This window comes from Cryobacterium sp. TMT1-19, assembly GCF_004403055.1.
Taxonomy (GTDB): Bacteria; Actinomycetota; Actinomycetes; order Actinomycetales; family Microbacteriaceae; genus Cryobacterium; species Cryobacterium sandaracinum.
Genome location: NZ_SOHB01000007.1, coordinates 1 through 54,349 on the forward strand (window position 1 = coordinate 1; position 54,349 = coordinate 54,349).

The 54,349-nt window shown below is 68.6% G+C and carries 40 protein-coding genes and 1 riboswitch; of the genes, 15 read left to right on the forward strand and 25 right to left on the reverse strand.

The window, feature by feature from the left end; genetic code table 11:
* The first annotated feature begins 404 nt into the window (after positions 1-404).
* On the forward strand, positions 405-791 hold the full coding sequence (locus tag E3T40_RS01355) for a hypothetical protein (protein WP_134542463.1): 387 nt from the start codon (positions 405-407) through the stop codon (positions 789-791).
* Between the two features lie 135 nt (positions 792-926).
* Here E3T40_RS01355 and ppsA read toward each other — a convergent pair whose 3' ends face one another.
* Positions 927-3,317, reverse strand: coding sequence for a phosphoenolpyruvate synthase (gene ppsA, locus E3T40_RS01360; protein WP_134542464.1), 2,391 nt, complete (start codon positions 3,315-3,317; stop codon positions 927-929).
* A gap of 524 nt (positions 3,318-3,841) precedes the next feature.
* On the opposite strand from ppsA, the gene E3T40_RS16160 reads away from it, so the two are divergent.
* The 3 genes from E3T40_RS16160 (at position 3,842) to E3T40_RS01375 (ending at position 7,215) form a co-directional block, all read left to right on the forward strand.
* Complete coding sequence (locus E3T40_RS16160; protein WP_241981630.1) at positions 3,842-4,474, forward strand: vWA domain-containing protein; 633 nt, start codon at positions 3,842-3,844, stop codon at positions 4,472-4,474.
* Between the two features lie 502 nt (positions 4,475-4,976).
* On the forward strand, positions 4,977-5,588 hold the full coding sequence (locus E3T40_RS01370; RefSeq protein ID WP_255453787.1) for an ice-binding family protein: 612 nt from the start codon (positions 4,977-4,979) through the stop codon (positions 5,586-5,588).
* An 843-nt stretch (positions 5,589-6,431) separates the two neighbouring features.
* Positions 6,432-6,505, reverse strand: a riboswitch (cyclic di-GMP riboswitch).
* 272 nt (positions 6,506-6,777) lie between these two features.
* Positions 6,778-7,215 (forward strand): phosphohydrolase, encoded by a 438-nt coding sequence (locus tag E3T40_RS01375; protein WP_104171498.1) that lies wholly within the window; start codon positions 6,778-6,780, stop codon positions 7,213-7,215.
* Between the two features lie 207 nt (positions 7,216-7,422).
* Here E3T40_RS01375 and E3T40_RS01380 read toward each other — a convergent pair whose 3' ends face one another.
* Complete coding sequence (locus E3T40_RS01380) at positions 7,423-9,384, reverse strand: hypothetical protein (RefSeq protein WP_134542467.1); 1,962 nt, start codon at positions 9,382-9,384, stop codon at positions 7,423-7,425.
* 158 nt (positions 9,385-9,542) lie between these two features.
* A complete protein-coding gene (locus E3T40_RS01385; RefSeq protein ID WP_166786536.1) occupies positions 9,543-10,334 on the reverse strand; it encodes a nuclease-related domain-containing protein in 792 nt (263 codons plus the stop codon).
* 116 nt (positions 10,335-10,450) lie between these two features.
* Here E3T40_RS01385 and E3T40_RS16165 point away from each other — a divergent pair, with 116 nt between their 5' ends.
* Positions 10,451-10,621, forward strand: a complete 171-nt coding sequence (locus E3T40_RS16165; RefSeq protein WP_158251979.1) for a hypothetical protein — start codon at positions 10,451-10,453, stop codon at positions 10,619-10,621.
* Positions 10,622-10,649: 28 nt separating this feature from the next.
* Here the strand turns inward: E3T40_RS16165 and E3T40_RS01390 are convergent, their stop codons facing one another.
* Positions 10,650-11,450: a nuclease-related domain-containing protein gene (locus E3T40_RS01390; protein ID WP_134542469.1), complete on the reverse strand. Its 801-nt coding sequence runs from the start codon at positions 11,448-11,450 to the stop codon at positions 10,650-10,652.
* Between the two features lie 138 nt (positions 11,451-11,588).
* A complete protein-coding gene (locus E3T40_RS01395) occupies positions 11,589-12,446 on the reverse strand; it encodes an SDR family oxidoreductase (protein WP_134542470.1) in 858 nt (285 codons plus the stop codon).
* Positions 12,447-12,614: 168 nt separating this feature from the next.
* Between E3T40_RS01395 and E3T40_RS01400 the strand changes: the two genes are divergently transcribed.
* Complete coding sequence (locus E3T40_RS01400; RefSeq protein ID WP_134542471.1) at positions 12,615-13,214, forward strand: hypothetical protein; 600 nt, start codon at positions 12,615-12,617, stop codon at positions 13,212-13,214.
* Positions 13,215-13,460: 246 nt separating this feature from the next.
* On the opposite strand, the gene rraA is transcribed toward E3T40_RS01400, so the two are convergent.
* From rraA to E3T40_RS01435, 7 genes are all read right to left on the reverse strand, one after another.
* Complete coding sequence (gene rraA, locus E3T40_RS01405; RefSeq protein WP_104171505.1) at positions 13,461-13,925, reverse strand: ribonuclease E activity regulator RraA; 465 nt, start codon at positions 13,923-13,925, stop codon at positions 13,461-13,463.
* Between the two features lie 105 nt (positions 13,926-14,030).
* On the reverse strand, positions 14,031-15,146 hold the full coding sequence (gene menC / locus E3T40_RS01410; RefSeq protein WP_134542472.1) for an o-succinylbenzoate synthase: 1,116 nt from the start codon (positions 15,144-15,146) through the stop codon (positions 14,031-14,033).
* Between the two features lie 264 nt (positions 15,147-15,410).
* Positions 15,411-17,681, reverse strand: coding sequence for an alpha-galactosidase (locus E3T40_RS01415; protein ID WP_134542473.1), 2,271 nt, complete (start codon positions 17,679-17,681; stop codon positions 15,411-15,413).
* Positions 17,682-17,694: 13 nt separating this feature from the next.
* Positions 17,695-19,026 (reverse strand): extracellular solute-binding protein, encoded by a 1,332-nt coding sequence (locus E3T40_RS01420; RefSeq protein WP_104099344.1) that lies wholly within the window; start codon positions 19,024-19,026, stop codon positions 17,695-17,697.
* 53 nt (positions 19,027-19,079) lie between these two features.
* The gene (locus E3T40_RS01425) at positions 19,080-19,997 is read right to left on the reverse strand and encodes a carbohydrate ABC transporter permease (protein WP_369827914.1); all 918 of its coding nucleotides are present in this window, start codon (positions 19,995-19,997) and stop codon (positions 19,080-19,082) included.
* Positions 19,994-20,956, reverse strand: coding sequence for a carbohydrate ABC transporter permease (locus E3T40_RS01430; RefSeq protein WP_104171508.1), 963 nt, complete (start codon positions 20,954-20,956; stop codon positions 19,994-19,996). The genes E3T40_RS01425 and E3T40_RS01430 overlap by 4 nt, the downstream gene beginning before the upstream one ends.
* Positions 20,953-22,989 carry a beta-galactosidase gene (locus tag E3T40_RS01435; RefSeq protein WP_134542474.1) on the reverse strand — a complete coding sequence of 679 codons (2,037 nt, stop codon included), beginning with the start codon at positions 22,987-22,989 and terminating at the stop codon, positions 20,953-20,955. Before E3T40_RS01435 ends, E3T40_RS01430 begins: the two co-directional genes overlap by 4 nt.
* A 206-nt stretch (positions 22,990-23,195) precedes the next feature.
* Here E3T40_RS01435 and E3T40_RS01440 point away from each other — a divergent pair, with 206 nt between their 5' ends.
* The 3 genes from E3T40_RS01440 to E3T40_RS01450 all read left to right on the forward strand — a co-directional run bounded on the left by E3T40_RS01440 (position 23,196) and on the right by E3T40_RS01450 (position 25,644).
* Positions 23,196-24,218 carry a LacI family DNA-binding transcriptional regulator gene (locus E3T40_RS01440; RefSeq protein ID WP_104193831.1) on the forward strand — a complete coding sequence of 341 codons (1,023 nt, stop codon included), beginning with the start codon at positions 23,196-23,198 and terminating at the stop codon, positions 24,216-24,218.
* A gap of 284 nt (positions 24,219-24,502) precedes the next feature.
* Complete coding sequence (locus E3T40_RS01445) at positions 24,503-24,772, forward strand: acylphosphatase (RefSeq protein WP_134542475.1); 270 nt, start codon at positions 24,503-24,505, stop codon at positions 24,770-24,772.
* Between the two features lie 155 nt (positions 24,773-24,927).
* Positions 24,928-25,644 (forward strand): Pr6Pr family membrane protein, encoded by a 717-nt coding sequence (locus E3T40_RS01450; protein ID WP_134542476.1) that lies wholly within the window; start codon positions 24,928-24,930, stop codon positions 25,642-25,644.
* A 600-nt stretch (positions 25,645-26,244) separates the two neighbouring features.
* On the opposite strand, the gene E3T40_RS01455 is transcribed toward E3T40_RS01450, so the two are convergent.
* The 4 genes from E3T40_RS01455 to E3T40_RS01470 form a co-directional block, all read right to left on the reverse strand.
* Entirely contained in the window at positions 26,245-27,696 is a 1,452-nt protein-coding gene (locus tag E3T40_RS01455; RefSeq protein WP_134542477.1) for an NAD(P)/FAD-dependent oxidoreductase, read from the reverse strand.
* Between the two features lie 316 nt (positions 27,697-28,012).
* A complete protein-coding gene (locus E3T40_RS16815) occupies positions 28,013-29,917 on the reverse strand; it encodes a methyltransferase (protein WP_241981631.1) in 1,905 nt (634 codons plus the stop codon).
* Positions 29,918-29,980: 63 nt separating this feature from the next.
* Positions 29,981-30,829 carry an SDR family NAD(P)-dependent oxidoreductase gene (locus E3T40_RS01465; protein ID WP_104171514.1) on the reverse strand — a complete coding sequence of 283 codons (849 nt, stop codon included), beginning with the start codon at positions 30,827-30,829 and terminating at the stop codon, positions 29,981-29,983.
* A 16-nt stretch (positions 30,830-30,845) separates the two neighbouring features.
* Positions 30,846-31,895, reverse strand: coding sequence for a LacI family DNA-binding transcriptional regulator (locus tag E3T40_RS01470; protein WP_104171515.1), 1,050 nt, complete (start codon positions 31,893-31,895; stop codon positions 30,846-30,848).
* A gap of 212 nt (positions 31,896-32,107) precedes the next feature.
* On the opposite strand from E3T40_RS01470, the gene E3T40_RS01475 reads away from it, so the two are divergent.
* From E3T40_RS01475 to E3T40_RS01490, 4 genes are all read left to right on the forward strand, one after another.
* Complete coding sequence (locus E3T40_RS01475; protein WP_134542478.1) at positions 32,108-33,367, forward strand: extracellular solute-binding protein; 1,260 nt, start codon at positions 32,108-32,110, stop codon at positions 33,365-33,367.
* A 6-nt stretch (positions 33,368-33,373) separates the two neighbouring features.
* Positions 33,374-34,468, forward strand: coding sequence for a carbohydrate ABC transporter permease (locus E3T40_RS01480; protein ID WP_134542479.1), 1,095 nt, complete (start codon positions 33,374-33,376; stop codon positions 34,466-34,468).
* Entirely contained in the window at positions 34,465-35,373 is a 909-nt protein-coding gene (locus E3T40_RS01485) for a carbohydrate ABC transporter permease (RefSeq protein WP_134542480.1), read from the forward strand. Before E3T40_RS01480 ends, E3T40_RS01485 begins: the two co-directional genes overlap by 4 nt.
* Before the next feature lie 137 nt (positions 35,374-35,510).
* A complete protein-coding gene (locus tag E3T40_RS01490) occupies positions 35,511-37,562 on the forward strand; it encodes a glycogen debranching N-terminal domain-containing protein (RefSeq protein ID WP_134542481.1) in 2,052 nt (683 codons plus the stop codon).
* Positions 37,563-38,147: 585 nt separating this feature from the next.
* Here E3T40_RS01490 and E3T40_RS16820 read toward each other — a convergent pair.
* Genes E3T40_RS16820 through E3T40_RS01510 form a run of 3 tightly spaced genes read right to left on the reverse strand, consistent with a single transcriptional unit; the run spans position 38,148 to position 42,542 of the window.
* Complete coding sequence (locus E3T40_RS16820) at positions 38,148-40,361, reverse strand: FAD-dependent monooxygenase (RefSeq protein WP_241981632.1); 2,214 nt, start codon at positions 40,359-40,361, stop codon at positions 38,148-38,150.
* A gap of 20 nt (positions 40,362-40,381) precedes the next feature.
* Positions 40,382-41,635 (reverse strand): type III polyketide synthase, encoded by a 1,254-nt coding sequence (locus E3T40_RS01505; protein WP_233193928.1) that lies wholly within the window; start codon positions 41,633-41,635, stop codon positions 40,382-40,384.
* Between the two features lie 55 nt (positions 41,636-41,690).
* Positions 41,691-42,542 (reverse strand): phosphatase PAP2 family protein, encoded by an 852-nt coding sequence (locus tag E3T40_RS01510; protein ID WP_104171520.1) that lies wholly within the window; start codon positions 42,540-42,542, stop codon positions 41,691-41,693.
* Positions 42,543-42,825: 283 nt separating this feature from the next.
* Between E3T40_RS01510 and E3T40_RS01515 the strand changes: the two genes are divergently transcribed.
* Entirely contained in the window at positions 42,826-43,764 is a 939-nt protein-coding gene (locus tag E3T40_RS01515; protein ID WP_174843625.1) for a phosphodiesterase, read from the forward strand.
* Here E3T40_RS01515 and E3T40_RS01520 read toward each other — a convergent pair.
* The 6 genes from E3T40_RS01520 to E3T40_RS01545 form a co-directional block, all read right to left on the reverse strand.
* On the reverse strand, positions 43,694-45,424 hold the full coding sequence (locus E3T40_RS01520; protein ID WP_134542482.1) for a stealth family protein: 1,731 nt from the start codon (positions 45,422-45,424) through the stop codon (positions 43,694-43,696). The genes E3T40_RS01515 and E3T40_RS01520 overlap by 71 nt on opposite strands.
* A gap of 149 nt (positions 45,425-45,573) precedes the next feature.
* Positions 45,574-45,777, reverse strand: coding sequence for a DUF1761 domain-containing protein (locus E3T40_RS16825; protein ID WP_134542483.1), 204 nt, complete (start codon positions 45,775-45,777; stop codon positions 45,574-45,576).
* 143 nt (positions 45,778-45,920) lie between these two features.
* Positions 45,921-46,295 (reverse strand): DUF488 domain-containing protein, encoded by a 375-nt coding sequence (locus tag E3T40_RS01530; RefSeq protein ID WP_104193824.1) that lies wholly within the window; start codon positions 46,293-46,295, stop codon positions 45,921-45,923.
* A 52-nt stretch (positions 46,296-46,347) separates the two neighbouring features.
* The gene (locus tag E3T40_RS01535) at positions 46,348-48,351 is read right to left on the reverse strand and encodes a thioredoxin domain-containing protein (RefSeq protein WP_134542484.1); all 2,004 of its coding nucleotides are present in this window, start codon (positions 48,349-48,351) and stop codon (positions 46,348-46,350) included.
* 81 nt (positions 48,352-48,432) lie between these two features.
* Complete coding sequence (gene pnuC, locus E3T40_RS01540; protein WP_104171524.1) at positions 48,433-49,116, reverse strand: nicotinamide riboside transporter PnuC; 684 nt, start codon at positions 49,114-49,116, stop codon at positions 48,433-48,435.
* A 136-nt stretch (positions 49,117-49,252) separates the two neighbouring features.
* Positions 49,253-50,008, reverse strand: coding sequence for a metalloregulator ArsR/SmtB family transcription factor (locus tag E3T40_RS01545; protein ID WP_104171525.1), 756 nt, complete (start codon positions 50,006-50,008; stop codon positions 49,253-49,255).
* A 121-nt stretch (positions 50,009-50,129) separates the two neighbouring features.
* Here E3T40_RS01545 and hrpA point away from each other — a divergent pair, with 121 nt between their 5' ends.
* Positions 50,130-54,026: an ATP-dependent RNA helicase HrpA gene (gene hrpA / locus E3T40_RS01550; protein ID WP_134542485.1), complete on the forward strand. Its 3,897-nt coding sequence runs from the start codon at positions 50,130-50,132 to the stop codon at positions 54,024-54,026.
* Positions 54,027-54,349 lie beyond the last annotated feature (323 nt).

Here is a 54,349-nt window from a genome sequence, read left to right on the forward strand (position 1 = left end):
AGCCGCTGGGCGGGCGGTGCGGGCGGGCGGGCGGGCGGCGCGGGCGGGCGGCCCGGCGGTCTGCTCAGGCCGTCTCCTCGGGCCGTCTCCTCGGGCCGCGTTCCGATCAATCGGCGGGCCGTCTCCTCGGGCCGCGTTCCGATCACTCGGCGGGCCGTCTCGTCCGCGAACCGCCCAGTGTCGCCGTTTCTGCCCAATGACGCCGCTCTACCGGCGACGCTGGGCAGCAACGGCGACTCTCAGCGCAGCAGCGGGCCTACACCGCCGAAACCGACACGAGCGGTCGAGTGTCACGAGGGAGTGGCCCCGCCGACGCCAACACGCACCCCGCAGGCCCCGCCCGCCGGTTCCATTTGCCGCAGACACCTGCCGCGCTAGGCTGCCAGCGGAAAAAGGGAGACACGATGAGCTATACGGAAAGCGGCGACGGGGCCGAGCGGTACAACACCAAGCAGAACGGGTCCGAGCAGAGCATGGTTCCCGTCGAACGGACCCCCGCGGAGGCCACCGACCGCCTCTCGCGGAAGTTCGCGCAGGAATCGAGGCTGCGCATCCTCCGGAGCAAGGCCGCCGTCGCCCGGTCCGAAGTCGACGCGCTGACTGCCGTGCACCTCGACCCCGACACCCTCGAGGACCTGCTCGACACGGCCAGCCCGTGGGCGGCCGAACGATTGCGCACATCCGAGCACGAGATCAGCGTGCGCGTCGCCGACGCCCGTGAGAAGGCGGAAGCCGCCGAGGCCGCATACGAGCAGGCCGTGCTCGACGACTTCGACGAGGCCGAGCGCTAACCACACCGAACACGTCACACGAAGACGGATGCCGCACACCGGCATCCGTCTTCTGCTGCCGCCTCTCCCCCGCGACAAAGCGCCCTCCGCCGCCGCGCCCCTCCGACGGCGTGTCCCTTGTCCGGCGTGTCCCTCCTACGCCGTGTCGTGGTCCCGCTCCGCCTGCGCGATTCGGCCCACCGTTTTGAGGAAGCTGTCCGGGTTGAGCGAGATGGAGTCGATGCCCTCCTCCACCAGAAAGGCCGCGAAGTCGGGGTAGTTGCTCGGCGCCTGCCCGCAAATGCCGATCTTGATCCCGGCGGCGTGGGCCTTTTGAATGGCCTCGCGGATCATCTGTTTCACGGCGTCATCGCGTTCGTCGAAGAGGGCGGCGAGGTCCTCGGCGTCGCGGTCGACGCCCAGCACCAGCTGGGTAAGGTCGTTGGAGCCGATCGAGAAGCCGTCGAACCGGGTGGCGAAACGCTCCGCCAGGATCACATTGGCCGGAATCTCACACATCATGTAGATCTGTAGCCCGGACTCGCCGCGCACCAGCCCGTTCTCCGCCATCACCGCGAGCACACGGTCGGCCTCGGTCACGGTGCGGCAGAACGGCACCATCACGATCACGTTGTCGAAGCCGATCTTCTCCCGCACCTGCTTGATCGCCCGGCACTCGAGGGCGAAGCCCTCCCGGTAGCGCTCGTCGTAGTAGCGGGAGGCGCCACGGAAGCCGAGCATCGGGTTCTCCTCCGAGTGCTCGAAGACCGACCCGCCGATCAGGTGCGCATATTCGTTGGTCTTGAAGTCGCTCATCCGCACGATCACGGGGTCAGGATGATACGGCGCGGTCAGCTTCGCGATACCGAGTGCGAGCGTTTGCACGAAGTATTCCTTCGGGTCCATATATCCCCGGGTGAGCTCCTCGATCTGACGGATGGCGGCCCGGTCGGTGACCCGCTCCGGGTGCACGAGCGCCATCGGGTGGATCTTGATCAGGTTGTTGATGATGAATTCCATCCGGGCCAGCCCCACGCCGTCGGCCGGCAACCGCCACCACTCGAAGGCGGCGGCCGGGCTGGCGATATTGACCATGACCTTGGTGCGGGTCTTCGGTACGGTGCCAAGATCGATCTCCTCGGTTTCGAAAGCCAGCTTGCCCTCGAAAACGTAGCCCTCGTCGCCCTCGGCGCAGGAGATCGTGATCATCTGGCCATCCGTGAGCGTGTCGGTTGCGATCCCGGTGCCGACGACGGCCGGCACGCCCAGCTCGCGGCTGACGATCGCGGCGTGGCTGGTGGGACCGCCGTGGTCGGTGACGATGCCGGCCGCGCGGGTCATGATCGGCACCCAGTCCGGATCGGTCATCTCGGTGACCAGGATGGCGCCGTCGACGAACTTCTCGATGTCGGCGGGGTCCTTGATCACGCAGGCCACGCCGCTCGCGATGCTGTCGCCGATCGCGACCCCGGTCACCAGCAGCGGCCCCGTCTCGGTCCGGGTGCTCACCGTGAACCGGGTGCCACTCGCCTGCGAGTGCACGGTCTCCGGGCGCGCCTGCACCAGAAACAGTTCGCGGGTCAGGCCGTCTTTGGCCCATTCCATGTCCATCGGCCGGCCGTAGTGGTTCTCCACGATCACGGCCCAACGGCCCAGCTTCACGATCTCCGCGTCGGTCAGCACGAACGCCTGTCGCTCGCGATCGGGGGTGTCGATGGTGCGGGTGCGGGCGCTGCCGCCCTTGGCGTAGACCATCTTGCGGGCCTTCTCGCCGAGAGTTTTCTCAATGATGGGCGTGCAGTCGGGCTGGTCGAGCAGCGCCTTGAACACCAGGTATTTGTCGGGATTGACCGTGCCCTGCACCACCGTTTCGCCGAGCCCCCAGGCGGCGCTGATCACGGCCACGCCCGGAAAGCCGGTGTCGGTGTCGATGGAGAACATCACCCCGGAGCCGCCGACGTCGGCTTGGATCATCCGTTGCACGCCGATCGAGAGCGCCACCTCGAGGTGGTCGAATTTCTTGACCTCGCGGTAACTGATCGCCCGGTCGGTGAAGAGCGAGGCGTAGCAGCGGCGGCAGGCGTCGAGCAGATCGCGCTCGCCCGTCACGTTGAGGAACGTCTCCTGCTGGCCGGCGAAGCTGGCGTCGGGCAGGTCTTCGGCGGTGGCGCTGCTGCGCACGGCCACGGGCAGGTTCGGGTGCCCGGCCTTCTCCGACAGTTCCCGATACGAGGCACGGATGCCGTCGGCAATGTCCGCGGGAAACTCACCCCCCAGGAACAGTTCGCGCAGGGCCTCGCCCGTGACGCGCAGCGAGGCGCGGCCGTCATGGAACAGGTCGAGCTGGCGCCGCAGTGCCGGCTCGATCCCGTTCGCCGCGATGAACGCGCGATAGGCGTTCGCGGTCGTCGCGAATCCGTCGGGCACCTTCACGCCATCATCGCTGAGGGCACGCACCATCTCGCCCAGCGACGCGTTCTTGCCGCCGACCTGCGGAATGTCACCCAGCCCGATCTCGTTGAACCACACCACACTGCTCTCGAGCATTGTTCTTCCACCCCTCAGTGAGTTCTGCGACCCGGTGATCTACGGCCCTACGGCCCTGCGGCCGCGTGGCCGCGTGGCCGCGTGGCCGCGTGGCCGCGTGTCACGCGGATTGTGCCACGTGGTGGCAACCTACTCCCCCCGAAAGTGTCTCCGGCTCGTTGAACCGCGCCCCGAACGAATTCGACGGAGATTGTGCCAAAATCCATCCCAAACACACCGGAAAGCCGCTTTTTCGCCAGAATCTCCGTCGAATTGGTTCGACGTCGAGCATCCGTGCTTGCCAGGTTGCGCAGGCCTGCGGGCTCGCGGAGAACGACAGTTCCGGTCGAGTTCGGCCCGCAGACCTGTCGCACTCGACCGAAGGTGTCGAACTCGGCAGCGGATGGCCAGAGCCGCACCACACCACCGCCGCACCGCACCGCCGCCGGCACCACCGCCGCACCACCGCACCACCGCGGGCACTGTTAGTGGCTCCTGAGACTCTGAAGTACTCCCCACGAGGGAGCCTCAACCAGGAGGTACAGATGACTGATCCCAACTACACCGCTCTGCTTCTCGTGATCGACCGGAGCGGCTCGATGTCCGGCATCCGTGACGACATGGTCGGCGGCCTGACCGCGATGCTCGCCGCACAGGCCGCCGAGCCGGGCCTGCTCACCGTGGATATCGTGACCTTCGACGACGAAATCGAGCACACCCACACCCTCGCCGACCCGAGCGATATCACCGTCGAGCTCGACCCGCGCGGCATGACGGCGCTGCACGATGCGATCGGCATCGCCGTCACGGAGTTCGGCGAGACGCTGCGGGTGCTGCCCGAGCACGCGCGTCCCGGCACCGTGCAGGTCGTGGTCGTGACCGACGGCGGCGAGAACTCGAGCAGCGAATACTCCGCGGATGCCGTGCGCGCGCTGATCAACCGGCAGACCGAATCGTACAGCTGGGACTTCGTGTTCCTCGGCGCCAACCAGGACGCCGTGCTCACCGGGGCCGCACTCGGCTTCGACTCCGCCAGCTCCATGACCTTCGCTGCCGCTTCGGGCGAGGTCGCCGCGATGAGCGCGAACCTCGGTCGCTACGTGACGGATGTGCGCAAGAAGGAGAAGCGCGGCTTCACCTTCGAGGAGCGCACCGAAGCCGGAGGTGGTGGCGTGTAGGCAACGATTGGGTGAAGTTCAGGAGGCCGGAACCCCTGTTGGCGGAGTGCGTGAAAACTACCCCTAGTCTGGGATTCAGACAGATTCGATTCGTTGGAAGCGGTCCCGTGGGGCGTGCGATGGTGTGCGTGGAGGACGCCTGTTTGCCGTGGGACCGGGGGCTTTATTCGGGGTGAAGTCGGCCCTGATAGGCCCTGCCGGCGCGAAGAAACCCGACGTGTAGCGTCGGGGACCGCTCCCACAGTGGCCCTGCCCCAGACCCGCATCGTGCGGGACTGGCGAAAGGAAGGACCACCATGTTCCACTTCTACGAATCATCCGTCGGCACGTCCCTAGCCCGCGCATCCACGGCCCGGAAGCGGGTTCTGGCACTGCTTGTCGTCGTCGCCGTGGTCGGCGTCGGCAGCGCCGGACTGGGCGGAGCGGCCGTCGCCGGCTCACTCNCGCCGGCTCACTCCCCCAGAGTCCGGTCGAGCTCGGCACGGCGGACTCCTTCGCGATCCTGTCGAAGACCGGCGTGACGAACGTCTACGCGTCCGCAGTCAACGGCAACGTCGGGGCCAGCCCGATCACCGGCGCCGCGGTGCTGCTGACCTGCCCTGAGGTCATGACCGGCACCATTTTCACTGTCGACGCCGCCGGTCCGCCGTGCGCGGTGACGGACCCGAGCTTCCTGAGGACATCCGTCGGTGACATGGAAATCGCCTATTCCGACGCGGCGGGGCGCACGAACCCTGACTTCATCGACCTGGGTGCCGGCGAAATCGGCGGTCTCACGCTCAAGCCCGGCCTCTACAAGTGGAACACCGACGTGACCGTCTCCAGTGATGTGCGCCTCACCGGCGGCCCGGACGACGTCTTCGTGTTCCAGATCGCCGGCAACATCGACCAGGCCTCGGCCAAGAACGTGACCCTGCTCGGCGGAGTGCAGGCCAAGAACGTGTACTGGCAGACCGCCGGTGCAGTCTCGGTCGGCACCACCGCGCACTTCGAGGGCACGATCCTGAGCAAGACCATGATCGCGATGAAGACCGGCGCGTCGATCACCGGCCGGTTGCTGGCCCAGACCGCCGTCACGTTGCAGAGCAACTCTGTGACGAAGCCGGCCCTGTAACCACCGGTCGGCCGTATTCGGGAACCAATTCGGCGGCATCCGTCGTCGCCCGGTTCTCGGACACCAGTCCACAGCCGCCCGTGCGAGTGTGGCCAACTCAGGAGAAACCGCCACCGCGGCCGAAACTTTCCCGCGTTTCCGGGGCTGCCGGGCAACATCCGCCCGCATCTCCTGAGTTAGCCACGAACGCACCGGCTTCGCTCACGACGGATGCCGATGGGCGGCTCACGGGCGGCGGCGGAACCCCGCGCGGGGTTTACGCCGCTGCGCTGGAGGCGCGCCACGGGCGCAGTGGCGCAGCACCCGCGCAGCAGCGCAGGTTGAACAGTCCGAGCACGAGCCTGGGCGCGGTGACCCGCCGGGTCAGCGGCGGGGCCGCCACAACCTTCCAGCCTCGGCGATCGGAGCGGCGAAGAGGCCCGGTTGACCGGGAGGGGCCCGGCGTGCACGGAGGTCCTCGGCGGCGGGTTCTGTTACCGGTCCTTGATTCTGCATATGTGCGGTTCAGTGCCTGCGTCGGTGCAGTCATTGAGAGTGGTGTTCCCGGGTGAGTCAGTCGTTCTCGGATCGGCGAGCCGGGCTTCTCAGCGCGGGCAGTGCCGGGGTGTGAAACAAGCATGCGATCGGGAACCGAACCCGAATCGATTCCCGATCGCACTGCCAGATCAGGACGAGATCCCTAATCTCGCCCGGCTTCCACCGTTGCAGTCGTGCGCCTACCCAAGGGGACGACAAAACGGAGGTGTGTCCACCGCGCCACGAGACGACAGAGACGAGGCTGAACGGCCGCATCTGGTGTCGGCCTCGAGGGAGGTGAGGTTCATCTGGGGCGGTTCCTTTTCATTCGGTAGGCCGGCTGACCCGAGGGTTCCGTGCCTTTGCGACCCCGCCTCACGACGGGTGTGCCCTTGCGATTGACGTGAAGGTGACCGTCTCTCCAGCGACCAGTCGGTCACCTGAGAGAAACCTATCAGCCAGGTTCGGCGCGCAACCGGCGAGGCTAAAACTTTCGTCGCTCGAGGGCCCCCCAAATCGAGGGGTGCGTCCGGCACAGACTCGGGGTGACGGATGCCGAGGCGCGCTTTCCCGGCGCCGAACTCCTAGCAACGGGCGAAGGCCCGGGCTAACGTTGCAGTCGTGGGCGGAGCCGCTCACACTGCTCTGTCGTAATGCTAAGAGGGGGGTCTCCATGACGGTCACCACAGCCGATGCCTACGTCGCCGCGGCAAAAACAATCGCCACAACCGCACATCTGGGCCAGGTCGACAAGCTCGGCGCCGCCTACATCGACCATCCCCGTCGCGTTTCCGAGCGCCTCAACGATCCCCTCGAGCAGGCCACCGCCTGGCTGCACGATGTGCTCGAAGACTCGAACATCACCCGCCACGACCTGCTCAAAGCGGGCATCCCGGGCGGTGTGGTCGAGGCCGTCACGGTGCTCACCAGAACGGATGCCGTCAGCGACGCCGACTACTACGCCGGCATTCGCGCCAACCCGATCGCTCTCGCCGTGAAGCGCGCCGACATCGCCGACAACCTGGAGCCCTGGCGGGTGGAACAGTTGGACGCGAGCGCCCAGAAGAGGCTCGCGGCGAAATACGGGTCGGCGCTGGCGGCGCTGGGTTAGGCCGGCTCGGGGCTCCCTGCTGCGGTCGAACCACGCTGCGGTCGACTCCTGCTGCGGGTTGACCCCTGCTGCGGGTTGACCCGCGTCGGCCTCCGTGCCGTCATCCAACACTGTCGGCAGAGTGCCGGTGACGCAGTGCCCCCCGTGCACCAGCGGGTAGGAATCGGTCCGGACGAGGGGCTTGATGCAGTCCGTCCAGGTCGAGGCCTAGGCTTCCATGTCGTCGTGGGTGACGATGCGGCCCAGTTCGATGCCGCCATCCGGGAGCTGCCAGAAGTGCATTCGGCGCGCGGCGGGGGTGTTCTGCTCGATCGAGACTCGCATGCAGCGGGCGCCGTCCCAGCGCAGCAGGTGCGGGTCGGCCGGCCCTGCGCCCTGGCGCAGCGCGTGCAGGTGCCGCCCCTTGAGGGTCTTCACCCGGCCGGTGAGCACGTCGACGGATGCCTTGAACGCCTTGGCCAGCTGGCCGTCGTCGAGCCCGGCGAGAGATTCGGTGAACCGCTCCCCCAGCACGTAACTGTGCGGCAGCTTCCATTCCTCGCGGTCCGACTCCGGAACCCGGTCGACCCAGGCGAGGAGGATCTCATGCCGCACCCAGCCGGAGGGTTCCTCCCAGGCGGCTCGCCGCGACTCGTATTCGCTGACCGTGGAGTGGGTGGGGACGGTGCGGCGGGATTCGCGCAGCATCCGTCGTTGGGCCCGCTGGTCGTCGCGCAGCTCCGCGACCGTGTGGCGCAGGGTGGCGAGTTCGACGAGGGCATCGCGCAGTTGCAACTGTGCGGAGCGGGCCTGCTCGCGCAGTTTGGCGAGGTCGGAATCGGTGGCGCCGGCCTCGGAAAGCTGGTTCTCGAGCCGCATGATGCGAGACTTCGCCTCGGCGAGGGACAGCTGGGTCGATTGCAGCGCGGAGTGTGGCGCGGGAATGGGCGTGGGCGTGACCCGGAACGTGGTGGCCCCCGTCGTAACCGGACGCAGGGCGTGCACGCGGCCCGGCCCCGGCGACGGGCGCGGGTGAAGGCGGTCCGATGTCGGGCCTGCTGTGATCAGGACCGTGACCCCGGAGACGCCGGCCGCATCGAAGACCCCGGCAGCACCGGAAACGCCGGAACCGCCGGAAATGCCGATACGGGCGACCTCCGCGGCGCGGCGGGCCGATGCGGAGGCACCCACGAGCGCGGGCTGGCTGTCGAGTTCGACCACTGCGGCGGCGCCTGCGTCTTCCTCGACCTGAGGCAGCAGCGGACGATTTTCCTGCAGCCAGGGAGGTCCATTCCGCACGGCACACAGCGACGGCAGAACGGTTTCGTCGTCGTCGACGTCGCTCAGGCACAGGTGCAGGGCACCGCTCGGCAGGTGGATGACCCGGGCCGCCACGACGTCACCCTCGGAGAGCAGGGCATCGACCTTGTCAAGCGGGTTGGCCGAGATATCGGCCCGGGTGATCGTGAGCGCCAGGTGCGGGTGCAGGGCCAGAACCGCCCGCTGCGCACTGACCTTCTGCACCAGAGCGAGCGTGATGCTGCCGTGCGGGTATCGCTTCGCGATCGTGGTCACGGAGGGCGGCTTGATCTCGACATTGAGACGATGGGTGGGTGCGTCGAGCGCGCCCTGGATGCGCTGACCGGTCTGCAAAGTCCAGTCGAGGGGTACCGGCGGGTAGGTCAGCTCCTGCCAGACGGTGGCCATGCCGCCGCCGTCGAGTTCGACCAAGGCCCGGGAACCGCCCAGCATGAACCCCTTGACGGTGCCGTCCACGGTGATGACGGATGCCGGGGCGAGCGCGAAGAGGCCGGCCTGATGCGCGTGGGCGAGGGCATCCGTCACCAACTGATCGGTGGCGTGTTGCGGGTCGCCGTGCGTGAACCGAAGCCGGGAACGGGCCAGGTCGGCGAACGCGTCGCCGACGGGGAAGGAACGCCCGGCGCTGCCGTAAACCTGGAACTGGGCCGGGAGCAGATCGCCGAGCTGGCGGGTGAGCTCGCCCGTCTCGATCAGGAAGACGCGCGCGACGTCGCCGATCTGACCGGCGAGTTGGTCGATTCCGATTTCGGGCAGGGTGGTGCCGAACGGCGACGACACCACAACCCAGGGACGATCACGGCCCGCATCGTGCAGACCGTTAGCGAGTTGTTGCACCGCGACGCTGGTCTGCACGCGGATATACACCACTGACTCCCCTTCCAGCCTTCGTGAGAGGCTGTGTGACGAGGGTACGCCTGTCGCCTGTGAGAATGATCCCGAGCGTTGAGGTTCAGGGTGTAGGGAGCCCGATATCATGTGTTTTCCGATGGTCTCACGGGGTCTGTCGCGGGGGTTGTCGCGGGGGATCACGGGGACGCGAGTATCCCCACGACCAACGTCGTCGCCGAGTTCAGCACGATGAAGGCGGCCACCGCTGCCACCGCCAGCTCGAGCGGCAACAGCACCGTGCGCTGCAGAGCCGCGGCGCGCACCTCGGAGTCGAGCCGAGAGAAGCTTTCGATCAGGCCCTTGCCGGAACCCAGCGGCACATCGATCCACATGTCGGGGTCGTCGAGCAGTTCAATGACGCGCAGACGATCCGCCGGGCCCAGCACGATCGGCAGGGACGTCAGCCACGGAACGAGCTCGGCGGCATCGAGAACCGTCACCGGCACCGGCGATGACCGCACGTCGATGCTGCGCGCACCGACGAGGACGACCAGGGGAATCACGGGAGTCGGGAGCGGACGGCGGTCTTCCAGCAGCGTCGTGACCCGTTCCGCCTCGAATTTCGCGTGACGCAGGTAGGGCACCGGCCGGCTGTCCACCAGAACGCTGCGTTCCTCCACGAGCACGCGCTGGCGGCGGTGCTGTTTGGTATTGATGGTGATGACGCCGCCGGGGCCCACCAGCACGTGGTCGATGTCCCAGCCGTGTCCGCCGATCGGCAGCGCGTGGAAGACCGCCCACTCCGGCGACAGCGTCGCCAACTTTTCGCCGACCACGATCTCGCCCTGGGCGCCCAGGTACCAGCCCTCACAGTTCACGCCGAGCGGGGAACGCCCCAGAAACCGGGCCCACAGGGTTCGTGGAGGAGTGCCGCTCTGCTCGCGCAGCAGCTTTTCGATCATGAACTGGGCCGCGAAGCGCTGGCGCATTCTGGTACTTTCCAACGTCATCTTTTCCGGTCCCCCACCGTCGATTGTAACGGCTCACCCCAACGGGTGGCACTCCCACTGGGGACGGGCCCGAACCGGCCACCTACGATGGTCGGATGGTAAACAACATGAAGGTCGTGCAAACCCAGCTCGGGCTGCTCGAAACCCACATCAACACGATCAAAGAGGATGCCGCGGCACCCCGCGGGGTGGAGGAGTCTCTGGTGGCCATCTGCACCGCGCTCGACGCGCTGACGGACGAGTTCCGCCGCCGCCTGCCCGAGTAGGCCCCCGCTTCGGGAGCGTCGTTCCGGCTCAGGCCGTCGCGAGCGCGGCTTCGATGAGCCGGAACACGACGTAACCGGCCGCGATGGCGCCCGCCGCGGCGAACAGGACCCACAGCATCCGTCGGATGCCGGCCGATCGCACCCGCGTATCGAGCGCCGTGAACCGCTCGCGCGCATCATCGGGGGTGGTGTCCGGCAGCACGTGCCACACGTGCGGGCTGTCGAGAAGGTCCGCCACCTCCTGCACCTCACCGGCCGACAGCACGGGGTGGAGCCTGACCAGCCACCGGCGCAGTTCGTCCGCGTCGAGCACTTTGACCTGCTCGGGCTTCTGCTCGATGGTGAGCAGCCGAGGGTCTACGAACACGATCACCGGCTGCACGGGCGCGACCAGCGGCATCCGTTCTCGCACCAGGCTCGTGACGCGCTCGGCCTCGGATGCCGCGTTGTGCAAATACGGCACGGACTCGCCGTCGACCCGCAGCGTGTCCCGAGCGACACGGATGTCATTGCTCGGGTGGTGCTTCGTGGTGATCGTGAAGATTCCGCCGGGTCCGACCACGAGGTGGTCGATCTCGGTGGTCGAGGAGCCGACGGGCACGGCGCGCAACGCCGTCCACTCGGGTGGCAGCGTCGCCAGGATGGAGCCCACCACGATCTCTCCTTTGGCCCCGAGATACCAGGACATGCTGTCAGCGCCGTGCGGGGATAGACCGAAGAACCCCGCGAACCGCGACCGTCGGGGCACGCTCCCCTGAACCCGCAGCAGCTGCTCGGTGACTGACAGCGCCGCGAGGCTCTCCTGCATCGTGGCACTGTCCAGCGTCATCGCAATCCCCTTTGCTGACTCGAATCTAGCGACTGGGGAGGGGGAGTACGCAGTCCCCGAAGGGGGGTGTCGACGGCGTGGCGACTGGCGCACCGGGTTCGCCCGCGATGCCGGTGCCGATGCGGGTACCGGTGCGGCCTATGACCAGACGTCGCGGTGGTCTGTGGCGAACTGCCGGAAGGTGGTTGCCGGATCGCCCGAGAGCCGCCGGATCACCCGGTTCGGGCACGCGGAAACCCCCAGGCGCACCACCCGGTAGATCATCTTCTGCACGGCGATGAAGTCGGCCTCTGCACCCTGCTCGGCCAACCGGGCGAGGTAGTCGTCGACGCTCGGCCGCGCATAAACGATGCGCCGCCCGAGCACCTCCGAGAGGATGTCCGCCACCTGGTAGTAATCCAGCGACTGCTCGCCCGACAGCGTGTAGGCCCTGCCGAGGTGCCCCGGCTCGGTGAACACCCGCGCGGCGACGCGCCCGATGTCACGGGCGTCGACGAATGCGGTGCGCGCCCTGGCCGCCGGAAGATAGATCTCGCCGCGCTCCCGGATGCCGTCACGGTACACGGTCGACAAATTCTGCATGAAGAAGTTCGGTCTCAAAAACGTGTACGGAGCCCGCCGACGCCGGAGGTGCTTCTCCACGGCGTGGTGGGGAGTGGCCGGGTTGAACTGAACACCCTGCAGGGAGAGAAAGACGATCTGGCGGATGCCGTGCGCCAGCGCCGTGTCGATCACCGGGATCAGGGTGTCCGCCACGTTCGCGATCGCGGGCGGGCGCAGCAGGAACAGCCGGTCGACTCCGGAGAAGGCGCCGGCCCAGCCGGTCGGGTCGGAGAAATCGAAGGCACGGGGCGTGCCGGCCGGCGGGTTCAGGGCCAATTCGGAGCCGGCCGGGTTCCGCACCGCGGAGATGACGCTCTCGCCGGTGGACGCGAGCGCCGCGGCCACGGCCCGTCCGACGGTTCCGGAGGCACCGGTGACGAGGATGCGGCCCATCAGATGCCCGTGGAGTCATCGTGAGCCGGGGTGGGAGAGGAGCCGGACATGAGTCACGCCTTTCATCGAATGCATTTAGTTTAGCCACTAAGGCAAATTGACACGGTCGAGGGCGCGGCGGCGGGCACGGTGGCATCCAAGCCGCCCGCAGTCCCCCAGACTGGGGGTGTGAATGCAATCAGGGTGCCCGGAATCCGACAGTCAACCTGGATCGCGGCTGCGGTGGCCGCCACGGTCGCCGTGGGTGCCGGTGCCGCCGGAATCGCGGCCGCCACGGGTCTCGGCGACGACGAGACCACCCTGACCGACACCGAGCTGGCGCGTGCGAGTCGCGCGGCCCTGACCGAGGTCGGGCCAGCCACGGTGACGGATGCCCAGCGCGGCCCCGCCGAGTCTCACGCGCTTTCCGAGTCCTCCGAGTCCTACACGGTCGACACCCGACTTCCGAACGGCGTCGAGGTCGCGGTTCAGCTCGATGAGACCTTCACCGTCGTGTGGGTGAGTGCACCCAGCTGGAGCGGCGACGCGGCATCCGTGGCCGAACCCCGCGTGCTGACCGCTGCGGAACTCGCAAGCGTCGACCGCACGACTGCCGGACAGGCGGCCTTGGCCGAGGTCGGCAGTGGCACCGTGACGGACTTCCGCCGCAGCAGAGCGCTCGACCACGCCTTCGAGGTGGAGGTCACCCTCGACGACGGCACGAAGCGCGTCGTCGAGCTCACCGAGCGCAGCCAGGTCGTGAGCTCCAACCGCCCGACGCCGCGCTGAGCCGAGCTGAGCCGAGGTTGCCGGCCCGGGCGGCGCTGCGCCGCCGGGTCGGTACGAATCGTTAGCTCGCAGATGGTGACAGGGCGACCGGTGACGAAGTACCGTTGTGGGGTAGGTTCGAAACGGCGTACGCAGAACGAACAACAATGACGTCGGCCCCCGCACCAGCGGCTCCACCTGAGTGAGGTTCCTCGGGTGGCGCCGCGCGTCTTGCCCGGGCGCGTGCTGTGTCGCGTCCGCTGGGCGTCACCGCTCGACGAGGATCCCGTCTTCGTCGCAGTAGATCGTGCGGCCGGGGGTGAACGTCACGCCGGCGAACCGGGCGACGGCATCCGTGACTCCAGCGCCGGCCTTCGAGCTCTTGCGCGGGTTGCTGCCGAGGGCCTTCACGCCCAGCGGCATCCCCCCGATGGCCACTCGGTCGCGGATCGCACCGTTGATCACCACGCCGGCCCAGCCGTTCTGCACCGCGAGGTCGGCGATCATGTCGCCCATCAGCGCCGTGTTCAGCGAGCCGCCGCCGTCGATGACGAGCACCTCGCCGGCGGCGGGCGTCGACAGCACCGACTTGAGCAGGGCGTTGTCCTCGAAGCAGGTCACGGTGCGGATCGGGCCGCTGAACCGGGCGAAGCCACCCAGGTTCAGGAACTGGAGCGAAACGGATTGCAGGTCTTCCCCGCGCTGGTCGTACAGGTCGGCGGTCAACAGCATTGGTGTCCTCCAGGGGTCCGGTGCGGTGCAGGCTTTCTCCCTCAGGCTAGCTGCTCGCTCAGGCTCGCTGCGCTGCGGGTGGCGCTGCGGGACATCCGTCGGCCGTCAGGTCGAGAATCCGATGTCGGTGACGGATGCCGTGACGCCGGCCAGCACATCGGGCAGCACCTCCACGCCGATGCCCGGTCCCGTGGGAACGCGCAGGTGCCCGTTCTCGAGCACGAACGGCGCGGTCAGGTCCTGTTCGTAGTATCGGCTGGAGGCCGAGGTGTCCCCCGGCAGCACGAAGTTCGGCAGCCCGGCCAGGGCCACATTCGCCGCCCGGCCGATGCCGGTTTCAAGCATTCCGCCGCACCAGACGGGCACACCGTGCGCGGCCGCCACATCGTGGATGCGACGGGCCTCCAGGTAGCCGCCCACCCGCGCCGGCTTGACGTTGATGACGCTGCGGGCACCGAGGGTGATGGCCGTGGCCGCATCCCGGGCCGGTTCGATCGACTCGTCGAGGCAGATGGGGGTTCTGATCCGTTTCGCCAGGTTGGCGTGGCCGAGCAGGTCGTCCTCCTTCAGCGGCTGCTCCATCAGGAGCAGGTCGAAGGGGTCGAGCCCGGCGAGGTGACGGGCATCCGCGAGGGTATAAGCGGTGTTCGCGTCGACCTGCAGCAGCAGCTCCTCGCCGAAGCGCTCGCGCACGGCACGCACCGGCTCGAGGTCCCAGCCGGGCTCGATCTTGAGCTTGATCCGAAGGTAGCCCTCCTCCAGGTAGCCGGCCACGGCCTCGAGCAGCTCGTCGATCGAGTCCATGATGCCCACCGACACACCGGCCGGCACCGTGTCGCGCACGGCGCCGAGGTAGCCGCCGAACGAGATGTCGGCCTCCTTCAGCTGCGCGTCGAGGATGGCCGTTTCCAGCGCGGCCTTGGACATCGCGTGCCCCTTCACCGGCTCCACGGCCCCGGCGACGCGTTCGGCGGTGAGCCGGTCGCCGAGCGCCTGCAGCCTCGGAATCAGGTGGTCGCGAATGACGAGGTCGCTGCCGTCGAGGAACTCCGAGCTGTAGAGCGGACTCGTATCGGCGGCGCACTCGGCCCAGCCCTCGGCATCCGCGGTGGTCACCCGCACGATCGTGACCGCCCGCTCGGACGACGTGCCGAACGAGGTGCGGAAGGGCCGCACGAGGGGAATGTGCACGCGCCGCAGTTCGATGTTCTCGATTTTCATGACAGTTCCTTCGGTGCGAGGGTGACCCGCGGAGGCGGTCTCCCCGAGGCGAGTGCTTCGATGAGGGTACTGCCCGGGGCTGGTTTTTCGGTGCCGCAACCCGACCGCAACCGGGCGAAACCTGCCACGACCTGCACCGCCCACCATATGCGCCGAGAGTCGCCGGTTGTGCCGAGTTGACCCACTCTAGAGGCGACTCTCGGCAGAATTGGCGAGTCTCGGTGCGCTGACGGCCCGGGTGACGGATGCCTGGTCGGTGACTACTCAGCGGAGGCCGTCGACCGCGTCGACCGTGAAGAGCGCGGCCTGCTCCGGGGCGAGCAGCGGCGCGGGCAGCCCGACGAGAGCGAGCACAGCCCCGGTGAGCGTCACTGAACCATCGGTACCAAAAGCACCGGCGGCACCGGACGAGCCCGGCTCCGCCAGCCAAGCCGGCGGGGCATCCTGGATCGTGCGCGGGGGCGCGCCGAGCGAAAGCGGTGCCACCCGGTAGCGCCGCTCGGGCGCGAGACCGGGGAACCGCATCCGCTCCGGCAGCGCCGCGCGCGGGGCGGCGAGCGCCACCTGGGCGAACAGGGCCGAGTTCTGGTCGGGCGAGACGACGCCGTGCAGCTCGATGGCCGGGTCGCTGGGGTCGGCCCGAACGACGACACCGGAGTGCAGCAGCGGCCGCAGTTGCTTGTAGCGGGCGATCCAGGTGGCGATCTGCACCCGCTCGGCCTCGTTCGCGCGGGTCAGGTCCCACTCGATGCCGGCGCTGCCGAACAGGGCGGTCGCCAGCCGGAAACTGAGCTCGGAGGTGCGCCCGGTGGTGTGTGCGGTGGCCGCGCCGAGATGCCCGCCGAGGTACTCCGGTGGTAGGAGCACGCTCGAGTACCGCTGGATCTGCTGCCGCTCGAGCGGGTCGTTGGTGTCGCTGGTCCAGACCCGATCGACGCGCTCGAGAATTCCGAGATCGACCCGGGCTCCCCCCGACGCGCAGGACTCGATCTCGACGCCCGGGTGCTCGGCACGCACGGCATCGATGAGCCGGTACAGCGCCACCGTCTGCCGGTGGGAGGAGCCGGCCAGCAGGTCGCGATTGTGGTCCCACTTCAGGTAGGCGATGGGGTACTCGTTGAGCAGGGCGGTGAGGCGGGCGAACACCCAGCCGAAGGCATCCGGGTTGCCGAGGTCGAGCACGCGCTGGAACCGCCAGGTCAGCGCCGGCGACGAAACACCGACGGATGCCGAACCAGTACCGGCCCCAGAACCACCGACACCAGCCGCGTCCACCCCGCCGAGCACCCACTCCGGGTGCGCGCGGGCGACGTCCGAGTCGGCGCTGACCATTTCGGGTTCGACCCAGAGACCGAAGTCCATGCCGGCCGCGTGCACATGCTCGATCAGCGGGTGCAATCCGCCGGGCCAGGTGACCGGGTCGACGAACCAGTCTCCGAGGGCCCGCCGGTCGTCCGAGCGGCCGGTGAACCAGCCGTCGTCGAGCACGAAGCGCTCCACCCCGACCACGGCCGCCGCGTCGGCCAGGCGGGCCAGGGTCGGCAGGTCGTGGTCAAAGTACACGGCCTCCCAGGTGTTCAGCACGACCGGGCGGTGCCCGGTGATGGTCGACCAGGAACGGACCCACGGATGCAGCCGCGCCGAGAGCCCGTCCAGCCCGGCAGCCGAGTACACAGCCACCGTCCACGGGGTGGTATGGCTCGCACCGGGGGCTACTCTCAGCTCGCCGGGAGCCAGCAGCTCGCCGCTGCCGAGCGCCGAGTAGCCCAGCGCGCTGTTCTCGGCCCAGACGTGTTTGTCGCCGCTCCAGGCCAAGTGGGTGGCCCATACCTCGCCGGTGCGGAAGCCGAACCCGGGCGTTCCGGCCGCCATCAGATAGGAGTCGTCGTGGCCGGGGCGGCCGTGACGGGACTCCCGGCTCCACACGCCGTGGCCGAGCGTACTGCGCTGCGGCCGACGCTCGTGGGTCCACAGCCCGGTGAAGTCAAGCAGTTCCCCGGCGCGGTCGGGCACCGGCAGGATGACGTCGAGCGAGCCAAGCTCGAAGGGTGCGGAGGCAGGGTCGTCACCGGTGTTGGTGAGGGTGTGGCGCAGTCGCAGCACACCCTCGACCGAGAGTTCGAGGTCGGTGCGCACGGTCACCCGGGCCGCGGCATCCGTCAGAAAGATCGTCAGGGCCTGTGTGCCGGGCAGCGTGCGGCCGGAGGCAGACGGCACGCCCGCCCGCACACCGCCCGACTGAACCTCGGTGAGGCGCAGATCGAGGGCCACGCCGCCGCGCCCACCGGGCCGGAACCCGCTCACGCCCGGACGCCCGCTCCAGCCCGCCGCGAGGGTGGGCAGTAGAGAGAGCCGCAGGGGCACGTCGATCGAACTCGGCGAGATGGCCGGCACGGATGCGTCGGCCAGCGTTTCCAGCAGTTCACCGTTCAGGTCACCCAGGTCGGCACCCCAGTGCACGATGACGGGTACGCCCGTGCCGCGGGCATCCAGCACAAGGCTGGTGCCCGCGGCACGGAGGTAGGGAATCGACACAGTGGAGCTGATGCTACTTGGTGACCGGGATCGACTGAGCCTCGAGAGCGTCGATGGTGCTCTGCTGGGCGCTCGTGAGAGCATCCGTCAGAGTTCCGCTACCGGTGACCGCACCCTTGAAGCCGTCGGAGGTGTCGTTGTAGACCTGCGTCATGGTCGGGCCCCAGATGAAGTCGGGCGAGACGTGATCGGATGCCTCGGCGAACACGTCGTAGATGGCCTGGCCGCCGTAGAACTCGACGCCTTCCTTGAGGGCCGGCAGTTCGAGGCCGCTCTTGGCGGCCGGGTACAGGTTGGCCGACTTGTTCAGCATCGTGAGCGCCTCGTCAGAGGTGTTCAGCCACAGCGCGAACTGGGCCGCCTCGTAGGGGTGCTCGGAGCCCTTGAAGACTGCGGTGGACGAGCCACCCCAGTTGCCGGCGGCGTTCTCGCCGGCAGCCCACTGCGGGGAGAGGGCGACGGACCAGTTGCCGGCGGTGTCCGGAGCGCCGCTGGCGATGGAGTTCGCACCCCAGGCTGCGGAGTTCCAGGTCCAGTTGGATCCGGTGTTGTAGGCGTTGTTCCACTCGTCGGTCCACGGCGGGTTGGTCGAGACGAGGTCGCGGTCGATCAGGTCCTGCCAGTAGTCGGCGACCTTGACCGACTCGGGGCTGGTCAGGTCGATGGTCCAGTTCTCGCCGTCGTTCTCGAACCAGCTTCCCCCGGCCTGCCAGACGAATCCGGCGAACTGGTTGATGTCACTCTGCGAGAAGTTGGTGATGTAGCCGCCGGTGGCGCGCACGGCTTCGGCGGCAACCGCGAATTCTTCCCAGGTGGTCGGGATCGCGATGTTGTTGGCGGCGAAGAGGTCGGCACGGTAGAACATCGCCATGGGCCCGGCGTCCTGCGGCACCGCGTAGGCTGCGTCTTCTTCACCGAAGTTGACCTGTCCCCAGGTCCAGTCCACGAAGTCGTCCTTGGCGTCGAGAACACCCTCACAGGCGGCGAGGTCCATCAGGCCGTCCTGCACGCGGAAGTTCGGGAGGGCGTCGTATTCGATCTGGCCGAGGTCGGGCGCGTTGCCGGCCTTGAGCTGGTTGAAGAAGTTCTGGTACGTGCCGCCGTTGCCGTTCGGGCCGGTCTGCACCTTTACCTGAACGTCGGGGTTCTCCTCATTCCAGACGGCGGCGACGTCTTCCATCCCGGGGATCCAGGTGGTGAACGTGAGGTCGACCTTGCCCTCGGAGGGTTCGCAGGCGGCGGCGTCGCCACCGCCGGACGTGCTCGAGCCCGACGCACAGCCGGTCAGAACGACCGTGGCTGCGGTGAGCAAGGCGACGGCGGCTGCTCTCTTCTTGATCTGCATTGTTCTTCTTTTCTCTTGGGGGTGGGGGTGGTGCAGCTAGGGGGTGAGGCCGGCTACTTCACCGAACCGGCGCTGAGGCCGTTTCGCCAGAAGCGCTGGAGCAGCAGGAAGATAATGATCAGCGGGATGATCGACAGCAGGGCGCCGATCAGAACGTAATCGCGCAGCACGGGGATCTGGTTGACCTGCGAGTTCCAGGCGTAGAGGCCGAGCGTGACCGGAAACAGGGTCTCGTCGCGCAGCATGATCAGCGGCAGGAAGAAGTTGTTCCAGATGGCGACGAACTGGAAGAGGAAGACGGTGACCAGGGCCGGCACCATCATCCGCACCGAGACCGTGAAGAAGGTGCGCAGTTCGCCGGCGCCGTCGAGGCGGGCGGCCTCGATCAGTTCGTCGGGAACGCTGGCCGACGCGTAGATGCGGGAGAGGTAGACCCCGAACGGGCTGACCAGGCTGGGCAGGAACACCGACCAGAACGTGTTGGTCAGGCTGATCTGGCTGAAGATCAGGAACAGCGGCAGCGCCAGCGCCGTGGCGGGTACGAGCACCCCGCCGAGCACGACGTTGAAGATCAGTTCGCGTCCCGGGAAGTTGTACTTGGCCAGTGCGTACCCGCACATTCCGGCGATGATCGTGCCCACGAGGGCACCGCCACCGGCGTACAGCGCGCTGTTGAGCATCCACTTGAGGTAGACGCCGTCGCGGTAGGCCACCAGGTTTCCGATGTTCTCGAACAGGGAGAAGTCGGCGAACCAGAGCGGGTTCGTGCTGTTGAACTGGGATCGGTTCTTCGAGGCCGCGACCAGCAGCCACCAGATCGGCACCAGGAAGTAGATCGTGAAGACGCCCATGACGACCATGGCGCTGACCCGGGCGAACGGGCTCTCGCGCTGGGCGCGCGGTGCCTTCGCCTCGGTTGAACGGATGCCGCGAGCCGGCTTGGCGGGGGTGGTGGGGGTCAGGGTGCTCACTTGGCTTCCTTACGCTGCGTGAACTTCAGGAACGTGAAGGAGAGGATGAACGTGGCCAGGGCCAGCACAACGGAGAACGCGGCGGCCAGGTTGAAGTTCGGGATCGACGAGGTGGAGTACACCGTCAGGTTCGGGGTGAACGTGCTGGTCACGGCCGAGCTGAAGCTGCGGAAGACCTGCGGTTCGGCGAGCAGCTGCAGGGTACCGATGATCGAGAAAATGGCGGTCAGGATGATCGCCGGCATGATCAGCGGAATCTTGACCGACCAGGCGATGCGCAGCTGGCCGGCGCCGTCGAGGCGGGCGGCCTCGTAGAGTTCGGTCGGGATCGCCAGCAGCGCGGAGTAGATGATGAGCATGTTATACCCCACGAACACCCAGGTGACGACGTTGGCGATGGCCCAGAGCACGAGGTCGGCCGAGAGGAAGTTGATGTTCTCGGTGACGGCGCGAAACGGCGACAGATTGGGTGAGTAGAGGTAGCCCCACATGATCGCGGCGATGACGCCGGGGACCGCGTACGGGACGAAGAACGCCAGCCGGAAGAATTTCTTGCCGCGCACGAGCGGCGAGTCCAGCAACAGGGCGAACAGCAGCGCGAGACCGAGCATGATCGGCACCTGCACGGCGCCGAAGGCGAGCACCCGGGTGATCGACTCCCAGAACGGCCCATTCTGGAACACCAGGATGTACTGGGTCAGTCCGCCGAAGACCTCGGTGGCCTGGCCGAAGGTGCCCTCGCGCTCGATCACGAGCAGTGACTGGTAGATCGCGTAGCCGATCGGGACGAGGTAGAACAGGGCGAACAGGGTGCCGAACGGCAGCACGAAGGCGAGGATCGCGCCCGTGTGCTGCACGCGGGGCTTCGCTCCGGGGGCCTTGGCTGGCTTGGCGGCGCGGGGCCTCTTTCGGGCAGCGCTGCCCGGGGCATCCGTCAGGGGAACGGCAGGTGCGCTCATGATGAGGGGTCCTCTCTAATCACGCGGACGGCTCCGGCCGGCACGCGCACGATTCGACCGACGGGTTCGTCGGTGACGAGCTCGTGGCCGGCGGCCGGAAGCTCGACGTCGCCCGAACCGTGGTTGATGATGAACAGATAGCTGTGGGTGGAGCTCACGCGGCGCACGACCTCGATGGCTCCGGTGCGCTCCGGGCCGACCGCGGTGACCCGGGCCTCTTGGGCGATCCTGCGCAGGACGTCCCGCAGGGCGCCGGCCTCCAGCGCGGTGGCGACGTACCAGGCGGTGCCGCCTCCGTGCCGGTTGCGGGTGATGGCGGGGATGCCGGGCAGCGGCCCGTCGATGTAGCTCGCGACCACCTCGGCGGTGTCGACGCGCAGGCGTTCGCTCCACAGGCTCGCGGCGGCGCCGGTGTCGAGAGCGAGAACGTGGCCGGGCAGCAGCGGAGAGAACTCCTCCACCGTGATGCCGAGGATCTCGCGGAACGCGCCGGGGTAACCGCCGGTGCGCACCCGGTCGTCTTCGTCGACGATGCCGCTGAAGAAGGTGATCAGGGCGTGGCCGCCGGCGGCGACGTAGGCGTTGAGATTCTCGGCCTGCGCGTCCGAGACCAGGTAGAGGCACGGGACGACGATGAGGCGGTAGCCCGAGAGGTCGGCATCCGGGGAGACGATGTCGACCGTGACGCCGAGTTCGTGCAGGGCCGCGTAGGCGGCGTGCACCTGGTCGAGGTAGCGCACCGCGTGGGACGGACGGGATTCGCCGTCGCCTGCCCACCAGGATTCCCAGCTGAAGATGATCGCGGCATCCGCGACGACCCGGCTGCCGGTGACCTCGGCAAGACGATCCAGGGTTGCGCCCAGGGCCACGACCTCGCGCCAGAGCACGGTGTCGGTGCCGGCGTGGGGCACCAGGGCGGAGTGGAATTTCTCCGACCCCTGCGGGGAGGCGCGCCACTGGAAGAAGCAGACGCCGTCCGCACCGCGGGCGACGTGGGCGAGGGAGTTGCGGGTCATTTCGCCGGGCGCCTTGGCCAGGTTGTGCGGCTGCCAGTTGACGGCACCGGCGGCCTGTTCCATCAGGAGCCAGGGCTCACCCTGGGCGAGCCCGCGGGTGAGGTCCGCGGCGAAGGCGAGCTCGGTGGCCGGGTCGGCGAGGCGGTGGTCGAGGTAGTGGTCGTTGGCGACGATGTCCATGTCGCCGGCCCAGGACCAGTAGTCGAGGTTGCGGATGTGCGCGGTGACCATGAAGTTGGTGGTCACGGCCACGTTCGAGTGGCGGCGCAGCACCGCGCTCTCGCGGCGATAGTAGTCGAGCAGTTCGGCGGAGCTGAACCGGTGGAAGTCGAGCACCTGGCCGGGGTTGTGGCTGGACAGCGTGAGCCGCGGGGTGAGGATCTCGGCCCACTGGCCGTACCGCTGGCTCCAGAAGGAGGTACCCCAGGCTGCGTTGAGAGCATCGATGGTGCCGTAACGCGCCTGAAGCCAGAGACGGAACGCGGCGGCGGTGTCGTCGCAGTAACAGAGCGCGTTGTGGCAGCCCAGTTCGTTGGACACGTGCCAGAGGGCGATGGCCGGGTGGTGGCCGTACCGCTCGGCGACCTTTTCGACCAGGGCCAGCGCGTGCTCACGGAACACGGCCGAGCTCGGGCACCAGGCCTGGCGACCGCCGGGGAAACGGGTCGTGCCGTCGTCGACGACCGGAAGGATCTCGGGGTGAAGTGTGGTCAGCCACGGCGGCGGCGACGAGGTGCCGGTGCCGAGGTTGACCCGGATCCCGTTGGCGTGGAGCAGCTCGATGATCGTGTCGAGGGTATCGAAGTCGTACTCGCCCGCACGCGGCTCGAGGTGGGACCAGCCGAAAATGTTGATGGCCACCAGGTCGACGCCGGCCTCGCGCATGAGGCGCACGTCCTCGGCCCAGGTCTCGGGACCCCACTGCTCCGGGTTGTAGTCACAGCCGTAGGCGATGCCCTCGTGCACGAACGGGTGGGCCGGGGCCGCACCGTTCGAAGTGGCTGCTCGCGAGTTCATGTGCTCCCTGACTGTGGCGTGCACTTCGTGGTGACGACACCGTGGTGACGACACCGTGGTGACGACTCTGTGCTAACTGTTCTGTGAACGTGCACAGAGTCGGGAGCACAACGCGCCGTTGGGTTTTCTGTGAACGTACACAGAGTATGTATCTCCCGGCGGTCGTGTCAAGCGCGGAGTGCGTGCGGGAGCGTTACAGTTATCAAATGGTGACAATCCCGTCTCGACGCAAACGCGCGACGATCCACGACGTCGCCGTGGAAGCCGGAGTCTCCCGCGGCACGGTCAGCCGGGTCGTGAACGACGAGCCCTACGTCTCGGCGTCGGCCCGCATCGCCATCGAGGCGGCCATCGAGAAGGTCGGCTATGTGCCGAACAACGCCGCCCGAAGCCTGGTCATGCAGCGCTCGGAGGCCGTCGGTTTCATCGTGCACGAGCCGCACTCCCTGTTCCTGGACGACCCCAACATCGGCGGAATCCTACTCGGCGCCAACACCGTGCTCTCCCGCGCCGACTACCAGATGGTCAGCCTGGTCATCGACTCCCAGCGCGACACCGAGCGCGTCGCCCGCTACCTCAGCGGCGGTTTCGTCGACGGGGTCGTCATCGTCTCCGCTCGCCAGGAAGACCCGATCACCCGGGTGATCGAGAAGCTGCGCCTTCCGGCCGCCTTCGTGGGACATCCGCCCGACCTGCGCCAGCTTCCCTTCGTAGGCATCGACAACCGGGCGTCGGCGCGCGCCATCACCGAACGCCTCATGCAGACCGGCCGCACGCGCATCGGCATGATTGCCGCCGCGCTCGACCGCGACTCCGGCGCCGACCGTCTGGCCGGCTTCACGGATGCCCTCGGCGACCGCTTCGACCCGGCTCTCGTGGCCCGCGTTCCGCTGTACACCTTCACCGACGGGGCCCTCGGCATGCGTGCGCTGCTCGAGCGTGACCCGCTGATCGACGGCGTGTTCGCCGCCTCCGACGCGGTCGCGGCCGGCGCCATGGAGGCTCTGCGCCATGCCGGGCGCACCATTCCCGGAGACGTCGGCATCGTCGGCTTCGACGACAGCTCCTGGGCGCTGCGCACCCAGCCGCACCTGTCCACCGTGCACCAGCCCGCCTTCGGCCTCGGTGAGCGGGCGGCCGAGTGCGTGCTGGGCCAGTTGCGCGGCGAGGAGCAGCCGGCCGAGGGCATCCTGCTCGAGACTCCGATCGTCTGGCGTGACTCCGCCTGAATCGGGGGTTGGCGGCGCAGGGCCATGGCGGCAGCATCTGGCTTCGGGCTGGCCGGAGCACTCCGCCTGCGCGTCTCCCCCACCGCGCATGGCTAACCCCCACCCCGCGTGGCTAACTCAGGAGAATGCTCGGGCCGGTTAGGGGCATCCGCGTGTTTCCGTGGGATTTTCGGTGCACGACGGATGCCCGCGCTGGATCTCCTGAGTCAGCCACAGCGCGGGTTGGTGAACGGGCCGGGTGGGCGATGGATGCGGGCTCGCCTGCGGCGGGGCACAATGGAAGCATGGTTCGCAAACAGGTTGTCGTGCGCGGGGTGGTGCAGGGAGTCGGGTTCCGCTACCACACCCAGACCGAGGCGCGCCGACTCGGGCTCGCGGGGCATGTGCGCAACCGCGGGGACGGCGCGGTGGAGGTCGAGCTGGAGGGCGACGCGGCAACAATCTGGGTGATGCTCTCGTGGCTGCAGCACGGCCCGCCGTCGGCCCGGGTCGAGACGGTCGAGGTCACCACGATTCCGCCGCTCGGCGAGACCGGGTTCCGGATCGGCTTCTGAGCGGAACGGCCGGCTGAGCGGCGGCATCCGGTTGATACCGAGGTCAGCGGGCACCCGACCGGCTGGCGTAGCGTGGGAGCATGTGCGCGCGAGCTGCCGATCCCGCTCGGACGGACCCCCCGAAGCGCGTTCACTCGGCGGCGACGAAATCGGGCGTGCGCGCACTCACTGCGGCACCCGTACGCCGGGCCCTCGCCCGAACCTCTCGGACGCCCCCCGTGCACACCGTGCGCCGCGGGTTCGGCATCGGCCGCCTGCTCCTCGCCGGCCTGGGCGTGGTGGCCCTCGCCGGCTACTTCGATTACGTGCTCGGTTTCGCCACGTTTCAGATCTACAACTACTTCAGCTATTTCACCGTGCAGAGCGGCATGGCCGCGATCGTCGCCTTTGCCGCCGCCGCATTCGTCGCATTTCGGCACACGAGCGACCCACCCTGGCTGAGCTGGTTCCGGTTGCTTGTGACGACCTACATCACCGTCTCCGGGATCGTATTCCTGTCCATCGTCATCCAGTCCTCCTCGCTGGACTACACGATCGAGGTGCCCTGGTCGAGCCAGTTGCTGCACTTCTGGATTCCCACGATCGCACTCCTTGACTGGCTGACGGATGCCGGCAAGGCCCGCCTGCCCTGGAAAATCCTGGTCTGGGTTCTCGTGGTGCCCTCGATCTGGGGAGTGTTCACGCTCATCCGCGGGTCGATCGTGGGGTGGTACCCGTATTTCTTCCTCGACCCGGTGCAGGTGCGCGGCCCGCTCGAGACCGTGATCTACTGCCTGGTCGCGCTGCTGCTCTTCACCGCGATCGCCGCCGTACTCACGGCCACGTCGCGGCTGCCCCCGCGGGCGCAGGGGCGCGAACCTACAGCGGCGTGAAGGTGTATTCGCTGGTCAGGTGCTCGCCCCGGCAGGCGCCGCAGTAGAGCACCCCGGATGCCCGCATCGCGAGGACCCGAGTGTGTGCACTGCACGACCTTGGGGCCGCAGCACTGCGAGACCGCCAGGTAGGCGCCGGGGGCGGTGGGTTGGTGCCCGCTCAGGCCACGAATGTGGTGAGTGCCTTCACAGGGCAGGTCAGGGTCGACGTCCAGAAGGACGACGGATTCGCGGTCGATGTCGAGGAGGATATCCATGGGGAGCACAGCAATCGCACGGTCAAGCAGAAAAGTGGAGCAGTCGCCAGCGGGGGTGGTGCATCCCGGTGACGACCGCACTGGGATGGCCGGCGGAACGAGCCCGGCCTGGAACGGAGGCATCCACCGTCAGGAATCCGTCGGCAAGGCCAGTCAGGGTAACGACTGGACCTCTGGGCGCTGCACCACGACGGGCTGCGACTGCATGAGAACGTGCCCCGAATGGGAGCCAGAATTCATCAACTGGACGTTGGCAGGTGAGTACACCACGAATCTCAGAATTAAGACGGGTTGACAATCGCGAGGCTCCGGCCCGGGATTCGGGGAGCGGCGTGGTGCGGACCTACTCCGGGGTCGGGTTGTCGGTCGGCACGGCCGAGTAGAACGGCTCGAGGCTGCTCAGGGCGGCGGCGAGGAACTCGTCGTCGTCGACCTCCGCGAGGCGCAGAGCGGTCTCCGCCGCAACCAGGCCCACCAGCACCGGTTCGCCGGTGAGCGGAACCATGTTGATCCAGACGCGGAAGTCGTCGTCGCCGCCGACCGTGGACCAGAGCGGGGCATCCGTGTCCCAGAACGGCTCGTCGAATTGCAGCCAGATCTTGTCGAGCGTGCCCATGCCCAGGGCCGAGATGGCGCCGCGGTGCGTGAAGGGCAGCGGCGGGTCGAACTCCATCACCGTGGTCTTCAGCACCCCCAGCGGCACGGTGACGACGACCCGGTCGGCGGAGAGCGACTCGCCGGTGCCGAGCCGGAGGCTGGTGCCGGCGTCGCTGTAGGCGATCTTGGTGACCACGCTCGACCCGAGCACGTCGATGCCGTCGCTGAGGTCGGTAAGCAGGGTGGCGAAGCCGCCCAGCACGATACGGTCCTCGCCGGGGTCGGTGTCAGGGTCGGCCTGAGGGTTGGCGTCCGAGTACCAGGAGGACTGCTCCGGAACGGGGCCCCCTGCCGGTGGGTCGAGCACCACCGTGATCTGGTAGTCGAGCCAGTCGGCGTCGGAAACGCCGGTGTCGGCATCCGTCGTCGAGAGCTTGGAGGCCCCCGAATCGGCGAGGGACTGCGCGATGGACACGTCGGTGGGCTGCTCGGCGGCCCAGGCCAGCGCCGTGGCGACCGCCTGCGCGCCGGTGTCGGGCACCTCCACGACCGTGCCGGCCGCGGTGCGGGCCTCCGGCGGATCGGTGAAGGGGGCCGTGGCGACGCCGCGGTCGGTGAGGTCCTCGTCGAGGGTGGTCTGGCCGGTGCGCCGGACGAAAGCCGCGCCGAGCTCGATCGGGAATGGCCAGTCCTTGTCGGTGACGGTGTCGATGCGGCCGCCGATGCGGTCGCGGGCCTCGACCAGGAACACGTCGAAGCCGGCGTCCTGCAGGTCTCGGGCCGCGGTGAGTCCGGCGATTCCGGCGCCGATCACGGCGATGCGCTCCCCCGGGCTCGCCGCTGCGAGCACGTCGCGGGCGGCGCGCTTCCCTGAATCGCGGGCGCCCTGCACCGTGCCCGGCGCGTCGGTGGAGGTGGCCTCACCGGCGAAGAACAGGCGGTCGTCGACGGGCTGGCCGAGCGCGGCGCGCTGCTCGGGCGTGGCGCCCACCGCGGGGTAACTGAAGGAGCCGCGGGCGAACGGGTCGGCCGACCAGGATGTGCGGCGCATGGCCGCCGGCTTTGGGACGAGTGAGGGTGTCGACGTCGACTTGGGCGTGACGGATGCCGAGGGCCGCGGAGTCGGCGTCACGCACGCGGTGAGCGCGACCAGGCTCAGGCCGGAGACTGAGCCGAGCAGAAAGGTTCGTCGTTTCATCGCTGTGTCGGCGCCAGGTATGGCGCCGACGTCCTCCTCTCCGAGCGGGCCGGGCAGTACGACCAAGCTACCGCAGAGCCGGGTGAAGTGGCCGGTCGGGGGGGGTGGGGTGTGGGGTGTGCGCACGTTACTTCGGAGATTGTCGCGACACGCGGCATCCGGCGCCCTGAAATACGGCGTTTCGCGAAAATCTCCGAGTTTGCGTTCGCCGGTGACGCGGTGGCGGTCTAGCGTGCGTTGGTGGCGGGCGGGGTCCTCGTCAGCGCGTCAGCTCACAGCACGTGGCTGGCAGCAGACGATGGCAGCACACAGCACGTCAGGCGAGCGGATGCTGCAGGAAGCCGTCCTCGAGCAGCTCCCGCACGCGCGGGAGCAGGTCCGCGGCGAGCTCGCGCTCATCGACGTCGAGCAGTTGGGCCAGCGCAGCGACGATCGAGCCGACGTCGAGCTCGCCGTCAGAGGCGCCGACCAGGGCGGCGAGGCCGGTGTCCAGCGCGATCAACCGGCCGAAGCCGGTGCCCTGGTGCAGCGTCATCAGGGTGGGGTCCTCCTGGCCGGCCCAGTAGTGCCGTACCTCGGTGACATCGGATGCGACGGCGAGCCGCGCGCGGGCGAGGCGGGCGTCATCCGTTGCCGCGTGCCAGTCGTGGGCGGCGAGGCAAGCGGCAAGATGGCTGCCCATGCCTCCCGGATTGTGGCCGAGGGTGCCGGGGAGGCGTTCGAGCCGACGGAAGGTGGGGGTGCCGGCGGCCGGGCGGCGCAGCAGCATGTAGCCGAAGCCGACCTGACTCACGCCGCGCGCCGCGAAGTCGTCGAGCCAGGCCCCGTAGAGGCGGTCGAAGTCGGCGGTGTCGGAGCGGGTGCCGCCGTCGCGGATCCACGTCTCGGCGTAGAGCGTGGGGGCCTGCACCTCGCGTTCGATGATCCAGGCGTCGAGTGCTGCGGCATCCGTGGCCTGCGCGGTCTCCTGCTGGCCCCCGTGCGCACCCTCGGCACCGGCCCCCGCGGCACCCTCCGCCCCGGCGGCACCCTCGGCCCCGGCGGCACCCTCCGCCCCGGGCGTGTGCGAATTCGACGGAGATTCTGCTCCCAGAGGGGCCAAACGCGCCGAATTCGGGCTGTTTGGGGCAAAATCTCCGTCGAATTCGTCAGGGCGCAGCGCGGCGGAAGCTGGCGATGCAGGGGATGCGACGGGGGCGACGGGAGTGACAGGAGTGACAGGAGTGACAGGAGTGACAGGAGTGACGGGGGCGGCGAGCCAGGCGGCCAGACGCTCGAAGGCATCCTGGCCGGCGTGGTACTCCCAGTTCCCGAGCAGCTGGGCGACGCCGCCGGGGGTGAGATGTTCGGCAGCGCCGCGCACGACCGCCTCGACGAGCGCGTCGCCGACCAGGCCGCCGTCGCGGTATTCGTAGGCCGGCACACCCGGCACACGCGGGGTGATCACGAACGGAGGGTTGGAGATGATGTGGTCGAAGCGCTCCCCCGCGACCGGTTCGAACAGGCTCCCGAGGCGAAACTCGATATTCCCGATCTCGTTCAGCTCCGCGTTGAGCGCGGCAAGCTCCAGGGCTCGCACCGAGATGTCGGTGGCTACCACCCGGTCGGCGTGCCGGGACGCGTGCATGGCCTGGATTCCGCATCCGGTGCCCAGGTCGAGGGCGCTGGCCACCGGGGTCGGGATCAGTAGCCCGGTCAACGTGAGGGATGCCCCACCCACCCCGAGCACATGGCTTTCGCCGAGCGGGTGGCCGAGTGCGAGCTCTCCCGGGTCGGACACGATCCACCAGCTTCCGGCGCCATGCGCGTCGACAAAGCTGTAGGGCCGCAGTTCGAGGAGCGGGCGGAGGGTGCCGGCCGCAACGGATGCACCGGATGCAACAGGGCCGACACTCGGATGGACATCGGCGTCGACACCGGCGTCGACGGATACCGCGAGGCCGAGCTTCTCGGCCCCGGCGGCACCCAGCGCGGGGAGGGCGGCATCGAGATCCGCACGGTCGACGGGCAGGCCGAGCACGAACAGGCGAGCCAGTGTGGCACAGGGTTCGGCGTGCCCGAGCCTCTCCCGGAGACCGTCCAGCCCCCGCAACGCCGGGACCCGCTGGTTGCGGCGCAACGCGGCATCCGCTTCGATCCCCCACAGGCCGGTGAGGGCCGAGACCGAGAAGTTGGCGGCGGCGAGGTCGGCGCGAAGCCGGTCGATCAGTGCAGAAGTCACCCGTCTATTCAACTGCACCGGCTGCCGGACCGGCTGCCGCACCGTCTACCGGACCGGCCGCCGCTACCGGCGCTCCTCCGCCACGCTGTTACCGCCGTCGACGACGATCGTCTGGCCGGTGACGTATGACGCGCCGGGCGAGGCCAGCCAGGCGATCACGGAGGCCACCTCGGCAGCCGTGCCGCTGCGCCCGACGGGCACGAGCGCGCCCTCGACTGCCTCGCTCTCCAGCTGCGACCCGGTCTCGATCCAGCCCGGTGCGACCGCGTTGGCGGTGATGCCGAGCCAGGCCTCATCCACGGCGAGCGCCCGGGTGAGCCCGGCCAGACCAGCCTTCGCGGCCGCATACGTCAGGTCCCCGCGCGACGCCATCACCGGCCCTGACACGCTGGACACTGTGACGATGCGCCCCCAGGCCGCCGCGTGCATGAAGCCGATCACGGTGCGCGTGGCGTGGAAGGCGGTCGATAGGTTGATCGCGAGGCCGCGGTCCCACTCGTCCGGCAACGTGGTGCTCACGTCGCCGTGCAGCATCTCGGCGTCGCCGACCGCGACCATGCCCGCGTTGTTCACCAGAATCGTGGGCGCCAGCCCGGCGGTCGCGAGGGAGTCGGCGAGCACCAGCGCGCCGACCTCGGCGTGGAGGGTGCAGACGATGCCGGATGCCGCGATGCCCCGTTCCGTCAGCTCGGCCGCTCGCTCGTGCACGCGTTCGGTCGTGGCGGTGAGCACGACGTGTGCACCGAGCTCACCCAGCATCCGTGCCGCGGCGAATCCGATCCCGGAGGCACTGCCGGCCCCGGTGACCAGGGCCGTACGACCGGCGAGGTTCCACGCGTCGGGCAGGGCGAAAGCGAGAGGGACGGGGACACCGATAGAAACAGGGAGTCCGACAACCTCGGGGAGAGTCATGGCGCCATGCTAGCGGCTACCGCGGCACGTCCATTGGGATGGCGGCGAACTCGCGCACGACCAGCCGGGGCGTGACCATCCGGTGCCGGGGTTCGGCCGACTCGGGGGCTCCGTGCACCTTGCCGCCGAACTCGCCGGTGAGCAGTTCGAGCACTCCGGCGGCCACCTCGTCCACTGCTTGGTCGACGCTGGAAAGCCCGATCGCGGCGGCGATGGGGGTGTTGTCGTAGCCGGTGACCGGCACACGCTCGGGGTTCGCGATCATCGCCCCGAGGGCGAGCGAGTCGCTCGCGCAGAGCACGGCATCGATCTGGCCGGCGTTCTGCCGCAACTGCTGCATGGCCGCGGTGCCCTGGCTGACGCCGTCAGTGGTGACGATCTCCAGCACGGCCAAGTCCCGCTCCGAAACGTCGCCGCGTTCGATCATCGCGTCGTACCAGCCTCGTCGGCGGTCGTCGCCGGTGCCCGACGGGCTGGGCCAGCCGATGTAGGCGATGCGCCGGGCTCCGGTCTCCTGCTGTGTCCGCGTGGTGGCGTGCAGGCCGGACCAGCCATCCACATCCACCCACAGGTGCTGCGGGTCGTTCATATCGTCGACTCCCCACGGCCGCCCGAAGGTGACGAAGGAGATGCCGTTCTCGATCAGCCATCGGGTGCGTGGGTCGCCGGCGAACGTCGACGTGAGCACGAAACCATCGACATCCGCGCCGTCGTTCAGGCGCCGGAACTGGATGATCTCGTCTTCGGGGCTCGTGGCCGTGAACAGCAGCACCCGCAGCCCCTGGGCGTCGGCCTGCTCGGTCACGGCGTGCAGAAACCGGTCGAGCACCGAACCGGAGATGCCGTCGATCATCGGGTCCAGCCGGATGCCGATGGTCGAGCTGCGCCGCGTGCGCAGCCGGCGGGCGGAGGCGTGCGGCCGGTACCCGAGTTCGGCGATGGCAGCCTCGACCCGCTGGCGGGTGTCGGTGCGCACGATGCCGGGCGAATTCATCACATTCGAGACGGTCTGCCGGGAGACGCCGGCCGCGAGCGCGACATCCGTCACCGTGGGGAACCCACCCATCGCCGCTCCTGCCCCACGCCCTTGCCGGACGCGCCTGCCCCCGTGAATTGAACGATCAAATATTGTTCTGCACAGAATACCGCGTCTCGACGGATCGCGGAAACACGGTGATTAGATCGATCAAAAAAAAGTTTGATCGATCAAATGAATTCAGCTATCGTGACCTTTACACAAGCAAACGCGCATCGATGCGCGACTCAAGGAGAAACAAGATGCAACGACGCAACTCCCGCTGGCTGATCGGAACCGGGCTCGCCGTGGCCGGCGCCCTCACCCTCAGCGCGTGCGGTTCCGGATCCGGCTTCGGCGGCGACACTGCCGATTCGGGCGGAGAGCTCACGAGCGATTCCACCCAGGGGCTCAACATTCTGATCGGTTCCAGCGGCGACGCCGAGACCGCCTCCGTCAACGCCGCCGTGGCCGCCTGGTCCGAGACCTCTGGCACCGACGCCAAGGTCAGCGTCGCCAGCGACCTCAACCAGCAGCTCGCCCAGGGCTTCGCGGCACAGAAGCCCGCCGACGTCTTCTACCTGTCGACGGATGCGCTCGCCGGCTATGCCTCGAACGGCTCGCTCCTGGCCTACGGCGACGATCTGGCCAACAAGGACGACTTCTACCCGAGCCTGGTCAGTTCCTTCACGTACGAGGGCGACTTCTACTGCGCGCCGAAGGACTTCTCGACCCTGGGTCTGATCATCAACGACGACCTCTGGGCTCAGGCCGGGCTGACGGATGCCGACATCCCCACCACTTGGGACGAGCTCGCGGCCGTCAGTAAGACGCTCACGACCGACAGCCAGGTCGGACTCGCCCTCGGCGGCGAATACGCCCGTCTGGGCGCGTTCATGGCCCAGGCCGGCGGCAGCCTGATGAGCGAAGACAACACCGAGGTCACCGCGAATAGCGCGGAGAACGTCGCGGGCCTCGAATACGCGCAGACCCTCCTGAACGACGGGGTGATGAGCTACGCCAGCGAAATCGGTGCCGGCTGGGGTGGCGAGGCGTTCGGCAAGCGGCTCTCGGCCATGACCATCGAGGGCAACTGGATCACGGGCGCGATGAAGAGCGACTTCCCCGACGTCAACTACACGGTCGCCGAGCTGCCTGCAGGCCCGGAGGGCCAGGGCACCCTGCAGTTCACCAACTGCTGGGGCATCGCCGCCGACAGCCCCAACCAGGCCGGCGCGCTCGAGCTCGTCGAACAGCTCACCAGCAAGAATGCCCAGCTCACCTTCTCGGAAGAATTCGGCCCGATGCCCTCGATCAAGTCGGCCGCCGAAGACTGGAAGAGCGCCAACCCCACCCTGGTGGCCTTCCTCGACGGCGCCGACTACGCCAAGGGCGTGCCCAACGTGCAGGGCGCCGCGGATGTCACGAGCGACCTGAACGCCCAGCTCGAGTCGCTGAAGACCGGGGACGCGCAAGCGATTCTCGATTCCGTGCAGAAGAACCTCGAAGCACTGCTGAAGTAGTCCACCATGTCGACGCCTGCACGCACGGCTCGCCGCTCGAATATCCGGGGCGGCGAGACCGCCTCGGGGTGGCTCTTCACCGCCCCGATGATCATCCTGCTCGGCTTGTTCCTGGTCATCCCGGTGCTGATGGCCCTCTGGGTCAGCTTCTCCGACTGGAACGGCCGCGGCAGCCCCTTCAGCGGCACAGTGTCGTTCGTGGGCCTCGACAACTACTCCGCCCTGGTCGGCGGCGGCGGCCTGGCCGAACAGGACTTCGGCACGGCGCTGCGTAACAACGCCTGGTACGTCCTCCTGGTCGTGCCGACCCAGACCATGCTGTCGCTGCTGCTGGCCGTGCTGGTCAACCGGCAGATCCTGCGCGGCCGCGGCTTCTTCCGCACCGCGTTCTACTTCCCGTCGGTGACCAGCTCGGTGGCCATCACGGTGCTCTGGCTGTTCCTGTTCAGCGCCAGCGGCGCCGTCAACAAACTGCTGGCGTTCATCGGCGTCAACGGACCGAACTGGTTCAACGACCCCAGCGGCGTGTTGCACAACATCCTCGGAGCCTTCGGCGTCGAGACCGGCCCGGCCGCGCTCACCGGCAACACGTTCCTCGGAATCTCTTTCTGGGAGTGGCTCGCCGGGCCATCCGTGGCCATGAGCGCCTTCATCCTGATGGCCGTGTTCACCACCAGCGGCACGTTCATGCTGCTGTTCATCGCCGCGTTGCAGAACCTCAGCGGCGACGTCGTCGAGGCCGCCATGATGGACGGCGCCAACGGCTGGCAGCGGTTCTGGCGGGTCACCCTGCCCCAGCTGCGACCGACCCTCTTCACCGTACTCACCCTCGGCCTGATCGGTGCCTGGCAGGTCTTCGACCAGATCTATACCGGCACGCAGGGTGGACCAGGCAAGACCACGCTCACTCCGGCCTATCTCTCCTATCAGGCCGCCTTCACCAACCAGGCCTGGGGCCAGGGCGCCGCGATCGCGTTCATCCTGTTCGTGATCATCGTGGCCTTCACCCTGTTCCAGCGCGCTCTGCTGGCCGAACGCAAGGTCTCCAACCGGCGGATGCGTCCGTATCTGCCGATTCCGACATCCGGAGGTTCGAAATGAGCACCACGGTGAGAACCCGCGAGCGCACCGTCTCTCCCTCCCGACGCCTGCGCGCCCTGGGCCGGGAACAGTTGCCGACCCGCGCGATCGCCGGCCGATCGCTGCTTTACGCGATCCTGATCGTGCTCGCGATGATCTACATCGCCCCGTTTCTGATTCAGGTCGCCACCTCCTTCAAAACGGATGGCGATGCCGCCAGCAATCCCATGTCGCTGCTGCCGCAGACCTGGTCCACGGCCGCGTACGAGAGGTTGTTCCTCAACTCGGACTTCCCGGTCTGGTTCCAGAACTCCGCCATCGTCACCGTCTTCGTCACCCTCGGCCGCGTCTTCTTCAATTCCCTGGCCGGTTACGCCCTCGCGCGGCTGCACTTCCGGGGCCGCACCGTGATCTTCGCGCTGCTCATCGCCGTGATGAGCGTGCCCGGGGTCGTGCTTTTGATCCCGAAGTTCCTGGTGATCAACCAGCTCAGCATCTACGACACCTACGTTGCAATGATCGTGCCGCTGCTCACGGATGCCGCGGGCGTCTTCATCATGAAGAACTTCTTCGAGTCGATTCCGGCGAGTGTGGAGGAGCAGGCCCGCATCGACGGGGCCGGCACCTTCCGGGTGTTCTGGTCGATCGTTCTGCCGATGGCCCGGCCTGCACTGGTGACCATCATCATCCTGTCGTTCCAAGGGTCCTGGAACGAGCTGTCCCACTTCATCGTGGCCACGCAGTCCCCCGAGCTGACGACGCTGACCAAGGGCGTGGCGTCACTGGCCTCCGGGCAGCTCAGCCAGGGCACGCAATACCCACTCAAGCTGGCCGCGGCGGCGATCATGACCATCCCGGTCGCGGTAATGTTCTTCATCTTCCAGAAACGCATCATGAACACCACCGATGGGGCGGTGAAGGAGTAGTCCTTCTCTCCACCCTCTTCCTTCCGTTCCTTCTCTACTTCCGTTCCTTTTGTTCCTTCTCTACTTCTGTTCCCTCTGTTCCTTCTGTTCCTTCTGCAGATCCGCACCACAACCCCCTCTGGAGTCGTACCTCGCTCATGTTCTCTCACCCCGTCCAGCCTCTGCTCCATGACTCCGCCATCGTTCTGGCGGCCCCGACCCAGGCGTGGTCGCGGTCCGACGGCCAGACCGACAAACCCATCCACGGCTTGTATCACGCGGACACCCGGATCCTCTCCGGCTGGTCCCTGCTGATCGGCGGCCGGACCGGCGAAGCAATCGGACACGCCCAGCGCGGCGCGGGAGAGGTCACCTTCACGTCACTGCTCCGCCACCTCGACGACCGCACCGCCGACCCCCGGCTGCGGCTCGAAGTCACCCGCACGGTCACCGCGGGGCGCCTGACCGAACGGATCGAGATCATCTCGGGACTCGAGCAGGCTGTCGACACGACCGTGTCCGTGCGCCTGACGCCCGATTTCGCCGATATGCAGACCGTGAAGGCCGGCCTCGCGGGGGCCGCCGAGCGCGACGCTTTCGGGGGCGTGGACCTGCCCGCGGCACCGGATGTCGTTGTGACGGAGGCGAGCGGGGGCATCCGTCTGTCGACCGACACCGTGGCGGCGCTGGTCGGGGTGAGCGACGACGGGGTGCTGGCCGGCTCGACCGCCGAGGCTGACACCGAGGTCACCGGCACCTGGTCGGTCACCGTGCCCGCGAAAAGCAGCGTCACCGTGGAGTGGACCGTCGAGATCGCGCACGCGGCCACCGTGGTGCAGGCCGCATCGGGGCTGCCGGAGTGGTCCGGGGTGTCGGTGCGCTCCGGCGATGCGCGCCTCGGACGCTGGGTGGCGCGTGCGCTCGACGACCTGACCGGTCTGCGGATGGCCACCACGACGAGTTCGGCCGAGCCGTTCCTGGCCGCCGGCGCCCCCTGGTTCTTCACCCTGTTCGGCCGGGATTCCCTGTGGGCGGCGCGCTTCCTGCTGCCGCTCGGCACCGAGATCGCGGGCTCCACGCTGCGCCTGCTCGCGCAGCTGCAGGGCACCAAGAGCGACACCGAGACCGCGGAGCAGCCCGGCAAGATCATGCACGAACTGCGCCCCGATCTGTACTCGATGCCCGGCGAGAGCCTGTCGCTGCCGCCGCTGTACTACGGCACCGTCGACGCCACCCCGCTCTGGATCTGCCTGCTGCGCGACGCCTACCGCTGGGGTTTGGCCACCGAAGAGGTCGAGGCTCTGCTGCCTGCCCTCGAAGCGGCCCTCGGCTGGATGCGCGACTTCGGCGACAGCGACGGCGACGGGTTCCTCGAATACGTCGACATCACCGGCCACGGCCTCGCGAACCAGGGCTGGAAGGACTCCGGCGACTCGATCCAGTGGCGCGACGGCAGCCTCGCCGATGGACCGATTGCCCTCTGCGAGGTGCAGGCCTACGCCTACGAGGCCTATATCGGCGGCGCCGAACTGCTCGACGCCTTCGGCAGGGCCGGCGGCGACGCCTGGCGCGCCCGGGCGGCCGCGCTCCAGACCCGGTTCCGGGACTCGTTCTGGATCGACGCGCCCGCCGGCCGCTACCCGGCCGTCGCCCTCGACGCTTTCAAGCGCCCGGTCGACACTGTGACCAGCAACATCGGCCACCTGCTCGGAACCGGGCTGCTCTCCGCGGAGGAGTCCGCCCTCGTGGCCGCCCGGCTCGTGTCCCCGGAGTTGAACTCCGGCTACGGTCTCCGCACGATGTCGACGGACTCCGTCGGCTACTGGCCGCTGAGCTACCACGGCGGCTCGGTGTGGACCCACGACACCGCGATCGCGATCGCCGGCCTGGGGCGCGCCGGTTTCGGTGCCGAGGCCGGCATCCTGATCGAGGGGCTGCTCGCGGCGGCCGAATCATTCGACTACCGCATGCCGGAACTGCACTCGGGCGACGCGTCCTCCCTGGTTGCCGCCGCGGTTCCCTACCCGGCCGCCTGCCGCCCGCAGGCCTGGTCGGCGGCGGCGGCGGTTTCCGTGCTCGGCACCGTGCTCGGCCTGGAACCCGATCCGGTCACCGGTCAGGTCACCTCCACCCCGATCATCCCCGCGGTCGTCGGCGACGTTGCAGTGCGCGGCCTCCGGACCCCGCCGGCGCCGGCCCGCGTCGGCTAGCCGCGGCCCGGCCCGTCGGCCGGCCCGGCTCGCCATGCACATCCAGCTGAGCCTTCCATTCCGTGGCTAACTCAGGAGATTCCACGAGCAGCGGTCCCAGCCCCGCGAAGTTCCGCATGATTCTGCGGGCCAGCCGCACCGTGCGCTCGTTTCTCCTGAGTTAGCCCCAACGACCTTCCCGACCGGGCCAGCCCCGCCCAGCCCGCATCACCCGGCCGGCCCGGGTCATCCGTCGCCCCGGTGCATAACTCCTGCCAATTCCGGTGCGTGCCCGGAACCGCCCAGGCGTCCCGGGCATCCGTGCCGCAGCTCCGCCGAATTGGAGGAGTTGTGCGCACGGACCGACCTGCACCCCGAATCGGGCAGCAGCAGCAGCAGCAGCAGCAGCAGCAGCAGCAGCATCAGCCGCGCACACGTCGTGGCCAACTCAGGAGATTCCGGCGAGCGGCGGCCGCGCCCCCGCAGATTTTCGCATGTTTGCGCGGAGTTCTGCGAGTCGGCCACACCATCCGCACGTTTCTCCTGAGTTAGCCCCAGCGCACCGGGCCGATCGAGTCGAGCGGGCGCGCCGGCGGCGGCGGCGAGCTACAGCCAGCGCATGGTGAAGGCGCGGGCGAGCACGGCGCTGGCAGGCGGCGCCGCGAGGGCGCGCACGAGGCCGTTCCGCGCGCGCAGGCGAAGCCCCTGCACGGGTCCGCCCATCGCCATGTTGAAGTCGGCCTGCCGGGCGGCCATCCGAGCGCTGCGCCGGCGGCGGCGGTCGTAATCCCCGAGCACGCCTGAAGCGGCCTCCGGATCCCGCAGCGCCCGCTCCAGCGCCGGGGCCAGTTGCAGCGCGTCGAGCCACCCGAGGTTCATGCCCTGCCCGCCGATCGGGCTGATCTGGTGCGCCGCGTCGCCGATGAGCACGACCCGTCCCGCTACAAGTCTCGTGGCGAGGCGCTGCTGCACCGAGAAGGCGCTGGCCGCCGCGGTCGTCGGAGGCAGCTGCGTGCCGGTGCGGGCACGGATGAGCGCAGCCAGGTCGTCGGACGTCGCATCGGTCTGCAGGGTCGGGGTCATGGCCACCCAGCGGCGTCGGCCTCCCGGCAACGGGAACGACTCGACCACACCACCCCGCTCGAAGAAGAGCACGGCCTCCCCGGGATGCTCCCCCGTGTCGGGGTAGTCGCTCATCAGATACGTCTCGCCGCCGGTGCGCGCGGTGCAGCGGATGCCGAGTAGGTCGCGCACGAGACTGCGGGCGCCGTCGGCGGCGACCACGTAGCGAGCCTCGAGAGTCTCGCCGGCAGGCACGCCCCCCTCGCCCGTCCCGCTCGTCCCGATCCCCTCGACCGTCCCGTGCGTCCCGCCTGGCTTCGCCGTCTCGACTGTCTTAGCCGTCTCGACCGCGACCCGATCACCGCGCTCGGACACCCCGGTCACCGTTACGCCGCCGCGCAGCCGGCCGGGCGCGAGTTCGGCGAAGCGCGCGCGCAGCACGGCCTCGGTCTCGAACTGCGGCAGAGAGATCACGCTCTGCATCCGGTCGACGGTTTCGGTGAACGCCAGCCGGCCCAGCGTGCGCCCGTCCGAGCGCACCACACCGCCGCGGATGCGCACCGCCCGGGCGAGCACCTCCTCCGCCACACCCAGCTGCTCCAGTGCCCGCAACGACGGCGGGTGGATGCCGATGGCCCGGGATCGCAGCGACGGCTTGCCTCGCTGCTCGATCACCTCCACGTCGACACCGCGCACCGCCAGCAGTCCGGCGAGCAGGATGCCCACCGGTCCCCCGCCGACCACGATCACGTCCCGAACCCGTGCCCCGCTGGCGTTCGCCTGCCCCCGCTCGTGCACGTGCACGCGTTCAGGTTCCCTTTCCGGTCGAGAGTGCCCGTTGCGCCGGTCACTCCTGACCGGAAAGGACACGCTCGCAGGCACCGTCTCAGCAAGAACCGACCCAGCAGGCACCGTGTCAGCAAGAACCGACCCAGCCAACGCCGACCCAGCCGACACAGACGCCGACACAGCCGACGCGAGCCCGGCAGACGCCGGTCCGGCCGGCACCACCCGGCGCAGCACAAGGCGCGACGGATGTTCCCGCGTCACCTGCCACCCGGGCGGCACCACCTCGCGCAGCTCGGCCGCCGTAAAACTGCGGCGAATGGAGGTGAGCCCGTCGTCGCGGATGAACGACCGGCGAAAGAGCGGCCAGGTGCCGAGCCCGAAGCCGAGGTACGCGAACCGGCTGCGTTCGATGTCGGCGTGCAGCACCCGGTGCGCGGCGAGCCGTTCCGAGTCGGCGAGCAGTCCGCCGAGCTGTTCGCCGGTGAGGTGGTGCAGCACATGGTTGGAGACGACGATGTCGAACCGGCGCCTTTCTGCGACGAGATCGGAACTGAGCGCCCGCCGAAACGTCAGTCCGGGCAGTGGGGGCAGGCTCGTCGCGTAGGCGTGGGCGCGGGCATCCGGGTCAACGGCCGTGATGCGCAGGCGCAGGCCGTCCCGGGCGGCCCAGCGGGCCAGCGCCCGCGCCACGTCGCCGCCGCCGCAGCCGACATCGAGCAGGGTGCTCTCCCGAGTGCTCGACAGCAATGGCCGGATATCGCGGCGGTACATCCCGCGCCACCCCGACACCACGGCGTTCACAAACCGGAAGTTCGCGTAGGTGCTGGCGAGTTTGTCGGGGTCGCAGTCGGGGTCGTCCATGAGCTCGACGGCGTCACTCGCGCGCCGGCGCAGCGACGGAACGCGCAGCGACGAGACGCCCAGGAAGGGACGACTCCGCGACGATCGGCGCGGCGAAGGGAAATGCATCGACGGGATGCCCACTTCCGCTACCCGGCGGTGACGGTCATCAGCCCGGATTCGACCGTGAGCCCCGGGCCGAACGCCATCGCGCAGACCCGCTCGCCGTCATCCGTGGCCGGGGAGTCGAGGATGGCCTTGAGCACGAACAGGATCGTCGCGCTGCTCATGTTGCCGTAGGTGCGGAGAGTCTCCCGCGAGGGCACGAGCTGCGCCTCGCTCAGCCCGAGCTTCGCCTCGGTCTTGTCCAGGATGCTGCGCCCGCCCGGGTGGATCGCCCAGTGCGCGATCGCGGTGGCCGGTGTGGTGACCGGCGCGACGTCAACCGGTGCGACCAGGGTTGCGACCGACCCGGCCGAGACACCCTCCGGCACCCCGGCAGGCAGGAGCGACGGCACCCTGGAAGGCACAAGCGCCGGCGCCAACACTGCGCTGAGCGCGACGTCCCGCGCGAAGAGGGGTGCCAGCGCCCCCTCGATGTGCTGGTCGATGATGTGCGGCACGTAGGTGCTGAGGATCATCTCGAACCCTTCGTCGCCGATCTTCCAGGCCATGTCCCCCTCGCCGATAGGCGTGATCACGGTCTCGAACAGGTCGAGGTTGAGGGCCTTCTCGCCCGCCGCGGGGGCGCGGGAGCTGACGATCCCAGCCGCAGCTCCATCCGAGAACAGCGAGGAGGCGACGATCGTGTCCGGGTCGTCCGAGGCGCGCAGGTGCAGCGAACACAGCTCGGCGCTGACGACGAGCACGACGGCGTTCGGGTCTGCGTCGACGAACTGCTTCGCCGTGCGCAGGGCGGGCATCGACGCGTAGCAGCCCATGAAGCCGAGGTGGTAGCGCTGGGTCGCGGGGTTCAGGCCCAGCTCGCGCACGAGCATGTAGTCGGGTCCCGGAGCGTAGAACCCGGTGCACGACACGGTAACCACATGCGTGATGTCCGAGGCCTCGATGCCGGGGCACGCCTCGAGGGCCCGCCGCCCGGCCTCGACGAACAGCTTCGTCGCCTCCACGATGTAGAGCTCGTTGCGCACCCGGGTGCTCGGCTTGAGCAGCTCCTGCGTGGCGGCGTCGAAGAACTGGGGATCGGACGACGCCCCGTCGAGGGTGAGCTCGTCAATGACGGTGTGCCGGGTGTCGATCCCGGACAGGTTGAACGACGCGGTCACCAGGCGCTGGGCCAGGCGGCTGAGTCCCGGCTGGGCGGCGAAGATGTCGCGCACCTGATCCTGGATCAGTACTGTCGGGGGGACCACGGTCTGGAGCGCTCTAAGAGTGACGGGCATAGCCCCAGTGTTACACGTGGGCACGGCCCGGCACACCCCCGTAAATGCCGTCAGATCAGGGCAGCGGGGCGAACAGACGGATGCCCGTGAGCCCGATCCCGAGCCCCGCGGCAACGATCGCGGTGACGCCGCCGATGTACGCGATGAGGGTTCCCGGGGTATCGCCGAACGCGCGGAAGTACGTGACCAGGAACGCGGCGACCGCGACCGCGGCGAACGGGATCAGGATGCGCAGCTGCAGGCGGTCGACTCTGGGCGGGCGGGCGTTCGTCCCGCCGCGCGGTGCACCGCCCATCGACCACGGGCCGCGGGTCAGCACCAGACCGGCCACGCAACCCCAGACCGCCACGACGAGCAGAGCCGCGATGACATCGCTGGGCCGATGCCAGCCGTTCGCCAGCGTGGCGACCCCGGCCAGGATGGCGAAGCCGGAACCGCCGAGGGCGGCGAGGCCGCGGGCACGTGGACTCGCGACCAGGAAGACGGCGAGAGCGGATGCCGCCGCCACCGTTGTATGTCCCGAGGGGAACGAGTTGCCGTCGTAGCCCTCCACCCCGAGGTCCGGCCGGGTCAGGAGCATGATCTTCAGCAGCTGAGTGCTCAACACGGCGGCCAGCGCTACCCCACAGGCCACGATCAGGGTCCTGCCGTTGCGCCGAACGACGGTCACGACCCCGGTGAGCAGCAGTCCGGCGATGACGGAGACCAGCGGAACGGCATCCAGCAACTCCTGCGCGAGCGGGGTGACGCTGCGGCGTCCGAACTCCGCGCCGTCGAAGGCGAGCTGGTCCATGGTCTGGCCGGAGAGGGTGCGCACGAAGTAGAGGTAGAGCCCGGCGAACAGGATGATTGCGACGAACGCCCCCACCAGGTAGCGAACGGGGCTGATCGACGAAGAGGTGCGCACGCTCTAGCTTCGCACGCGGCGGCGCGGTTGACTCCGTTCGGACCTCGGGCCTGACCCATCCCTCGGTGAGCCACCTCGGCCGAGCAGCCGTTGCAGGCTCGAGAGGGTACGAAGGAGACCACGTCCTGATCTCGCGGTGACGACGGGCCCGAAGGCGAAACACCCGGGCTCTTCACTGTGTTCGCCTGGCATTCACCTAAGGTTCAGCTCATGCTGCTCAAATAATCAGAGTAGAGTCAGCCAACTCTTCGAAGAGCTCTTAGCCCCAACGAATGGATGCTCCGTGAACATTCGAACGGCCGAATACCCCAAGCCGGATCATTTTCTACTCCACCTCAGCGACACCCACCTGCTTGCGAACGGCGGGCGCCTGTACGACCAGGTCGACAGCACCGCCCATCTCGCGCAGCTGTTCGCGGAGGTCGAAGCCTCCTCCGGCCGACCCAACGCCATCATCATCACGGGCGACCTGGCCGACAAGGGCGAACCGGATGCCTACCGGGCCGCTCAACGGATCGTCGAGCCGGCCGCGGCGCGGCTCGGTGCCCGCGTCTTCTGGGTGATGGGCAACCACGACGATCGGGCGGCGTTCCGCAGCACGCTGCTGAACGAGCCGGCGACCACCGAGCCGATCGACCACGTCGACTACATCGGCGGCCTGCGCCTGATCACGCTCGACACCTCCGTTCCCGGCCACCACCACGGCGCCGTGACCGACGACCAACTGCGCTGGCTGGCCGGCCAGCTGAGCGTTCCGGCGCCGGACGGCACCATTCTGGCCATGCACCACCCGCCCGTGCCGAGCGTGCTCGACCTGGCCGTGTCGGTCGAGTTGCGCGGCCAGGCCCGTCTTGCACAGGTGTTGCGCGGCTCGGATGTGCGCAGCATCCTCGCCGGGCACCTGCACTACTCCTCGACCGCGACGTTCGCGGGCATTCCGGTGTCGGTGGCGTCGGCCACCTGCTACACCCAGGACCTGAATGTTCCGGTCGGCGGCACGCGCGGCCGCGACGGGGCACGCACCTTCAACCTCGTGCATGTGTTCGCTGACACGGTGCTGCACTCGGTCGTTCCGCTGGGTGACTACCCGGCGCTGGACTACGTCGACGCGACGGAAAGTGCGCGACGGCTCGCCGGCGACAACATCCGGATCATGCCCGCGGGTACTCTGCCAACGTTCCGCGAACCCCCGATGACCACACCGATCCCGGTTCTGCACTAGACGGCGGCGTGTGCCCGGCCTGGCCGGGAACGAGCTGGTTCTCGCGTTCCCACGGGGCGACTATCGGGAAGTAACGTTCGAGGAAGTCGGTCACGGCCGCGCGGCGAACCTCGTCGGAGATCTCCGGGTTGCTGCCGTCGTTCAGGCAGAACATGTCCTGGTCGCGGCGCTTGCGCAGGGCGTTCATCTGACGCAGTGCCAGCTTCAGCGTGGTTTCGATGTACAGCGAGCGCGCCTGGGTCTGCTCGACCGCCCGCCCGGTCATCAGCGCGTAGTAGTGGTACAGCGAGTTCGTGACCGAGATATCAGTCGCTGAGCGGAACTGGCTGGCCGCGGTGCGGGCGAAATCGCCGGGGAACTCCGCTTCGAGTTCCTGCATCACACTCCTGCGGAGCGGCGCCGCCGTGTGCTCGAGGTGCCGCGTGGTGACCTTGCCGAACCGATCGCGCAGCAGGGCGCGGTTGACCCGGGCGCCGTTCTCGAAGCCGCTGCGGCTGGTGTTGTTCTCGCCGAGGCCGATCCGGGTGGATGCCTCGATGAACTTGGTCACGCCGCCCGGAGAGAAGAACAGTTCCGGTCCGACAGGGCGGCCGAAGAACATGTCGTCGTTGGAATAAAGGAAATGCTCGGCCAGTCCGGGGATGCGGTGCAGCTGGCTCTCAACGGCGTGCGAGTTGTGCGTGGGCAGAACACTCAGGTCGGGGAAGAAATCCTCGCTGCGCATGATGGTGACGCGCGGGTGCTCCGCCAGCCACACCGGAGCCGGCGAATCCGTGGCGATGAAGATGCGGCGCACCCAGGGCGCGAACATGTAGACGCTGCGGAGGGCGTACTTGAGCTCATCGATCTGGCGGAAACGGGCATCCGAATCGTCGCCGTCGCCGACGACATAGGCCTGCATGCGCTTGGCCCGTTCTCGCTGAAAATCACTGGACGAGCCGTCGACCCAGGAGAAGACCATGTCGATGTCGAAACTGACGTCGCTGGCCAGGTCGTCGAACATGTGTTGCAGGGTGCGCCAGCTGCGCCCGAAGAGATCGATTGTGGTCTCGCGGGCCTCCGCACGCGGCAGACGTGCCCGCATCAGCGAGTTCTCGACGGGCGCGACGATCTCATCATCGCCGAAGTGCCAGAGCTCGAACTGGAAGGCTGTCTCGGCGCCGTAGCGCAGGCGGCCGATCGGCTCGATGCGCGGGCGGTAGACCCGGAAGACGGATGACTTGCGCAGCGTCGTCAGGGCACCGTCCGCCAGTAACAGGGCCGGGGTCAGATTCCCGTCGAGGGGCTTGGCGTAGAAGGGCTCGTTCGCGAAAGCCTCCACAAGGATGCGGGTGAGGTTCTTGCGGCGTTTGCGGTCGACCGCGATCACCGGGCGGTCCCCGTCGCCGCGCACGAGCAGGAAGTCGATGCCGGCCCGTTCGAGCGCGTCGCGGACCGCGAGGAGGTCCTTGACCATCGACTCGTGGGGGGTGAAGTGGCCGTTGATCAGGTTGATCTCGCCCTTGCGCACGACCACGTCATCACGGTCGAAACGGCGGGTGCGCGGGTCGGGTGCGAGCAGCACGAGCTCGGGTTCCTGGCTCAGCGTCAGCACGGGCAGGTTGTCTGCCGGTTCGTTCGAGGAGCGACGCTCGGTTTCCGGGCGATCGAACGTGGCCATGGTCCTCCTCGAGAAGAATTGGGAACACTCATTCACGAGGCAACCACACGCAGTGCCGGGGAGAGTGCGTCCGTTGATGCCGGACAGTAACGACCGGTCCAGAGACCGGAGCGGAGCAGCCGGCGGAACGCGGTGGCGCCGCTCTTATTCTACGTCTTCTGCGTCCCCCGCTCGCCGGGGTGACGGGACCGCCCGGTGATCGCGGTCGAGCCCGTGCGCATGCTTTCCTCGTCGTGGCCGACGGCTTTCATCCAGGAGGTACCGAACGTCTGGCGCGAGTACCCGATCGCGCCGACGACCATGCTGGACGCGGTGGCCAGGAGTACGGCCCAGATGTTGATTTCGGGAACCATCGCCGGAGTCCGTTCGGTCGTCGGCGCCGACCGATGAGGTCGGCTGGCTTCAGGTTACCGGCTTGAGGTTACCGGCTTGAAGTTACTTCGGAGGCCCGACGGCCGGCGCGATTTCCGCTCAGGTATCGGGTCAGGCGAACGGGTCAGGCCCTGTCAATCACATACTCGGCCAGGATCCTGGCGTGGTTCACCATCGGGTCCCGAGCGCCGTAGAGCAGCGTGGTTGTCGTCTGCTTCTCCTCGTCGCGGGCGATGAGCGTGCGGAGTTCCTGCACGGCCGCCGTCGTCTCGGGTGCGGTGTCGAGTTCGGCCCGGTAGCGCACCGCGAACTCATCCAGAAGGGCCCGGTCGTGGTTCCACCACCGGCGCAGCTCCGGGCTGGGCGCGATCTGCTTGAGCCAGGCGTCGAGCCGGGCTTCCTCCTTCGAGACTCCGCGCGGCCACAGCCGGTCGACCAGCACCCGGGTCCCGTCGCTCGCGGAAAGTTCGTCGTAGACCCGCTTGATCTGTATGCCCATCTGTCCATTCTGTTCCCGGTGCGGCCACCGGGCCGACCAGCCTCCGTCCGGGTCAGGGCATCGGCAGGTCGGCGGGATCGGTGACGGGCAGGCGGCAGACGAAGTCACGGCAGAGGTAGGCCGTCGGCAGACCCTGGTGTGCGACCCGGCCGCGGAACAGTTCGAAGCCGGCGTCGGCGAAGGCCTGCGCCTGAACCTCGGTGACGGATGCGACGAGCCCGCTCCCGCGTCGGCGCACCGCGTCGAGCAGTGCGGCGGGTTGCTCGGGGGCGGCCGCGTCCGGCCCTGCCCCCGGCCCGACCACGTTCGCACCGACCACCACGAGTTGTTCCACGGGGCCGGTCAGAATGCCGGACAGTCGCAGGGCCGCCCCGAAGGCGAGCGGGCGTTCGAGTGCGCGCTCGGCGAGGGCCGCCATCGCGGCAACGGCGGCCGCGCGGTAGCGGTCGTCGGCGGTCAGCAGGTAGAGCAGGTTCGCCGCCTCTGCGGTCGCCGTGATCCCGGACGGGTAGGCCCCCTCCGACGGGTCGACGTCCAGGGCGAGTCCCTGCGCGGCAAGCACCGGGTCGGGCCCGTCGGGAGCGCGAAACGGCATCCCGCCGGCGACAGTGCCGGCAGTGCCGGCGGCGTCGGTGGGTGCACTGGTACCGGGAGTGCCGGAGCCAGGGATGTCGGCGGCGGACGGTACCGTTTTGGCATCCGTTCCCCCCAGCGTGCCGTCGATGAGCCGGCGCGCGGCCGTGGCATAGCGCACCTCGCCCGTGGCCAGAGCAAGCTCGAGGAGACCCTGTGCACACATCCCGAAGTCCTCCAGGGTGGCCTGAGCGGCAGACGTGCGCCCCGCGATGGAGGCCCGCACGAGGCTGCCGTCCCGGCGCAGGTGACGCGTGAGCAGGTGGTCGGCGGCCCTCGCGGCCGCCGTCGTGAGGTCGGGATCGGCGAGGGCGAACCCGGCGCGGGCCAGGGCTCTGATGGCAAGGCCGTTCCAGCCGGTGAGCACCTTTTCATCGAGCGCGGGCGGCTCCTCCTGCCGCCGGGCGTCCTCGTCCAGGGTGTAGTAGACGCCCTCGACGCGGCGACCGGCAACGGTGCTCTCGGAGTCCTGGGCGCTGGCGAACCCGCCGCCGGGCAGGCGCAGCACGGTCGTGAGGAACCCGGCGACACCCTCCGCGACCGTCTGCGCCCATTTCTCGCCGGTGAGCTGCCAGGCCTGGGTGTAGAGGTCGAGCAGCTGCGCGTTGTCGTAGAGCATCCGCTCGTAGTGCGGGTCGCTCCAGTCCCGGTTCACGGCGTAGCGGAAGAAACCGCCCTCCACCGGGTCTCGCAGGGGCGAGGCACCCATGTGCTTCAGGGTGCGCAGGGCGAGGGCCTGCGCTTCCGGAACCTGTCCCACGGCACCCGGCCGGCCGAGCAGAAACCCCAGCACCGGCGCTACGGGAAACTTGGGCGCGCCGCCGAATCCGCCGAAGCGGGGGTCTTCCAGGCCCACGAGTTCGGCCTGGACCCGGTCGAGCGCGGCGGGGCCGGGCAGCGCTCCGCCGGCACCCCGCTGCACGGCGGCGGCCGCGAGCGCTTCGGCGACGAGGGACGCGCTTGCGGTGACCTCGGCGCGGCGGTTCGTCCAGGCATCCGTCACCGCTTCAAGCACCTGCCGGAACGACGGATGCCCCGGCAACGGCAACGGCGGAAAGTAGGTGCCGGCGTAGAAGGCCTGCCCGTCGGGGGTGACGAACACGTTGAGCGGCCAGCCGAGCCCGCCCACGAAGGCGCTGGCCGCGGCGAGGTAGCTGGCGTCGACCTCGGGATGCTCCTCCCGGTCGACCTTGATGCTCACGAAGTGCCGGTTCAGGTAATCGGCGAGCTCCGGGTCGCTAAAGCTCTCCCGGGCCATGACGTGGCACCAGTGGCAGGTCGAGTAGCCGATCGAGACGAGCACGGGCAGATCGCGCAGCCGAGCCTCCACGAAGGCCTCCGAACCCCAGCCGTACCAGGCAACGGGATTGTCGGCGTGCGAGCGCAGATAGGGGCTGATTGCGTCGGCGAGGTGGTTGGACATGCCTCCATTGTGCCGCTGTCCCCGGCCCGACGCTCCCTGCGTATTTCTTCAACGAACCTGAGCGGAGCAGGTCAGGGCCGGTCAGAGCCGGGCGGCCACCAGGTCGACCGCGAGGGCCCTGCGGGCGCGGCGCTGCACGCGCATCCAGACGAAGAAGCCGGCGAGGGTGAACGCGCCGTAGAAGATGTAGAGGATGGCCGAGGCGTAGTAGCCGGCGCTGAGCAGCAACGGCACCCCGACGATGTCGACCGCCACCCAGATCAGCCAGAACTCGGTCCAGCCCTTCGCCATGCCGTACGTGGCCAGCAACGAGCCGGTGAAGATCCAGGCATCGGCCCAGACGGGCTCGAACGAGCCGAGCGCACGGAAGACCGGCGTGAGCACCAGAGTGCCCGCGACGAGCCCGAATCCGAGCAGGATGCGCGCGCGAGCACCGGCCCAGTGCGGGGCCACGGCAGCCTGCGCGCTCCCCCGGCGATAAGTGGACCACTGGACCCAGCCGAAGATCGACACGACGATGAACATGATCTGCCGCCCGGCCTGGCCGAGCAGATTGACCGGGTTGGGCGTGCCGAACACGGCGCCGAGGAACACCGTGAACAGCAGCACGTTGCCCGCGATTCCGATCGGCCAGGCCCACACCTTACGGCGCATCCCGCCGACGGCGCTCAGGATGCCGAAGGCGTTGCCGATGATCTCGCGCCAGAGAATGGTCTGGGTTCCGATCTGCAGCTGTGCGTCGAAAAGCCACTCGATCGGGTTCATCCGTCATCTTCCTCGCCGGGCGGTTCCCGCCCTCCCCAACCTAACCCTCCTCCCGGGCCGTTATTCCCGGTGGCGGCAGGGCGGAGCGAGACCGCGCGAGGCGGAGCGCGTCAGTTCACGTCGTCGGGCTGCGCGCTCACCCGGCCGTCGGGCTCGGCTCGACCCACTCGCTTCCGAGGTGCAAATGGCACAGCTCGGGGCCCACGAACGGGCGCAGCCCGACCTGGTCCGGGTCGTGGCCCAGCTCGCGGGCGACCCCGCGCACGAGGCCTAGGTGCACCGAGCAGATGACGTCGGGGGCGTCCCGCGCATCGGCGCGGAACGGGCAGGCCAGCAGGGTGATCAGCGGGGCGGCAACGACGGCGACGCCGTCGGAGGCCCCGTCGCCCGCCGCGGACTCGGCTTCCGCAGCCGAAGCCGGCTCCACCGCCGAAACCAGCTCCGGATCGAAGCCGAGCCGGTCGAGGATACTCAGCAGCGGCGCGATGCCCTCCGCGGCGCTCCCCCGCAGCTCGTCGGCGTAGCTCTCGGCCCAGGTCTCACCGGCGCGGATCGCCCGGGCCCGCCCGCTGTCGGCGTCCTCGGCGAGCGCGGTGGCCAGCACCCGGCTCAGATCGTGCTGGGCACCGCCTTCCCGGGCGGCGGGTCCAGCGGTGAAGAGAATTCGCGGGCGGCCACGCGTTCCCGCGCGCCCGACGGCGCGCCGGATCAGGTCGGCGTTCTCGAGCTGATCGAGATGGAATCGGGCGGTCGTCACGTGCAGCCCGATGCGCGCCGCGACCGCGGCGGCGTCGAGCGGGGTAGCCGATCCCATCAGGAGGTCGAGCACCTGGCGGCGCGCGTCGGAGGCCAGGGCGGCGTGCCGGTCCCCCGACCCTTCGTCGTTGATCATTCTTTGATGCTAACATCGTGCGGTTAAAAACGCGCCGATACAACCACAGCCGTCGGGCCGATCACCAGGCGAACCCGGGCAGCATCCGTCGTTCACCGCGAGGTCATACGATGGAAAGCTCATGATCCCCGTCGAAGTCACCTTCCCGCCCGAGCTTCCGGTCAGCCAGCGCCGGGAGGACATCGCGCGCGCCATCCGTGACAACCAGGTGGTCATCGTCGCCGGCGCGACGGGTTCCGGCAAGACCACGCAGCTGCCGAAGATCTGCCTCGAGCTGGGCCGGGAGAACATCGGCCACACGCAACCCCGCCGTCTCGCCGCGCGCACGATCGCTGAACGCATCGCCGAGGAACTCGGACAGGAAGTCGGCCAGACGGTCGGCTACCAGGTGCGGTTCACCGACCAGGTCGGCCCGGACACCCGCATCAAGCTGATGACCGACGGCATCCTGCTCAACGAGATGCACCGCGACCGTCTGCTGCGGAAGTACGACACGATCATCATCGACGAGGCGCACGAGCGCAGCCTCAACATCGACTTCCTGCTCGGCTACCTGCGTCAGCTGCTGCCGCAGCGCCCCGACCTCAAGCTCATCATCACCTCCGCGACGATCGACCCGCAGAGCTTCGCCGAGCATTTCGCCACGCCCGACGGCACGCCGGCCCCGATCATCGAGGTCTCCGGGCGCACCTACCCGGTGGAGATCCGCTACCGGCCGCTGGTCGTCGAGGTGATGGACGGCGACGACGACGACACGACGGATGCCGCGCCCACGGTGGACAGGGACTACATCGAGGGAATCTCCGCCGCGCTCGATGAGCTCGAACGGGAGTCCAGCGGCGACGTTCTGGTCTTCCTCAGCGGTGAGACCGAGATTCGGGACGCCGCGGACGCCCTGCAGGGCAAGTACGCCTCCTCGGGGCGCACCAGCCCCACCGAGATCCTGCCGCTGTACGGGCGGCTCTCCTCCGCCGACCAGCACAAGGTGTTCCAGCCGTCGAAGGTCGCCGGCGTGCGACGCCGCATCGTGCTGGCGACGAACGTGGCGGAGACCAGCCTGACCGTGCCGGGCATCCGCTACGTCATCGACGCCGGGACCGCCCGGATCAGCCGGTACAGCGTGCGCTCGAAGGTGCAGCGGCTGCCGATCGAGGCCATCTCGCAGGCCTCCGCGAACCAGCGCTCGGGCCGAAGCGGCCGCACCAGCGACGGTATCGCCATCCGCCTCTATTCGGAGGAGGACTTCGCGCGCCGGCCCGAGTACACCGAGCCGGAGGTGCTGCGCACGAACCTCGCCGCGGTCATCCTGCAGATGATCTCGCTGGGCCTCGGCGACATCGCCGCATTCCCGTTCCTCACCCCGCCCGACTCGCGCGGCATCAAGGACGGCCTCGACCTGCTCGCCGAGCTCGGCGCGGTGGCTGCGCTCACCGCCGGCCACAAATCCGGCATCTCCAAGCCCGGCATCTCCACACTGACCCGCATCGGCCGGCAGCTGGCGCAGCTGCCCATCGATCCTCGGTTCGGGCGAATGGTGATCGAGTCGAAGACGCAGGCGGTGAGCCGCGAGGTGATGGTGATCGTCTCCGGGCTCACCATCCAGGACCCGCGCGAACGGCCCCTCGAGCGCCGCGCGCAGGCCGACCAGCAGCACGCCCGGTTCACCGACCCGACGAGCGACTTCCTGAGCCTGCTGAACCTCTGGAACTACCTCGAGACGCAGCAGAAGGAGCTCGGTTCCAGCGCCTTCCGACGCCTCTGCAAGAACGAGTTCCTCAACTATCTGCGCGTGCGCGAATGGCAGGACGTGTACAAGCAGTTGCGCCAGATGGCCAAGCCGCTCGGTCTCCACATCGGGGATCCCAGCGTGAATCCCGATGGGATCCACCGCTCGCTCCTCGCCGGTCTGCTTTCCCACATCGGTCTCAAGGACACCGCCAAGAAGGACTACATCGGCGCGCGCCAGCAGCGTTTCGTGATCTTCCCGGGCTCGGCGCTCGCGAAGAAGCAGCCGAACGCCGTGATGAGCGCGGAACTGGTCGAGACCAGCCGCCTGTTCGCCCGGATGAACGCGGTCGTCGACCCCGCGTGGGCCGAGCCGCTCGCCGGCGACCTCTGCAAGCGCAGCTACTCCGAGCCGCACTGGGAGAAGAAGCAGGGCGCGGTCGTCGCCTACGAGCGGGTCACCCTGTACGGGGTGCCGATCGTGCCGCGCCGCCGGATCCAGTTTTCCCGGGTCGACCCGGCGTACGCTCGCGACCTATTCATCCGGCACGCGCTCGTCGAGGGTGAATGGGACCTTGACCGAATCGACCAGCGCGTCACGGCCTTCGACCGGGCGAACACGAGTCTGCGCAAGGAACTCGCCGAACTCGAGGAGCGCACGCGGCGCCGTGACATCCTGTTCGACGACGAGGTCGTGTTCGAGTTCTACCAGAAACGCATTCCCGCCGACGTATGCTCATCGCGCACGTTCGAAACCTGGTGGCGCCAGGCGCGCACCCAGACGCCCGATCTGCTCACGATGACCGCCGAGGCACTGGTGCCCGAGGACGCGCCGGAGATCGACGAGGCCGTGTTCCCGCCGATCTGGCGCCAGGGCGACCAGAAGTTCGCGCTCAGCTACCGGTTCGAGCCCGGCGCGGACGACGACGGCGTGACCGTGCAGATCCCGCTGGCCCTGCTCGCGAGGCTCTCTCCCACCGGCTTCGACTGGCAGGTACCGGGCCTCCGCGCCGACCTGGTGACCGCACTGATCAAGTCGCTGCCCAAGAGCATCCGTCGCAACGTGGTGCCGGCGGGAGACTGGGCCAAGCGACTGCTGAACGAGTTGCCGCCGGCGCCGGGCGAGGTCTCGGTCGGGGTGTCGGGCCTGGGCGAAGCCACCCGCGGGTCCTTGTTCGACCGCGACGATGTCCCCTTCACCGAGACGCTCGCCGCCCTGATCCAGAAGCTCACCTACGTGTCCGTGAAGGCGAACGACTTCGAGCTGGTCCGGGTTCCGGCCCACCTTCACATGACGTTCCGTGTCGTGGACGAACGCGGTCGCCCGAGCGCCTCCGGCAAGGACCTGCTGGAACTGCAGCGCCGGCTCGGCACCCAGGCCCGCGAGAGCGTGGCCGCGGCATCCGCTGCCACCCCCACCAATGCGATCGAGCGCACCGGACTCACCACCTGGGATTTCCCGGAGCTGCCCCGGTTCCTCGACACCAGGCAGGGTGACAACACCATCCGCGGCTACCCGACCCTCGTCGACGAGGGTGCGTCGGTGGCGATCCGCATGATGAGCACGGAGGCCGAGCAGGCCCGCACCCTGCCCGATGGCGTGCGTCGCCTGCTGCTGCTCGCCACGCCCTCCCCGGTGGCCTACGTGCAGCAGCACCTCACCGGGGCAGAGAAGCTCAGCCTGGCCACCAGCCCGTATCGCACCACCCAAGCGCTGTTCGACGACTGCCTCGCGGCGAGCGTCGACGACGTGCTGTTCCGGGTGAAGCCCGGCGGCCAGGTGTTCATGCACGCCGAGTTCGACACCATCCGCGACCGGGTGTCCGGCGTCGTGATGGATTCCATGTTCGATACGGTGGGCCTCGTCGCCCGCATCCTCGCCGCCGCGCGCGCCGCCGACAAGGCGCTCAAGGCGTCCACCAGCATGGCCCTGCTCCCGGCCCTGACGGATGCCCGCGCGCAGCTGGCCGGGCTCGTCTACCCCGGTTTCGTGAGCGCCACGGGACTCGTGCAGCTGCGGCACTTGCCGCGATACCTCGGCGGCATCACCGCGCGCATCGTGAAGCTCAGCGACAATCCGAGCCGCGACCGGGTCTGGATGAACGAGAGCCAGGCAGCCACGGGCCGGTTCGAGGATGCCGGCGGCACGATCCCCCTGCAGGCAAACGCGGCCGCCAACCTGGTGCGTGCGCGCTGGCTGATCGAGGAACTTCGGATCAGCCTCTTCGCCCAGGAACTGAAGGCCGCGGAGCCCGTGTCCCTCCAGCGGATCCACAAGGCCCTGACCGGCTGAGGTCTCCGTCGTTCTCGGTATCCGGCACCGCTGCGCTGGATCATCGGTAGCCCACCTGCCCGAAGTCAGCGTTGAGGTGGTCCTCCAAACGATCCCTCATCGATACGGGTCCGGGCTGGGCTCCGGGCGGGGCTCCATTAGAAGGCGTATATAACTACGATAAATCTTTAGCTTTTTCTAAGCTAGCATGGTTTATTTGTTCACAATGAGGTAAACTCGGATTTGTGACCAACCTCCTGGAACACCCCGAAGCGGATGCCGCGCACGGCCTGTCCGCGGCGGCTCGGGCGGTCGCGGAGCTGCATGCTCTCGCGGCGGGGCTC

Coding starts and splice junctions, on each gene's coding strand:
- E3T40_RS01355 (WP_134542463.1), top strand. CDS start 405: ATGAGCTATACGGAAAGCGGCGACGGGGCCGAGCGGTACAACACCAAG.
- ppsA (WP_134542464.1), bottom strand. CDS start 3,317: ATGCTCGAGAGCAGTGTGGTGTGGTTCAACGAGATCGGGCTGGGTGAC.
- E3T40_RS16160 (WP_241981630.1), top strand. CDS start 3,842: ATGACTGATCCCAACTACACCGCTCTGCTTCTCGTGATCGACCGGAGC.
- E3T40_RS01375 (WP_104171498.1), top strand. CDS start 6,778: ATGACGGTCACCACAGCCGATGCCTACGTCGCCGCGGCAAAAACAATC.
- E3T40_RS01385 (WP_166786536.1), bottom strand. CDS start 10,334: ATGCGCCAGCGCTTCGCGGCCCAGTTCATGATCGAAAAGCTGCTGCGC.
- E3T40_RS16165 (WP_158251979.1), top strand. CDS start 10,451: ATGGTAAACAACATGAAGGTCGTGCAAACCCAGCTCGGGCTGCTCGAA.
- E3T40_RS01390 (WP_134542469.1), bottom strand. CDS start 11,450: ATGACGCTGGACAGTGCCACGATGCAGGAGAGCCTCGCGGCGCTGTCA.
- E3T40_RS01395 (WP_134542470.1), bottom strand. CDS start 12,446: ATGGGCCGCATCCTCGTCACCGGTGCCTCCGGAACCGTCGGACGGGCC.
- rraA (WP_104171505.1), bottom strand. CDS start 13,925: ATGCTGTTGACCGCCGACCTGTACGACCAGCGCGGGGAAGACCTGCAA.
- menC (WP_134542472.1), bottom strand. CDS start 15,146: ATGAAAATCGAGAACATCGAACTGCGGCGCGTGCACATTCCCCTCGTG.
- E3T40_RS01420 (WP_104099344.1), bottom strand. CDS start 19,026: ATGCAGATCAAGAAGAGAGCAGCCGCCGTCGCCTTGCTCACCGCAGCC.
- E3T40_RS01430 (WP_104171508.1), bottom strand. CDS start 20,956: ATGAGCGCACCTGCCGTTCCCCTGACGGATGCCCCGGGCAGCGCTGCC.
- E3T40_RS01435 (WP_134542474.1), bottom strand. CDS start 22,989: ATGAACTCGCGAGCAGCCACTTCGAACGGTGCGGCCCCGGCCCACCCG.
- E3T40_RS01440 (WP_104193831.1), top strand. CDS start 23,196: ATGGTGACAATCCCGTCTCGACGCAAACGCGCGACGATCCACGACGTC.
- E3T40_RS01445 (WP_134542475.1), top strand. CDS start 24,503: ATGGTTCGCAAACAGGTTGTCGTGCGCGGGGTGGTGCAGGGAGTCGGG.
- E3T40_RS01455 (WP_134542477.1), bottom strand. CDS start 27,696: ATGAAACGACGAACCTTTCTGCTCGGCTCAGTCTCCGGCCTGAGCCTG.
- E3T40_RS01465 (WP_104171514.1), bottom strand. CDS start 30,829: ATGACTCTCCCCGAGGTTGTCGGACTCCCTGTTTCTATCGGTGTCCCC.
- E3T40_RS01470 (WP_104171515.1), bottom strand. CDS start 31,895: ATGGGTGGGTTCCCCACGGTGACGGATGTCGCGCTCGCGGCCGGCGTC.
- E3T40_RS01475 (WP_134542478.1), top strand. CDS start 32,108: ATGCAACGACGCAACTCCCGCTGGCTGATCGGAACCGGGCTCGCCGTG.
- E3T40_RS01480 (WP_134542479.1), top strand. CDS start 33,374: ATGTCGACGCCTGCACGCACGGCTCGCCGCTCGAATATCCGGGGCGGC.
- E3T40_RS01485 (WP_134542480.1), top strand. CDS start 34,465: ATGAGCACCACGGTGAGAACCCGCGAGCGCACCGTCTCTCCCTCCCGA.
- E3T40_RS01490 (WP_134542481.1), top strand. CDS start 35,511: ATGTTCTCTCACCCCGTCCAGCCTCTGCTCCATGACTCCGCCATCGTT.
- E3T40_RS16820 (WP_241981632.1), bottom strand. CDS start 40,361: ATGCATTTCCCTTCGCCGCGCCGATCGTCGCGGAGTCGTCCCTTCCTG.
- E3T40_RS01505 (WP_233193928.1), bottom strand. CDS start 41,635: ATGCCCGTCACTCTTAGAGCGCTCCAGACCGTGGTCCCCCCGACAGTA.
- E3T40_RS01520 (WP_134542482.1), bottom strand. CDS start 45,424: ATGGCCACGTTCGATCGCCCGGAAACCGAGCGTCGCTCCTCGAACGAA.
- E3T40_RS16825 (WP_134542483.1), bottom strand. CDS start 45,777: ATGGTTCCCGAAATCAACATCTGGGCCGTACTCCTGGCCACCGCGTCC.
- E3T40_RS01530 (WP_104193824.1), bottom strand. CDS start 46,295: ATGGGCATACAGATCAAGCGGGTCTACGACGAACTTTCCGCGAGCGAC.
- E3T40_RS01535 (WP_134542484.1), bottom strand. CDS start 48,351: ATGTCCAACCACCTCGCCGACGCAATCAGCCCCTATCTGCGCTCGCAC.
- pnuC (WP_104171524.1), bottom strand. CDS start 49,116: ATGAACCCGATCGAGTGGCTTTTCGACGCACAGCTGCAGATCGGAACC.
- E3T40_RS01545 (WP_104171525.1), bottom strand. CDS start 50,008: ATGATCAACGACGAAGGGTCGGGGGACCGGCACGCCGCCCTGGCCTCC.
- hrpA (WP_134542485.1), top strand. CDS start 50,130: ATGATCCCCGTCGAAGTCACCTTCCCGCCCGAGCTTCCGGTCAGCCAG.